The 57,671-nt window shown below is 71.8% G+C and carries 42 protein-coding genes and 1 pseudogene (2 of these 43 cut by a window edge); 21 read left to right on the top strand and 22 right to left on the bottom strand.

Features of this window, described 5'->3' with window-relative positions:
• From OHA99_RS11115 to OHA99_RS11100, 4 genes are all read left to right on the top strand, one after another.
• Window positions 1-797: the 3' portion of a tetratricopeptide repeat protein gene (locus OHA99_RS11115; RefSeq protein ID WP_194279920.1), read on the top strand. Its footprint begins 181 nt before the window's first position; the window shows 797 of its 978 coding nt (coding positions 182-978); its start codon lies beyond the left edge, outside the window; it ends in the stop codon at window positions 795-797.
• Between the two features lie 655 nt (window positions 798-1,452).
• Window positions 1,453-2,085 (top strand): DUF6230 family protein, encoded by a 633-nt coding sequence (locus tag OHA99_RS11110; protein ID WP_153177879.1) that lies wholly within the window; start codon window positions 1,453-1,455, stop codon window positions 2,083-2,085.
• 117 nt (window positions 2,086-2,202) lie between these two features.
• Entirely contained in the window at window positions 2,203-2,850 is a 648-nt protein-coding gene (locus OHA99_RS11105) for a DUF6114 domain-containing protein (RefSeq protein WP_381502029.1), read from the top strand.
• Window positions 2,840-4,246: a hypothetical protein gene (locus OHA99_RS11100; RefSeq protein WP_405695566.1), complete on the top strand. Its 1,407-nt coding sequence runs from the start codon at window positions 2,840-2,842 to the stop codon at window positions 4,244-4,246. The genes OHA99_RS11105 and OHA99_RS11100 overlap by 11 nt, the downstream gene beginning before the upstream one ends.
• Window positions 4,247-4,324: 78 nt before the next feature.
• On the opposite strand, the gene pyk is transcribed toward OHA99_RS11100, so the two are convergent.
• From pyk to pta, 3 genes are all read right to left on the bottom strand, one after another.
• A complete protein-coding gene (gene pyk, locus OHA99_RS11095) occupies window positions 4,325-5,755 on the bottom strand; it encodes a pyruvate kinase (RefSeq protein WP_153177876.1) in 1,431 nt (476 codons plus the stop codon).
• Window positions 5,756-5,829: 74 nt separating this feature from the next.
• Entirely contained in the window at window positions 5,830-7,050 is a 1,221-nt protein-coding gene (locus OHA99_RS11090) for an acetate kinase (protein ID WP_405695563.1), read from the bottom strand.
• Window positions 7,047-9,140: a phosphate acetyltransferase gene (gene pta, locus OHA99_RS11085; protein WP_405695561.1), complete on the bottom strand. Its 2,094-nt coding sequence runs from the start codon at window positions 9,138-9,140 to the stop codon at window positions 7,047-7,049. Before pta ends, OHA99_RS11090 begins: the two co-directional genes overlap by 4 nt.
• A gap of 200 nt (window positions 9,141-9,340) precedes the next feature.
• On the opposite strand from pta, the gene OHA99_RS11080 reads away from it, so the two are divergent.
• Complete coding sequence (locus tag OHA99_RS11080; protein WP_003973572.1) at window positions 9,341-10,366, top strand: ATP-dependent 6-phosphofructokinase; 1,026 nt, start codon at window positions 9,341-9,343, stop codon at window positions 10,364-10,366.
• A gap of 16 nt (window positions 10,367-10,382) precedes the next feature.
• Here OHA99_RS11080 and OHA99_RS11075 read toward each other — a convergent pair.
• The 5 genes and pseudogenes from OHA99_RS11075 to OHA99_RS11055 form a co-directional block, all read right to left on the bottom strand.
• Window positions 10,383-11,097: pseudogene (locus OHA99_RS11075) on the bottom strand (helix-turn-helix domain-containing protein).
• 104 nt (window positions 11,098-11,201) lie between these two features.
• Window positions 11,202-12,065 carry a carbohydrate ABC transporter permease gene (locus OHA99_RS11070; protein WP_405695559.1) on the bottom strand — a complete coding sequence of 288 codons (864 nt, stop codon included), beginning with the start codon at window positions 12,063-12,065 and terminating at the stop codon, window positions 11,202-11,204.
• Between the two features lies 1 nt (window position 12,066).
• A complete protein-coding gene (locus OHA99_RS11065; RefSeq protein WP_164383190.1) occupies window positions 12,067-13,011 on the bottom strand; it encodes a carbohydrate ABC transporter permease in 945 nt (314 codons plus the stop codon).
• Complete coding sequence (locus tag OHA99_RS11060) at window positions 13,008-14,384, bottom strand: extracellular solute-binding protein (protein ID WP_345962347.1); 1,377 nt, start codon at window positions 14,382-14,384, stop codon at window positions 13,008-13,010. The genes OHA99_RS11065 and OHA99_RS11060 overlap by 4 nt, the downstream gene beginning before the upstream one ends.
• A gap of 182 nt (window positions 14,385-14,566) precedes the next feature.
• On the bottom strand, window positions 14,567-15,001 hold the full coding sequence (locus OHA99_RS11055) for an Rrf2 family transcriptional regulator (protein ID WP_405695558.1): 435 nt from the start codon (window positions 14,999-15,001) through the stop codon (window positions 14,567-14,569).
• Between the two features lie 123 nt (window positions 15,002-15,124).
• Between OHA99_RS11055 and OHA99_RS11050 the strand changes: the two genes are divergently transcribed.
• Entirely contained in the window at window positions 15,125-15,880 is a 756-nt protein-coding gene (locus OHA99_RS11050) for an SDR family NAD(P)-dependent oxidoreductase (protein WP_153177869.1), read from the top strand.
• Between the two features lie 258 nt (window positions 15,881-16,138).
• A complete protein-coding gene (locus OHA99_RS11045) occupies window positions 16,139-16,678 on the top strand; it encodes a hypothetical protein (RefSeq protein WP_153177868.1) in 540 nt (179 codons plus the stop codon).
• Window positions 16,679-16,700: 22 nt separating this feature from the next.
• Here the strand turns inward: OHA99_RS11045 and OHA99_RS11040 are convergent, their stop codons facing one another.
• Window positions 16,701-17,390, bottom strand: a complete 690-nt coding sequence (locus OHA99_RS11040) for a response regulator (RefSeq protein WP_381502025.1) — start codon at window positions 17,388-17,390, stop codon at window positions 16,701-16,703.
• Window positions 17,387-19,063 (bottom strand): ATP-binding protein, encoded by a 1,677-nt coding sequence (locus tag OHA99_RS11035; protein WP_405695555.1) that lies wholly within the window; start codon window positions 19,061-19,063, stop codon window positions 17,387-17,389. The genes OHA99_RS11040 and OHA99_RS11035 overlap by 4 nt, the downstream gene beginning before the upstream one ends.
• A gap of 155 nt (window positions 19,064-19,218) precedes the next feature.
• Here OHA99_RS11035 and OHA99_RS11030 point away from each other — a divergent pair, with 155 nt between their 5' ends.
• The 4 genes from OHA99_RS11030 (at window position 19,219) to OHA99_RS11015 (ending at window position 23,975) form a co-directional block, all read left to right on the top strand.
• Window positions 19,219-20,619, top strand: a complete 1,401-nt coding sequence (locus OHA99_RS11030) for a cation:dicarboxylate symporter family transporter (protein ID WP_153177865.1) — start codon at window positions 19,219-19,221, stop codon at window positions 20,617-20,619.
• A gap of 194 nt (window positions 20,620-20,813) precedes the next feature.
• Window positions 20,814-21,212: a MerR family transcriptional regulator gene (locus OHA99_RS11025; protein ID WP_007387920.1), complete on the top strand. Its 399-nt coding sequence runs from the start codon at window positions 20,814-20,816 to the stop codon at window positions 21,210-21,212.
• Between the two features lie 14 nt (window positions 21,213-21,226).
• Complete coding sequence (locus OHA99_RS11020; RefSeq protein WP_153181742.1) at window positions 21,227-21,541, top strand: thioredoxin; 315 nt, start codon at window positions 21,227-21,229, stop codon at window positions 21,539-21,541.
• 130 nt (window positions 21,542-21,671) lie between these two features.
• The gene (locus OHA99_RS11015) at window positions 21,672-23,975 is read left to right on the top strand and encodes a HelD family protein (RefSeq protein WP_381502020.1); all 2,304 of its coding nucleotides are present in this window, start codon (window positions 21,672-21,674) and stop codon (window positions 23,973-23,975) included.
• 3 nt (window positions 23,976-23,978) lie between these two features.
• Here OHA99_RS11015 and glgB read toward each other — a convergent pair whose 3' ends face one another.
• From glgB to OHA99_RS10995, 4 genes are all read right to left on the bottom strand, one after another.
• A complete protein-coding gene (glgB, locus tag OHA99_RS11010; protein ID WP_381502018.1) occupies window positions 23,979-26,291 on the bottom strand; it encodes a 1,4-alpha-glucan branching enzyme in 2,313 nt (770 codons plus the stop codon).
• 40 nt (window positions 26,292-26,331) lie between these two features.
• Window positions 26,332-27,729, bottom strand: coding sequence for a maltokinase N-terminal cap-like domain-containing protein (locus tag OHA99_RS11005; RefSeq protein ID WP_381502015.1), 1,398 nt, complete (start codon window positions 27,727-27,729; stop codon window positions 26,332-26,334).
• 96 nt (window positions 27,730-27,825) lie between these two features.
• Window positions 27,826-29,526 carry a maltose alpha-D-glucosyltransferase gene (gene treS, locus OHA99_RS11000; RefSeq protein ID WP_153177862.1) on the bottom strand — a complete coding sequence of 567 codons (1,701 nt, stop codon included), beginning with the start codon at window positions 29,524-29,526 and terminating at the stop codon, window positions 27,826-27,828.
• Window positions 29,523-31,553 (bottom strand): alpha-1,4-glucan--maltose-1-phosphate maltosyltransferase, encoded by a 2,031-nt coding sequence (locus OHA99_RS10995; protein WP_405695551.1) that lies wholly within the window; start codon window positions 31,551-31,553, stop codon window positions 29,523-29,525. Before OHA99_RS10995 ends, treS begins: the two co-directional genes overlap by 4 nt.
• Before the next feature lie 412 nt (window positions 31,554-31,965).
• Here OHA99_RS10995 and OHA99_RS10990 point away from each other — a divergent pair, with 412 nt between their 5' ends.
• A complete protein-coding gene (locus OHA99_RS10990; protein ID WP_164383178.1) occupies window positions 31,966-34,584 on the top strand; it encodes a glycosyltransferase family 1 protein in 2,619 nt (872 codons plus the stop codon).
• A 57-nt stretch (window positions 34,585-34,641) separates the two neighbouring features.
• Here the strand turns inward: OHA99_RS10990 and OHA99_RS10985 are convergent, their stop codons facing one another.
• From OHA99_RS10985 to OHA99_RS10955, 7 genes are all read right to left on the bottom strand, one after another.
• Entirely contained in the window at window positions 34,642-35,151 is a 510-nt protein-coding gene (locus OHA99_RS10985) for a DUF1990 family protein (protein WP_194279917.1), read from the bottom strand.
• Between the two features lie 68 nt (window positions 35,152-35,219).
• Window positions 35,220-36,869, bottom strand: coding sequence for a M4 family metallopeptidase (locus OHA99_RS10980; RefSeq protein WP_164383176.1), 1,650 nt, complete (start codon window positions 36,867-36,869; stop codon window positions 35,220-35,222).
• 254 nt (window positions 36,870-37,123) lie between these two features.
• Window positions 37,124-39,172, bottom strand: coding sequence for a M4 family metallopeptidase (locus OHA99_RS10975; protein ID WP_405695547.1), 2,049 nt, complete (start codon window positions 39,170-39,172; stop codon window positions 37,124-37,126).
• Window positions 39,173-39,463: 291 nt separating this feature from the next.
• A complete protein-coding gene (locus tag OHA99_RS10970; protein WP_153177856.1) occupies window positions 39,464-41,221 on the bottom strand; it encodes an ABC transporter ATP-binding protein in 1,758 nt (585 codons plus the stop codon).
• Complete coding sequence (locus OHA99_RS10965; protein WP_405695545.1) at window positions 41,218-43,041, bottom strand: ABC transporter transmembrane domain-containing protein; 1,824 nt, start codon at window positions 43,039-43,041, stop codon at window positions 41,218-41,220. The genes OHA99_RS10970 and OHA99_RS10965 overlap by 4 nt, the downstream gene beginning before the upstream one ends.
• A complete protein-coding gene (locus OHA99_RS10960; RefSeq protein WP_405695543.1) occupies window positions 43,038-44,927 on the bottom strand; it encodes an ABC transporter ATP-binding protein in 1,890 nt (629 codons plus the stop codon). Before OHA99_RS10960 ends, OHA99_RS10965 begins: the two co-directional genes overlap by 4 nt.
• Window positions 44,924-46,873 (bottom strand): ABC transporter ATP-binding protein, encoded by a 1,950-nt coding sequence (locus OHA99_RS10955; protein ID WP_405695541.1) that lies wholly within the window; start codon window positions 46,871-46,873, stop codon window positions 44,924-44,926. The genes OHA99_RS10960 and OHA99_RS10955 overlap by 4 nt, the downstream gene beginning before the upstream one ends.
• Window positions 46,874-47,043: 170 nt before the next feature.
• Between OHA99_RS10955 and OHA99_RS10950 the strand changes: the two genes are divergently transcribed.
• Genes OHA99_RS10950 through OHA99_RS10935 form a run of 4 tightly spaced genes read left to right on the top strand, consistent with a single transcriptional unit; the run spans window position 47,044 to window position 50,618 of the window.
• The gene (locus OHA99_RS10950; RefSeq protein ID WP_194279916.1) at window positions 47,044-47,946 is read left to right on the top strand and encodes an ABC transporter ATP-binding protein; all 903 of its coding nucleotides are present in this window, start codon (window positions 47,044-47,046) and stop codon (window positions 47,944-47,946) included.
• Window positions 47,943-48,704: an ABC transporter permease gene (locus OHA99_RS10945; RefSeq protein ID WP_405695538.1), complete on the top strand. Its 762-nt coding sequence runs from the start codon at window positions 47,943-47,945 to the stop codon at window positions 48,702-48,704. The genes OHA99_RS10950 and OHA99_RS10945 overlap by 4 nt, the downstream gene beginning before the upstream one ends.
• Before the next feature lie 26 nt (window positions 48,705-48,730).
• Complete coding sequence (locus OHA99_RS10940; RefSeq protein WP_228126104.1) at window positions 48,731-49,984, top strand: sensor histidine kinase; 1,254 nt, start codon at window positions 48,731-48,733, stop codon at window positions 49,982-49,984.
• Complete coding sequence (locus OHA99_RS10935; protein ID WP_007444709.1) at window positions 49,974-50,618, top strand: response regulator transcription factor; 645 nt, start codon at window positions 49,974-49,976, stop codon at window positions 50,616-50,618. The genes OHA99_RS10940 and OHA99_RS10935 overlap by 11 nt, the downstream gene beginning before the upstream one ends.
• Before the next feature lie 247 nt (window positions 50,619-50,865).
• On the opposite strand, the gene glgX is transcribed toward OHA99_RS10935, so the two are convergent.
• Window positions 50,866-53,151, bottom strand: a complete 2,286-nt coding sequence (gene glgX, locus OHA99_RS10930; RefSeq protein ID WP_405695536.1) for a glycogen debranching protein GlgX — start codon at window positions 53,149-53,151, stop codon at window positions 50,866-50,868.
• A gap of 155 nt (window positions 53,152-53,306) precedes the next feature.
• On the opposite strand from glgX, the gene OHA99_RS10925 reads away from it, so the two are divergent.
• The 5 genes from OHA99_RS10925 to OHA99_RS10905 form a co-directional block, all read left to right on the top strand.
• Window positions 53,307-54,557, top strand: a complete 1,251-nt coding sequence (locus OHA99_RS10925) for an Ig-like domain-containing protein (protein ID WP_405695534.1) — start codon at window positions 53,307-53,309, stop codon at window positions 54,555-54,557.
• Window positions 54,558-54,727: 170 nt separating this feature from the next.
• Window positions 54,728-55,915 carry an Ig-like domain-containing protein gene (locus tag OHA99_RS10920; protein WP_405695533.1) on the top strand — a complete coding sequence of 396 codons (1,188 nt, stop codon included), beginning with the start codon at window positions 54,728-54,730 and terminating at the stop codon, window positions 55,913-55,915.
• Between the two features lie 46 nt (window positions 55,916-55,961).
• Window positions 55,962-56,729 (top strand): enoyl-CoA hydratase/isomerase family protein, encoded by a 768-nt coding sequence (locus OHA99_RS10915; RefSeq protein ID WP_007444693.1) that lies wholly within the window; start codon window positions 55,962-55,964, stop codon window positions 56,727-56,729.
• A gap of 306 nt (window positions 56,730-57,035) precedes the next feature.
• Window positions 57,036-57,539 carry an ATP-binding protein gene (locus OHA99_RS10910; RefSeq protein WP_007444694.1) on the top strand — a complete coding sequence of 168 codons (504 nt, stop codon included), beginning with the start codon at window positions 57,036-57,038 and terminating at the stop codon, window positions 57,537-57,539.
• A 106-nt stretch (window positions 57,540-57,645) separates the two neighbouring features.
• On the top strand, window positions 57,646-57,671 hold the 5' end (the start) of the coding sequence (locus tag OHA99_RS10905) for an ADP-ribosyltransferase (RefSeq protein WP_405695532.1). The gene runs 589 nt beyond the window's last position; 26 of the gene's 615 nt are visible here — the first part of the coding sequence; the start codon lies at window positions 57,646-57,648; the stop codon falls past the right edge of the window.

Below are 57,671 nucleotides of genomic sequence, written 5' to 3'. Positions count from 1 at the left end.
TCCTGCAACGGTCCACCGAGGTCCCGGTCGTCATCGACTTCTGGGCCGAGTGGTGCGAGCCCTGCAAGCAGTTGAGCCCGGTCCTGGAGCGCCTCGCCGTCGAGTACAACGGGCGCTTCCTCCTCGCCAAGATCGACGTCGACGCCAACCAGATGCTGATGCAGCAGTTCGGCGTCCAGGGCATCCCGGCCGTGTTCGCGGTCGTCGCCGGACAGGCGCTGCCGCTCTTCCAGGGGGCCGCGAGCGAGACGCAGATCCGCCAGACCCTGGACCAGTTGGTGCAGGTCGGCGAGGAGCGCTTCGGTCTGACCGGTCTGGTCGTCGACCCCGAGGCGGAGCCGGGCGCCGAGCGGCCCGCCGCCCCCGAGCGCCCCGCCGGTCCGCACGACGCGGCCCTCGACGCCGCCGTGCAGGCGATGGACGCGGGCGACCTGGGCGGTGCCGTCCAGGCGTACAAGAACGTGCTGGCCGAGGAGCCGGGCAACACGGAGGCCAAACTGGGCCTGGCGCAGGCCGAGTTGCTCCAGCGGGTGCAGAACGCCGATCCGCAGAAGGTCCGTCGGGACGCGGCCGACAGGCCGGGCGACGCCCGGGCGCAGATCGCCGCCGCCGACCTCGACCTGGTGGGCGGTCACGTGGAGGACGCCTTCGGGCGCCTCATCGACACGGTGCGCGTCACGGCGGGCGACGACCGGGACGCCGTACGGCTGCGGCTGCTCGAGCTGTTCGAGGTGGTCGGTGCCGAGGACCCGCGGGTGGCCGCGGCGCGTCGGGCGCTTGCCCGCGCACTGTTCTAGCCGGTTCCGGTCGGCGCGGACGGCATGCGAGGCGTTCTAAACGCCATCGACGTGTTGCGCGTGTGAAGGAGCTGTCGAAGAGGCGTCACTGCGGCCGCGTTTTACCAAAACTTGGTAATCGCGGCCGCTGTTACTGCCAGTAAGTCGAGGGCGTCGATCTGTCGGACTCTGTCCATCGATCAATAGTTTTGTTCCGCCCTCAAGGCGCACCCAGCGTCGCCGTTCGGGCCCGGTGCGTCGTCCCGCGGTCACACGCCCGCTACTAGCCAGTAACGAACCCCCTTGTGCCGACGGCGAGAATGCACCACGATCGGCGACGCTCGGTCCATTCCCGTACCCCGACAGCCGGTCGGGTGGCGGGGGTTCCTGGGTCCCCACCGAGCAGGGCCGGCGGCAGTGATGCCGGCCCTTGGGCAGGGGGGTCTTCGCTCATCCGGCGAAGCCTGTCCAGCAGGGTTGTGCGTGATGCGTGTCAGGCGCGACCAGTGGTTGTCGCTCGGGGGTGATCGCCGGTTGTTCGGGCGCGTTGTACGTGCCGCCGAGGACAGGCGCTCTCCTTCCCGAGGACGTAGCACTTCTCCCATCCCTGCCAGACCGAGCCGCCGAACCGGGGGCCGGCCGAGGCCAGGAGATGTACGTCCGAGAAGGAGGAAATATGGAGTCCCAGGTGCGTGGCGGGACCAGATGGAAGCGGTTCGCTGTGGTCATGGTGCCCAGCGTCGCCGCCACGGCAGCGATAGGCGTCGCGCTCGCGCAGGGCGCTCTCGCCGCGTCGTTCAGCGTGTCGGGTCAGTCGTTCAAGGTGACGGCGGACCGGCTCGACGGCACGGGCTTTATGCAGTACGGCGCGATCGACTCGGGTTACACGCTGAAGGGCGAGAAGACGGCTCACCCCGTCGCGGTCTCGGCGTTCGACTCGGCGCAGATCAAGAACATGTGCCAGTCCGTGGTCACCCCGGACATCCCGCTGATCGGCTCGGTCAGCCTCATGCTGAAGGCCGGCGGTGGCGACACCCCGGTCCAGGCGGAGAACCTGTACATCGACGTCGAGGACCTCGAGGCCGATGCCACGTTCCGCGGCATCGACATCGGTGTGGCCGCCAAGGACGCCAACAAGGGTCCGGGCATCAAGAAGGGCGACACCACGAACCCCTACGGGTTCTCGCAGCAGGCCGACTCGGCCACGCTGAAGAACGTGAAGCAGACGGCGTGGGCGACCACCGCCGGAACCTTCAAGCTCAGCGGTCTGAAGATGTCGCTGTCCAAGGGTGTCAAGGAGTGCTACTAAGCACTCCTTGACGGGCGGGGGAGCCTACGGCGCCCCCGCCCGTCCACTCTCCGGCCGCGCCTTCACGTGCGGCCCACATCTCCACCACAGCAAAAGCCGTACCAGGGAGCTATTTCCATGAGCGCCGAGACTCCTGCCGCTGCCGGCCAGTTCACCCGCCGGAGGCTGCAGTTCCGTGCCTGGCGAGGCGCGCGGCCGTTCTGGGCCGGCCTGTTCGTCGCACTCGGCGGACTTCCCATCGCCTACTTCCCGTACGCGAACCTCCAGATCGGCCACCTGACCCTGGCGATGTCCACCACCGCCGGTGCCGGGTCCCTGATCATCGGCGTACTGCTGGTCGTTCTCGGCGTCAGCCTGTGGTTCCAGAAGCACGTCAGGGTCTTCGCGGGCGTCGCGGCGATCCTGCTGGCGCTGGTGTCCATCCCGGTGTCCAACCTCGGCGGTTTCCTCATCGGTTTCCTGTTCTCGCTGGTCGGCGGGGCCATGGCCGTGTCGTGGGTGCCGGGCGAGCCGCCGCAGGCCGAGCCGCCGCTGGAGGGCAAGGGCACGGACGACGCGCCCCGGGGCGCGGTCCCCGCGGCCGACGACACCGCGTTCCCCGGCTTCCGGAAGCCGGGGACCCAGGAGCCCGGCCCCGCTGTGCCGGGGCCGCGGGGCGGGATGGACGACGGGGAACCCTCCCAGGCCTTCACGGCACCGGGGGCGCACGATCTGTCAGGAACGAGCCCGGCCAACGGGGCGAACGGGAGGCACAGTGCCGGCTGACGAGGTGACCCGCGGGACTGACGTGGAGTCGTCCCGTGTGAGAACCGGGCCGCGCCACGCGGCACCCAAGAAGCCGTTGTTCACCAGGTTCCACATGCCGGCCGGCAAGGCGATAGCCATCGCGGCGATGCCGACGGCCGTGCTCATGGGGATGGGGTTCACGCCGACGCTCGCCCTCGCCGACGGCAACGACGCGTCGCCGCCCGCCAACAGCCTGACGGCCGACGAGTACAAGGACTGCGTGGCGGCCCTGGAGGACGCCGAGAAGGACCCGTCCGAGTCACCCACCCCCTCGCCCTCGGCGAGTGACGGCGCCGAGGACGGCAAGGACGACGCGAAGGAGCCCGACCCCTCGGCCTCCACCGGGGACTCCGGCAAGGACACGGGCAAGGACACGGGCACGGACGCCGGTTCGGACCAGGGCGGCTCCTCTTCGTCGGATTCAGGTTCCGACGACAAGGGCGCCAAGGACGAGCAGGCCGCCCCGAGCCCCTCCCCGTCGCAGAGCGAGGAGGCGTCCGGCTCGACCGCCGAGCCGTCCCCCTCCGAGTCGGAGTCCAAGGGCGGTCTGCTGGAGGGCCTCGGCGACACCCTCGAGGACATCTTCACCGGCGGCAAGAAGAGCGAGGAGAGCCCGAGCCCCACGCCGACCCCCTCGGCGTCCGAGAGCGCCTCCGGCGGGTCCGGTGCGCTGAAGGACACCGCCGACGAGGTCACCGGCGCCGCGAAGGACACCGTCGAGGGCGCGACCGACACGGCGTCGAAGGCGGCCGAGGACACCGGGAAGTCGGTGGACAAGGCGGCCGAGGCGGCCAAGGAGGCGGCCAAGAAGGCGAAGGAGGACGCGGAGAAGGCGAAGGAGGACGCGGCCACCGCCACGCCCACCCCCAGCGCCTCCGAGAGCAGCGGCACGAACGTCGACGACTGCCCGGTCGCCACCGACGACGAGGGCGGCGTCGACAACAAGGTGCCGCTGCCCGACGACCCCTGGTACCTGAACGCCAGCTCGCTGCTGCTGAAGGGCGCCTCCTACGAGGGCGTCGTCCAGGTGAAGACGGCCAACGGCACCACCAAGAAGGTGCTGAAGTACGTCATCTCCAACGGCACCGACATCGGCGACCTGCACCAGACGGTGAAGGACAAGCAGGCCGGCAAGACCTACCACGTGCAGGCGGCCGAGGGCTCCACGTCCACGATCCGCGACGGCGACACGGTGATGTACACCGAGAGCATCTCGGGCAACCTGCTCGGGCTGATCCCGATCACCTTCGACCCGGAGAACCCGCCGCCGCTGGACATCCCGCTCATCTACTTCACCAAGGTGACGGTCGTCCAGGCCGGCCAGTTCGGCGGCACGCTGCACATCCCGGGACTGCACCAGTACACGACCGACTGAGCGGCAAGCCCCGAATCACGCCCGAGGGCGCCCCCTGCGACAGGGGGCGCCCTCGGTGCGTACGACGGGGAGGGGCGGTCAGCCGCGGCGCGTCTCGCCCAGGTGGTGCACGCGGACCATGTTGGTGGTGCCGGGCACGCCGGGGGGCGAACCGGCGGTGATCACGACGATGTCGCCGTCGTTGAACCGGCCCAGGCGCATGGTCTCCTGGTCCACCAGGTCCACCATCTCGTCCGTGCTGTTCACGAACGGGACCACGTGCGGCTCCACGCCCCAGCTGAGCGCCAGCTGGTTGCGGGTGGACTCGTCGGTGGTGAAGGCGAGGATCGGCTGGCACGCGCGGTAGCGCGAGAGCCGGCGGGCGGTGTCGCCGGACTGGGTGAAGGCCACCAGGCCCTTGCCGCCCAGGAAGTCGGCGATCTCGGCGGCGGCACGGGCCACCGAACCGCCCTGCGTGCGCGGCTTCTTGCCCGGCACCAGCGGCTGGAGGCCCTTGGAGAGCAGCTCCTGCTCGGCGGCGGTGACGATCTTCGACATCGTCTTGACGGTCTCGATCGGGTACGCGCCCACGCTCGACTCGGCGGACAGCATGACCGCGTCGGCGCCGTCCAGGATCGCGTTGGCCACGTCGGAGGCCTCGGCACGGGTCGGACGGGAATTGGTGATCATCGACTCCATCATCTGGGTCGCCACGATCACCGGCTTGGCGTTGCGCCGGCACAGCTCGATCAGGCGCTTCTGCACCATGGGGACCTTCTCGAGCGGGTACTCGACGGCCAGGTCGCCACGGGCGACCATCACGCCGTCGAACGCCAGCACGACGTCCTCCATGTTCTCGACCGCCTGCGGCTTCTCCACCTTGGCGATCACCGGGACGCGGCGGCCCTCCTCGTCCATGACGCGGTGCACGTCGGCGACGTCCTTGGCGTCCCGGACGAAGGAGAGGGCGACCAGGTCGCAGCCCATGCGCAGCGCGAAGCGGAGGTCCTCGACGTCCTTCTCGCTCAGCGCGGGGACGTTGACCGCCGCGCCGGGCAGGTTGATGCCCTTGTGGTCGGAGATGACGCCGCCCTCGATGACGATCGTCTTCACCCGGGAGCCCTCGACCTCGGTGACCTTCAGCTCGACGTTGCCGTCGTTGATGAGCACCTGGTCGCCCTTGGTGACGTCACCGGGCAGGCCCTTGTAGGTCGTGCCGCAGATCGTCCGGTCGCCCGGGACGTCCTCGGTGGTGATGGTGAACTCGTCACCGCGCACCAGCTCGACGGGACCCTCCGCGAAGGTCTCCAGGCGGATCTTCGGGCCCTGCAGGTCGGCCAGGACGCCGATGGCCCTGCCGGTCTCCTTGGCGGCGGCCCGCACCCGGTCGTAACGCCCCTGGTGCTCGGCGTGGGTGCCGTGGCTGAAGTTGAAGCGGGCCACGTTCATGCCGGCTTCGATCAGCGTGACGAGCTGCTCGTGGGAGTCGACCGCGGGGCCGAGAGTACAGACGATTTTCGAACGGCGCATGGGTGCCATCCTATCGGTTTGTTTCGGCGCGGAATATTCCGTCTGGCGGAAAATACAAAAGGGCGGGATGCCGCTCAGGTGAGATTCTGATTCCCCGAATCATTTACCAGCGCGTAGGTCTGTGCCGCGATCTCCATTTCCTCGTCCGTCGGTACCACCGCCACCGCCACCCGCGCGTCCGCGGGCGAGATCAGCCGCGCCCCGTCGCCGCGTACGGCGTTCAGCCCGCCGTCCACCACCAGGCCGAGCCCCTCCAGGCCCGCCACGGCCGCCTCGCGCACCGGCGCCGAGTTCTCCCCGACCCCGGCCGTGAACGCCACGGCGTCCACCCGTCCGAGAACGGCGTAATAGGCGCCGATGTACTTCTTGAGCCGGTGAATGTAGATGTCGAAGGCCAGCCCGGCCCGCTCGTCGCCGGCGTCGACACGGCGGCGGATCTCCCGCATGTCGTTGTCGCCGCACAGCCCGATCAGACCGCTCCTCTTGTTGAGAAGAGTGTCGATCTCGTCGGCGGACATTCCGCCAACGCGCATCAAATGGAAGATGACGGCCGGGTCCGTGTCTCCCGAGCGCGTACCCATCACGAGCCCCTCCAAAGGCGTCAGCCCCATGGAGGTGTCCACGCACCGCCCGCCCCGCACGGCCGAGGCGGACGCCCCGTTGCCCAGGTGCAGCACGATCACGTTCACGTCCTCGGGAGCCCGGCCGAGGAGCCTCGCCGTCTCGCGGGAGACGTACGCGTGCGAGGTGCCGTGGAAGCCGTAGCGCCGCACCCGGTGCGCGTCGGCGGTCTCGACGTCGATCGCGTAGCGGGCCGCAGACTCCGGCATCGTCGTGTGGAAGGCGGTGTCGAACACGGCGACCTGCGGCAGGTCCGGGCGCAGCGCCTGCGCGGTGCGGATGCCGGTGAGGTTCGCCGGGTTGTGCAGCGGCGCGACCGGGATGAGCCGTTCGATCTCGGCGAGCACGGCGTCGTCGACCACCGTCGGCTCGGTGAAGCGCAGACCGCCGTGGACCACCCGGTGCCCGATCGCGGCCAGCTCGGAGGAGTCCAGGCCCAGGCCGTCCCGGTCCAGCTCGGCCGCCATCGCCTTCAACGCGGCGTCGTGGTCGGGCACCGACCCGTTCCGCTCGCGGCTCTCCCCGTCCGCCGGGGAGTGCTTGAGCCGGGAGCCGGACTCGCCGATCCGCTCGACGAGGCCCACCGCCAGCCGGCGGCCGTCGCGCATGTCGAGCAGCTGGTACTTCACCGACGACGAGCCGGAGTTGAGAACGAGGACACGGGAGCCGCTCACTGGTCGGACGCCTTCTCACTGGGGGACTGCTGGGCCTGGATCGCCGTGATGGCGACGGTGTTGACGATGTCCTGCACGAGCGCGCCCCGGGACAGGTCGTTGACCGGCTTGCGCAGGCCCTGGAGCACCGGGCCGACCGCGATGGCACCGGCCGAGCGCTGCACTGCCTTGTACGTGTTGTTGCCGGTGTTCAGGTCGGGGAAGATCAGCACGCTGGCCTGCCCGGCGACCGCCGAACCGGGCAGCTTGGTCGCGGCCACCGACGGCTCGACCGCCGCGTCGTACTGGATCGGCCCCTCGATGCTGAGGTCCGGGCGGCGCGAGCGGACCAGCTCGGTGGCCTCGCGCACCTTGTCGACGTCCGCGCCGGAACCGGACGTGCCGGTCGAGTAGGACAGCATCGCGATCCGCGGCTCCACCCCGAACTGCGCGGCGGTCGAGGCGGACTGCGTCGCGATGTCGGCGAGCTGCTCCGCGTCCGGGTCCGGGTTGACCGCGCAGTCGCCGTACACCAGCACCTTGTCGGCCAGGCACATGAAGAAGACGGAGGAGACGATCGCCGCGTCCGGCTTTGTCTTGATGATCTCGAAGGCGGGCCGGATGGTCGCCGCCGTCGAGTGCACGGAGCCCGACACCATGCCGTCGGCGAACCCTTCCTGCACCATCAGCGTGCCGAAGTAGTTCACGTCGGAGACCACGTCGTACGCCAGCTCCACGGTCACGCCCTTGTGGGCGCGCAGCGCGGCGTACTTCTCGGCGAAGGAGTCCCGCAGCTCGCTGGCGGCCGGGTCGATCAGCTCGGCGCCGCCGAGGTCGATGCCCAGGTCGGCGGCCTTCTTGCGGATCTGCTCGACCGGACCGAGCAGCGTCAGCTCGCACACGCCCCGGCGCAGCAGCACCTCCGCCGCGTGCAGCACCCGCTCCTCGGTGCCCTCCGGCAGGACGACCCGGCGCAGGTCGGAACGGGCCTGCTCGAGCAGCTTGTGCTCGAACATCATCGGCGTGACGCGGTCGCTGCTGGGCGCCGAGACCCGCTGGTTCAGCTCGGCGGTGTCGACGTACCGCTCGAAGAGGCCGAGCGCGGTCTCCGCCTTGCGCGGGGTGGCCGCGTTGAGCTTGCCCTCCAGGGAGAACAGCTGCTCGGCGGTGGGGAAGCTGGTGCCGGTCACCGACAGCACCGGGGTGCCCGGGGCCAGCCGGTTCGCGAGGGTGAGGATGCCCTCGCCGGGCACCTCGTTCAGGGTCAGCAGGACCCCGGCTATCGGCGGGGTGCCGGCGCTGTGCGCGGCCAGCGTGCCGATCACCAGGTCGGCACGGTCGCCGGGCGTGATGACCAGGCAGCCCGGGGTCAGCGCGGCCAGCAGGTTGGGCAGCATCGCCCCGCCGAAGACGAAGTCCAGCGCGTCGCGGGCGAGCCCGGAGTCGTCCCCGAGCACCACCCGGGCGCCCAGGGCGTGCGCGATCTGGGAGACCGTCGGCGCGGACAGCGCGGGCTCGTCCGGCACCACCCAGCACGGCACCGGCAGCCGGTGCTCCAGCCGCTCGGCGATCTCGTCCCGGTCCTCGCGCGCGACCCGGTTGGTCACCATGGCCAACACGTCGCAGCCGAGCCCGTCGTAGGCGCGGAAGGCGTTGTGGGTCTCCGCCAGCACCGACTCGGCGGTCTGCTTGCGGCCCCCGACGACGGGAAGGACCGAGGCGCCGAACTCGTTCGCGAGCCGCGCGTTCAGTGACAGCTCGTCGGGGAACTGGGTGTCGGCGTAGTCGGTGCCGAGGACGAGGACGACGTCGTAGTCCCGCGCCACCAGGTGGAACCGGTCCACCAGCTCGGACACCAGCTCGTCCACGCCCTGCTCGGCCTGGAGGAGGGAGGCCTCCTGGTAGTCCATGCCGTAGACCGTCGCCGGGTCCTGCCCGAGCCGGTAGCGGGCGCGCAGCAGCTCGAAGAGCCGGTCGGGCCCGTCGTGCACCAGGGGACGGAACACGCCGACCCGGTCGACCTGCCGGGTGAGCAGCTCCATCACCCCCAGCTCGACGACCTGGCGGCCGTCGCCGCGGTCGATACCGGTCACGTACACGCTGCGCGTCACGCGTGCTCTCCGTTTCGTAGGGCCGGGCGTCTCGGGATGAGCGTTTCGTCGGGCTGCGGAACCCTCTTGACCGTACCTCTGGCGACCGTTACGGCGCCCGTCAGCGCCCACCGTCGTCCGTCGGTCGTCCACCGCCGTCCGGGCCGTGGAACAATTGGACCGGCTCACCGGTGTCAACAGCGAGCAGGAGACACAGCACGATGCGTATCGGCGTACTCACCGCAGGCGGCGACTGCCCCGGCCTGAACGCAGTGATCCGGTCGGTCGTGCACCGAGCGGTCGACAACTACGGCGACGAGGTCATCGGCTTCGAGGACGGCTACGCGGGGCTGCTGGACGGCCGTTACCGCGCCCTGGACCTCAACGCGGTCAGCGGCATCCTCGCCCGCGGCGGCACCATCCTCGGCTCCTCCCGTCTGGAGCGCGACCGGCTCCGCGAGGCCTGCGAGAACGCCGGCGACATGATCCAGAACTTCGGCATCGACGCCCTCATCCCGATCGGCGGCGAGGGCACCCTCACGGCCGCCCGGATGCTGTCCGACGCGGGCCTGCCGGTGGTCGGCGTGCCGAAGACCATCGACAACGACATCTCCTCCACCGACCGCACCTTCGGCTTCGACACCGCCGTCGGCGTCGCGACCGAGGCGATGGACCGCCTCAAGACCACCGCCGAGTCCCACCAGCGCGTGATGGTCGTCGAGGTCATGGGCCGGCACGCCGGCTGGATCGCCCTGGAGTCCGGCATGGCCGCCGGCGCCCACGGCATCTGCCTGCCCGAGCGCCCCTTCGACCCCGCAGACCTGGTCAAGATGGTCGAGGAGCGCTTCTCCCGCGGCAAGAAGTTCGCCGTCGTCTGCGTCGCCGAGGGCGCCCACCCCGCCGAGGGCTCGATGGACTACGGCAAGGGCGCGATCGACAAGTTCGGCCACGAGCGCTTCCAGGGCATCGGCACCGCGCTCGCCTTCGAGCTGGAGCGCAGGCTCGGCAAGGAGGCCAAGCCGGTCATCCTCGGCCACGTCCAGCGCGGCGGCGTGCCCACCGCGTACGACCGCGTCCTCGCCACCCGCTTCGGCTGGCACGCGGTGGAGGCCGCGCACCGGGGCGACTTCGGCCGGATGACGGCGCTGCGCGGCACGGACGTCGTGATGGTGCCGCTCGCGGAGGCGGTCACCGAGCTGAAGACGGTGCCGAAGGACCGGATGGACGAGGCGGAGTCGGTCTTCTAGGCCCCGGGTGCACGGCTCACGGGTGCTTCTCGACCGCCGACCAGAAGTGGTCCACGATCCGGTCGAGGAAGTCCCGGCCCCCGGCGCTGGAGTCGGCCGAGCCGCCGCCCCAGCTGAGGGTGGCGGTCATCCGCCCCTGGTAGTCCTGGTGCAGCACCTGGAGGACGTTCTCCAAGACGCGCCGGTCCAGCGGCGCCAGCTTGGCGATCGGGCGGACACACCCCTGCCAGCGGGTGGTCACCGCGCTCGTCAGCAGATCGGCCAGCTTCTCCTCGCGCCCGGTGACGGTCACGAAGTCGGGCAGCGTCAGTCCGAGCACGTCGGCGAGCTGGGCCGACTGCCGGTCGGTGCCGCGCCAGTCGTCCGCCTCCTCCATCCGCAGGTAGGCCGGGAGCCCGAGTCCGACCGCACGGGCCACGTCCTCCGGCGCCAGACCGCGGGCGACGCGGTGCTCGCGCAGCGACTGCGGCCGCCCGATCAGCTCACCGGGCGAGCACCACAGCACCCCCGCGAGCGCGGTCAGCTCCGGGCCCTCGGGGGAGACCGTCCCCCGCTCCCAGGCGATGACGTGGTCGGGGGTGACGTACAGGCAGGCCGTACGAGACCCGTATGCCGTGGGCGACGTGCTCGGGCCCCATGTTGAGGGCGGCACGCAGCCGGCGGGCGGCGAGGGCGTTGAACGGGGGGCCCGAATGGCCCGGGTGAGGTGAGGGTCGGCGCACGCGCCACACCGTAGAGGTCCGGGGCAGTGCTGACTACGGGCTGTTCGGCCAGCGATACGGATTGTAGGAACGTACGGGCGCGGCCGGCCCGCCGCGCGCCCCTCCTGGAGCCCTCACCCCTTGACCGCCCCGCCCAGCGCGAAGCCCCCGCCCAGCCGCCGGGAGATCAGTACGTACAGCAGCACGACCGGCGTGGAGTAGACGATCGAGAACGCCGCCAGCTGCCCGTACGCCACCATGCCCCGGTTGCCGAAGAAGTCGTTGATGCTGACCGAGGCGGGCATCTGGTCCGGGGAGAGCAGCAGCATGAAGGGGACGAAGAAGTTCCCCCACATCATCACGAACGAGAACACCGTCACCACCGCCACGCCCGGTCCCATCAGCGGCAGCACGATCCGCAGCAGTGACTGGAACGACGACGCCCCGTCCGTCCACGCCGCCTCCTCCAGCTCCTTCGGCACCCCGTCCATGAAGTTCTTCATCAGCCAGATCGCGAAGGGCAGTTGCGAGGCGGCGAAGAAGAAGATCGTCCCCTGCATGGTGTCGATCATGTTCACTCGCACGAACAGGGCGTAGACCGGCACCATGATCGCCGTGATCGGCAGGCTGGTCGCGAACAGAATGGTGAGCAGGAACGGCCGGTTCAGCCGCGACCGGAAACGGGAGAGCGGATACGCCGCGAGCGCCGCGCACACCACCGTCAGCAGCGTCGCCCCGCCGCACAGGATCAGGCTGTTGAGCAGCGGGGTGAAGGTGATCTCCGGGGTGAGGATCGCGTCGAAGTTGTCCAGCGTCACCCCGTCGGGGACCTTCACCCGTAGGCTCGCGTGCGGGTCGAGGGCGGACAGCACCACCCAGGCCAGCGGCAGCACGAAGGCCGCGGCCGCCACCAGCAGCCCGGCGTCGGCGGCGGTGCGCCGGTTGCGCCGGGCGGCGGGGGTGCGGCGGGGCGTACGGGACGTGACCGTGGATGCCATGTCAGACCTCCGTCCGCAGCAGGCGCAGGTACACGACCGAGAACAGCGAGCCGATCAGCAGCAGCAGCAGTGCCACCGCCGTGCCGTACCCGATCAGGCTGTTCTGGAAGGCCTGCTCGTACATGAACAGCGGCAGCGTCTGGCTCTTGCCGCTCGGCCCGCCCCGCGTCATCACCCAGATCAGCCCGAAGACCGACAGCGTCTGCAAGGTGTTGAGCATCAGGTTGGTGCCGATGGAGCGCCGGATCATCGGCAGCGTGATGTGCCACATCCGGCGCCAGCCGCTCGCGCCGTCCACCTCGGCGGCCTCGGTGACCTCCTTGGGGATCTCGTTCAGCGCGGCCGAGTACACCAGCATCGAGAACGCCGTGCCGCGCCACACGTTGGCGAAGGACACCGCCAGGATCGGCAGCGTGAACAGCCAGTTCTGGGAGGGCAGGTGGAGCCAGTCCAGGATGGCGTTGAGGGTGCCCTCGCGCTTGAAGAAGGCGTAGAGCAGAAAGCCCGCCACCACCTCCGGCAGCACCCAGGCCGTGACAACGATGCCACCGGTGAGCGTCCGGACCGGCTTCGACGCCCGCTGCATCAGCGAGGCCAGCGCCAGCCCCAGCGTGTTCTGCCCGATCAGCGAGGACAGCACGGTGAACACCAGGGTCAGCCATACGGCGTTGAGGAACGCCTCGTCCCGGAAGGCACGGGTGAAGTTGTCGAAGCCGACGAAGGACTCCTCGGCCTGACCGGTGAGCTGGAGGTCGGTGAAGGCGATGACCACGCAGTAGACGATCGGGCCGGCCAGGAAGAGCAGCAGCAGGACGACGGCGGGGGAGACGGGCAGGGCGCGGAACAGGGACCGGCGCACGGTGCCGGTCCGCCCGCCGGAGACGGCCGGGGAGGCCGGGGTCTTACGGACCTCCGGCCCCGCGCGCCCCGGCGCGGTCGCCGTCACCTGCTCACCACCTGGTTGTCGGTGGCCTCCTTGAGCGCCTCGTCGTAGTCGCGTGCCGCCTCCTCGACCGACTTGTCACCGGTCGTGACGCCCTCCATCGCCTCCTGGATGGCGACGGACACCTTCGGGTACGCCGGGTAGGCGGGCCGGTAGTGGGTGTCGGCGACGAGGTCGGTGAAGAACTTGATGCCGGGCTGGGCCGCGACGTAGGCGGGGTCGCTCGCGACGTCCTCGCGGACCGCGATGCCCGAGTTGGCGATGTACCACTTCTGGGCGTTGGCCTTGGTCTGCATCGTCTTGACGAACTCGAAGGCGAGGTCCGGGTTGCCCGCCTTGGCGGGAATGGCCCAGGTCCACCCGCCGGACATGCTCACCCGTCCCGGCGCCTGCCCGTTCTGGGTGGGCATGGCGGCGAGCCCCAGCTCCTTCGACCACTCGGGCCACTCGTGCCCGCTGCCCTCCAGCCAGTCCTGCGGCAGCCAGGAGCCGTCGAGCGCGATCCCGAGCTTGCCCTGCGGCAGCAGCTCACCGCGCACCTTCGTGCCGAAGTTGGGGTCGAGCGCGTCGGAGACCTCAGGACCGAGCTTCTCCTTGTACACCGTCTCGACGAAGGCGAGGGAGTCCTCGAACCCCTGCCCCGCCGTGATCCACTTCTTGCCGCCCTTGTCGTACAGCGGGTCGGTGCCGCCGTCCCCCGTCCCGTACAGCAGCATCTCGAAGCCCTGCATGGTGGCGGCCTCGCCGGCGGGCTTGCCGGTGTAGACGTTGATCGGGGTGACGCCGGGGACCTTCTCCTTGATCGTGCGGGCGGCGTCGAGGACCTCGTCCCAGGTCTTCGGCTGCCAGTCTGCGGGGAGCCCCGCCTTGGCGAACACGTCCTTGCTGAACCACAGCCCCCGGGTGTCCGTCCCGTCCGGCACGCCGTACGTCTTGCCGTCCTCGCCCTTCGCGGCCGCCTTCGCCGTGTCGATGAACCGGTCCCAGTCCTTCCACTCGGCCAGGTACTCGTCGAGCGGCTTCAGATACCCGCTGGTGATGTCGGAGTTGATGAGGAACGTGTCCTCGTAGACCAGGTCGGGCGCGGTCTTGGGGGAGCGGAGCATCTGCTGGAGCTTGGTGTAGTACTCCGAGTCCGGCGCCTTGATCGGCACCAGCTCGACCTTCTTGCCGGGGTTGGCCTTCTCGAACTGCTTCTTGATGTCGCCGAGGTAGGTGTCCATCACCTTGACGGAGTTGTCCGTCGACTGCTTGAAGGAGACCTTCACGGTGTCCGGATCGCTGCCGGAACCGCTTCCGCAGGCGGCGAGGGTGGTGGAGGCGAGCGCGGTGAGGGCGAACAGGGCGGTGAACCGGACGGTGGGGCGCACGGGCATGACCTCCTACGGGCGCACGACGCTGTGGCCTGGATGGCTGCGTGGCGAACGTAAGAGGAGTGGTCTAGTCAGGTCAATGCGTGTGCGCGGGTTTACCCCTGGAGGAGGTGCGTCCAGGGGGCGCGGTACTTGGCGAGTTGCGCTCGATCAGCGCCCACAGGCCCTCGTCCACGATCCAGAGGCTAGCGATGTGCCGCGAGTACGTCCTGGAGCACGTTCGCGAGCGTGACGCGGGCCAGCTCGTGCCTCAGGGTCGCCTCGATGCCCTCATAGATGCTCCGCATGGCCGGCTGGATGCCGTGACCCACCACGCAACCCTGGTCCGGGGTGGTGCGGTGCATGGCGAACAGCGGGCCGGACTCCACTGCCTCGTACACGTCGAGCAGGGTCATCGACTCCAGCTCGCGGGCCAGCGACCAGCCCGCGCCCACGCCTCGCCGGGACTCCACGAGCCCGGCCCTGCGCAGCTCGCCGAGCAGCCGTCTGATCACCACGGGGTTGGTGTTCGCGCTGGCCGCGATCTGCTCGGAGGTGGCGACCTCATGGCCCTGGCGCTGGTAGAGGCCGATCCAGGCCAGCGCGTGGGCGGCGATGGTCAGCTTGCTGTTGGCGCTCATGGGCCCCTCCTCTCGACCACGGTGCTTCATCCTACAGCAGTCGTAACAGTTAAGGTTGCAACAGGCTGTCGTAACAATTAACGTTGCGACAGCCGGAAGGGATCAACCAACGAGGTGAGAAGAATGAGCAAGCCACTCACGGGCAAGGTCGCCCTGGTCACCGGAGGATCGCGCGGACTGGGAGCCGCGACCGTACGACTGCTGGCCGAGCAGGGCGCCGAGGTCGCCTTCACCTACGTCAGCTCCGAGAAGCAGGCGCAGGCCGTCGTCGACGAGGTGCACGGCAAGGGAGCCAAGGCCGTCGCCTTCAAGTCCGACCAGGCGGACACGAGCCGCGCGCCGGCGCTGATCGACGACGTGGTCGCGCACTTCGGCGGCCTGGACATCCTCGTCAACAACGCGGCGATCTCGGTGGAGCAGGGCCGCACGGTGGACGACCCGGACGCCGACACCGCCGCACTGGACCGGATGCACGCCACCAACTACCTCGGCGTGATCGCCGTCATCCGGGCCGCGTCCCGAGTTCTGCGCACGGGCGGCCGCATCATCACGGTGAGTTCCGGACTGGGCTCCAGGGTCGGCGTCCCGGGCGTTGCCGACTACTCGGCGACCAAGTCAGGCGTCGAGCGGTACACCATGGGGGTCGCACGTGACCTCGGGCCCCGCGACATCACGGCCAACGTCGTGGAAGCCGGGCTGATGGACAGCGGCATGCAGCCGCCGGACCCCGACACCCTCAAGGCCCTGCTCAGCTCGCTGTCCCTGCAACGCATGGGGCGCCCCGACGAAATCGCCGCGGCGATCGCCTTCCTGGCGAGTCCCGCCGCGTCGTACGTCACGGGCGCGGTGCTGGACGCCCACGGCGGCTACAACGCCTGAACCCGAACCCCTCCCGCGCGCCCCGAGGACATCGCCCCTTCGGGGCGCGCACCGCCAACGACCCGCGTGTGCGTGGTCACGCCGGGGTGTGCCGGTGCGGACGTTGCGGGTGACGTCGCGCGGGATCCTCTCCTCGCGGCCGGAGCCCGTGTCCCTGTCCGTGACGGCGAGCCGGCTGGACCTCGTCCTGCCAGGCCGGGGATGAGGTGGCCGGACGTCCGGCATAGTCAGGAGTCACCGCCGGGAGAGGGAGGTCGCGTGCCGGAACAGGACGTCACCGTAGGCCAGTTGCTGCTCGCCGAGTACGAGAGCGTGAAGGGCGAGCAGAAGGCGAGGATCGGGTTCCGGGACAACCTGCTCTACGTGACGCTGGCCGTCGTGGCCGCCGTCATCGCCGCCACGGCGCAGGCCAAGCAGCCCTCGATGCTGCTGGCGTTGCCGCCTGTGTGCGTCGTCCTCGGGTGGACGTATCTCGTCAACGACGAGAAGATCTCGGCGATCGGGCTCTACGTCCGGGACGATCTGGGTCCCCGGCTGGCCGAGCTCGCGGGAAGCGGCGGCGGTTTCACGACCTTCGGTTGGGAGGCGTACCACCGGAGGGACACGCGGCGCCGGTCCCGGAAGGCGGTCCAGACCGTCATCGACCTGACCGCGTTCTGTGTCGTACCGCTGGCGGCTCTGATCGTCTTCTGGTCGAACGGGGACGCCGGTGGACTGCTCATCGGGCTCTCGGTCCTGGAGGCGCTCGTCCTGGCGGGGCTTGCCTCACAGATCGTCTGGTACACGAAGGCGGCGTGAGCGGCCCCCCGGGCGGCCCGGCTCACCGCCCCCGCACCCACCGGTACACCAGCTCCGGCCGCCCCACCTGCCCGTACTGCGGGCTCCGCCCCGCCCGGCCCGCGTCGACCAGGTGCTCCAGGTAACGCCGGGCCGTGATGCGGGAGATGCCCACCGCCTCGGCGACCCCGGCGGCCGTGAGGCCCTCCTCCGAGCCGCGCAGGGCGCCCGTGACCCGTTCCAGGGTCGGGCCGCTGAGGCCCTTGGGCAGGGCCGCCGGACCGGGGGCGCGCAGGGTGGCCAGGGCGCGGTCGACCTCGTCCTGGCCGCTGGCCTCCCCGGCGGTGCCCCGGAACTCCGCGTAGCGCACCAGGCGGTCGCGGAGGGTGGCGAAGGTGAAGGGCTTCAGGACGTACTGGACGACGCCCAGGGAGACTCCCTCCCGTACGACCGTCAGGTCCCGTGCCGACGTCACCGCTATCACGTCGGTGTGATGCCCCGCCGCCCGCAGCGACCGGGCCAGCTGGAGTCCGTGCACGTCCGGCAGGTGCAGGTCGAGCAGGAGCAGGTCGACCGGCGTGCGGTCCAGCATGCGGCGGGCCTCGGCGCCCGTGTGGGCCTTGCCGACCGCCGTGAACCCCGGGACCCGGCCGACGTACATCACGTGCGCGTCGGCGGCGACCGGGTCGTCCTCGACGACCAGGACCCGGATGGGCTGCTCGGCCGTGCTCACACCGCACCCCCGGCGCCCGGTCTGCCCGCCGCGGTGGCCGGTGCCGCCCCGCGGCCCCCGGCGTCGCCCAGCGGCAGCCGGGCCTCGAAGCGGGCGCCGCCGCCCTCCGCCCCCGTCACGGTCAGGGTGCCGTCGTGCCGCCGCACCGCCTGCCGGACCAGGGCGAGGCCCAGGCCGCGGCCGCCCTCGCCGGCCGGCTTGGTCGAGAAGCCCCGCTCGAAGACCAGGTCCGCGTGGGCGGGATCGACCCCGGCGCCGGTGTCCGACACGCGCAGGACCAGCTCGGAGCCACGGGACCCGGAACTCTCCGTGTACGCCGCCACCGTCACCCGCGACGGCACCGCGCCCTGCGCCGCGTCCACCGCGTTGTCCACCAGGTTGCCCAGGATCGTCACCAGGTCCCGGGCGGGCAGCGACGGCGGCAGCAGTCCGTCGTCCAGTCGGCTGTCCTGCGACACCACCAGCTCCACTCCCCGCTCGTTGGCCTGCGCCGTCTTGCCCAGCAGCAGCGCCGCGAGCACCGGCTCGCTCACCGCCGCCACCACCTGGTCGGTGAGCGCCTGCGCCAGTTCCAGTTCCGCCGTGGCGAACTCCACGGCCTCCTCCGCCCGCCCCAGCTCGATCAGCGAGACGACCGTGTGCAGCCGGTTCGCCGCCTCGTGCGCCTGGGAGCGCAGCGCCTGCGTGAAACCGCGCTCCGAGTCCAGCTCGCCCGTCAGCGACTGCAACTCGGTCACGTCCCGCAGCGTCACCACCGTGCCCCGGCGCTCACCGCCGGAGACCGGCGAGGTGTTCACCACCAGCACCCGGTCCGCCGCCAGGTGCACCTCGTCCACCCGCTGCTCCGACGCCAGCAGCGCCCCGGTCAGCTGCGACGGCAGCCCGAGGTCCGCCACCGAGGCACCGACCACGTCACCGTGCACGCCGAGCAGCTCCCGTCCGCCGTCGTTGATGAGCGCGACGCGGTACTGCCCGTCCAGCATCAGCAGCCCCTCCCGCACCGCGTGCAGCGCCGCCTGATGGTAGTCGTGCATCCGGCTCAGCTGGTCCGCGTTCATGCCGTGGGTGTGCCGGCGCAGCCGCGCGTTGATCACGTACGTCCCGACCGCACCGAGCAGCAGCGCCCCGGCCGCCACCCCCGACAGGGCCGTGAGCTGCTCCTGAGCCCGCTTGCTGATCTCCTCGACCTTGATCCCCGCGCTGACCAGACCGACGATCCGGCCGTCGTCCGTGATCGGTGTGACCGCCCGGACCGAGGGGCCGAGCGTGCCCGTGTAGGTCTCGGTGAAGGTCTGGCCCCGCTGCGCGCGCTCGATGTGGCCCTGGAAGGGATGGCCGATTTGCTTCGGGTCCGGGTGGGTCCAGCGGATGCCCTCCGGATCCATGATCGTCACGAAGTCCACGTCCGTGTCCTCCATGACGCGCACCGCGTACGGCTGGAGGCGGTCCGTCGGGTCCGGGGTGCGGATCGCCTCCGCCACGGACGGCGAGTCCGCGATCGCCAGCGACACGGCCCTGGCCTGGCGTCCGGCGGCCTCCTCCGCCTGCCCCCGGTCGCTCAGGTAGGTGAACAGCGCGTACCCGACCACGACGACCGCTATGAGGACGGCCTGCATGGCGAAGAGCTGCCCCGCCAGACTGCGGGGGCGGGGTCTCGGGACGCGGAGGTGCATGCCGCCAGTCTCTCTCCTGGCCGGATTGTGAACTAAATGAACGCAAGGGTGACCGCGCTCACATGCCGGGAGATAGTCACCGCATCCCCGATACAAACCCCCGGACGTGAGCCGCACGCCGGTGAGTACCGACGACGTCGTCAAGGAGGGCAGCCGTGACCAGCAACGCCGCTACCGCACCTGCCGCACCCAAAGCCAAGCGGGACCGCACGCACTACCTCTACATCGCGGTGATCATCGCGGTCGCCCTCGGCATCGCGGTCGGTCTGATCGCCCCGGACTTCGCGACCGAGCTGAAGCCGCTCGGCACCGGCTTCGTGAACCTGATCAAGATGATGATCTCCCCGATCATCTTCTGCACGATCGTGCTGGGCATCGGCTCCGTCCGCAAGGCCGCGAAGGTCGGCGCGGTCGGCGGTATCGCCCTGGTCTACTTCTTCGTGATGTCCCTGGTGGCGCTCGCCATCGGCCTGATCGTCGGCAACATCCTCGACCCGGGCACGGGCCTCGCGGTCACCGACGCCATCAAGGAGACCGGCCAGGCCCAGGTCGACGCGGAGGCCAAGGGCACCGTCGACTTCCTGATGGGCATCATCCCGACCACGATCGTCTCGGCGTTCACCGCGGGCGAGGTGCTCCAGACCCTGCTGATCGCCCTGCTCTGCGGCTTCGCCCTCCAGGCCATGGGCAACGCCGGCCAGCCCGTCCTGCGCGGCATCGAGCACATCCAGCGGCTGGTCTTCCGCGTCCTGGCGATGATCATGTGGGCGGCCCCGGTCGGCGCCTTCGGCGCGATCGCCGCCGTCACCGGCTCGGCCGGCGTCGACGCCCTGAAGAGCCTGGCCGTGCTGATGCTCGGCTTCTACGCGACCTGCGTCATCTTCCTCTTCGTGGTCCTCGGCACGGTGCTGCGCCTCGTCTCCGGGATCAACGTCCTCTCGCTCTTCAAGTACCTGGGCCGCGAGTTCCTGCTCATCCTGTCCACCTCCTCCTCGGAGTCGGCGCTGCCGCGCCTCATCGCGAAGATGGAGCACCTGGGCGTCAGCAAGCCGGTGGTCGGCATCACCGTCCCGACCGGCTACTCGTTCAACCTCGACGGCACCATGATCTACATGACCATGGCCTCGCTGTTCATCTCCGACGCCATGGGTACGCCGATGTCGATCGGTGAGCAGATCCCGCTGCTGCTCTTCCTGCTGGTGGCCTCCAAGGGCGCCGCCGGTGTCTCCGGCGCCGGTCTCGCCACGCTGGCCGGCGGTCTGTCCTCGCACAAGCCCGCCCTGGTGGACGGCATCGGCCTGATCGTCGGCATCGACCGCTTCATGAGCGAGGCCCGCGCCCTGACCAACTTCGGCGGCAACGCGGTGGCCACCGTCCTGATCGGCACCTGGACCAAGGAGATCGACAAGGACCGGGTGAACGACGTCCTCGCCGGCCGGATCCCGTTCGACGAGAAGACCCTCCTGGACGACGCCCACGGCACCGGCGGCGACGACGCCGAGGACACCGCGGACCTGCCCGAGCAGGGCGGCGAGAAGGAGCTGGCGAGGGCCTGACGCCCGTACGACGCCCGCACACGCCGGGCGGCTGAGGTGCTCCCCCCGTTGCTCAGCCGCCCGGTCCCCCGAAGAAGCCCCGCGCCTCCCCCGGCGCGGGGCTTCTGCCTTCGCGGTACCGCTGCCTTCGCGGTACCGCTGCCTTCGCGGTACTTCTTGCCTTGACGTCCGGGTCAAGGCTTACGTTCGTCCCCATGCGAATCGGCGAGCTGGCCGCACGGGCCGGGACCACCACGCGGACGCTGCGGTACTACGAGTCGCGGGGGCTGCTGCCCGCGCGGCGGGGCGACAACGGCTACCGGACCTACGACGAGGAGGACCTGAAACTGCTGCGGCAGATCAGGACCCTCCAGGACTTCGGGTTCGACCTGGAGGAGACCCGCCCCTTCGTGGAGTGCCTGCGCGCCGGGCACCCCGAGGGCGACTCCTGCCCGGCGTCCCTGGTGGTCTACCGGCACAAGCTGGCGGAGCTGGACACGCTGATCGAGCAGCTCACGTCGGTGCGCGGGCAGGTCGCCGCACAGCTGGCGCGGGCCGAGGCGGCGGTTCCGGGGGGTCCGGAGCCCAAGTGCGAACTGGGAGGACACGCATGACGACGATCGCCGGGGTGCCCGAGGTGACGGACGAGGATTTCGCGGCGGAGGTGATCGGATCCGACCTGCCCGTGCTGGTGGAGTTCACCGCCGACTGGTGCCCGCCGTGCCGGCAGATGGCGCCCGTGCTCAGCGCCGTGGCCGAGGAGGAGGGGGACCGGCTGCGGGTGGTGCAGCTGAACGTGGACCGGAACCCGCTGACCACGAACGCGTACAAGGTGCTGTCGATGCCGACGTTCATGGTGTTCCGCGGGGGCGAGCCGGTGAAGTCGATGGTCGGCTCCCGGCCCAAGCGACGGCTCCTGGAGGAACTGGCCGACGTCGTCTGACCGTCCCGACGCACAGGTGATGGCACAAGAAATCCCCCGAGCAATTGCGCTCGGGGGATTTCTCTGCGTATATTCGATGATTCGTGACTTCAATGAATGAGGTCGCGAAGAAGTTCAGTAGGCACAGTATATGCGGCCGGGAGTGGAATTGTCAAACACCGAATTTCCGGACGATGAATTGCGGTACGAGCAGGAATTCATCGACGGGCTGTACGCGCGCGTGGACGCGCTGCGCGGCGACACCGAGGACTCGGTGACGGACGCGCTCGCGCAGGGCAACACCCCCCAGCAGGCCCGTCTGGAGCGGGACATCCTGGTCGCCGAGCGCTCGGGGCTGCTCGCCGCGCTCAACGCGGTGGACGGTTCCCTCTGCTTCGGCCGGATCGACCTCACCTCCGGGGAGGGCCATCACATCGGCCGTATCGGGCTCCGCGCCGACGACGCCGAACGCACCCCCGTCCTCATCGACTGGCGGGCCGGTGTCGCCCGCCCCTTCTACCTGGCCACCGGCCACACCCCGATGGGGCTGCGCCGCCGCCGGCACATCACCAGCGAGGGCCGCACGGTCACCGCGCTGCACGACGAGATCCTCGACCTCGGCGACGAGACCCGCACCGGCCACGAGGACCCCTCCGGCGACGCCGTGCTGCTCGCCGCGCTGAACTCCGCGCGCACCGGCCGCATGGGCGACATCGTGCAGACCATCCAGGCCGACCAGGACCGCATCATCCGCGCCCCGCACCGAGGCGTCCTCGTCGTCGAGGGCGGCCCCGGCACCGGCAAGACCGCCGTCGCCCTGCACCGCGCCGCCTACCTCCTCTACGAGCACCGCGAACTGCTCGCCAAGCGCGCCGTCCTCATCGTCGGCCCGAACCCGGCCTTCCTCGGCTACATCGGCGAGGTGCTGCCCTCGCTGGGCGAGACCGGCGTGCTCCTCTCCACCGTCGGCGAGCTGTTCCCCGGCGTGAAGGCCACGGCGACGGACACCCCCGGGGCGGCGGCCGTGAAGGGCCGGGCCGGCATGGCCGAGGTGCTCGCCGAGGTGGTCCGCGACCGGCAGGCGCTGCCCGACCCGGTCATCGCGATCGAGCACGACCGCGACATCCTCATGCTGGACGACGACCTCGTGAACGTCGCCCGCGAGCGCACCCGCGCCGCCGGGCTCCCGCACAACGCGGCCCGCGAGCACTTCGAGGGCCACATCCTCAACACCCTCACCGACATGGTCGCCGAGCGCATCGGCACCGACCCCTACGACGGCAGCAACCTCCTCGACCCCAGCGACATCACCCAGATCCGCGACGAACTCGCCGAGAACCCCGAGGTCTGGTCGGCGATCGACCAGCTCTGGCCCCGGCTCACCCCGGCCCGCCTGGTCGCCGACTTCCTCGCCGCCCCCGAGGCCTTCCTCCCCGCCGAGGACGCCGCCGCCGTCCGCCGCCCGGTCACCCGGCGCTGGACCGTCGCCGACGTGCCGCTGCTGGACGAGGCGGCCGAACTGCTCGGCGTGGACGACCGGGTCGCCCGCTCCCGCGCCGAACGCGAACGCGAGGAGCAGATCGCCTACGCGCAGGGCGTCCTCGACGTGTCGTACGCGTCCCGGACCTACGAGTTCGAGGACAAGGACGACGACGATTCCGAGGTCCTGCTCGCGCACGACGTCATCGACGCCGAACGCTTCGCCGAACGCCAGGAGGAGGACGACCACCGCAGCGCCGCCGAACGCGCCGCGGCCGACCGCACCTGGGCCTTCGGGCACATCATCGTCGACGAGGCCCAAGAGCTCTCCCCGATGGCATGGCGGCTGCTGATGCGGCGCTGCCCCACCCGCTCGATGACCCTGGTCGGCGACCCGGCGCAGACCGCCGAGGCGGCGGGCGTCGGCTCCTGGTCGAAGATCCTCGCGCCGTACGTCGAGGACCGCTGGGACCACACCCGCCTGGGCGTCAACTACCGCACCCCGGCCGAGATCATGGACCTCGCGGCGGCGGTGGTCCGGGCCGAGGACCCGTCCTTCGTCCCGCCGAGTTCGGTGCGGTCCACGGGCGTACGCCCCTGGATCCGCGCCACCGCCGACCTCCCGGCCGCCGTCGCCGAGGCCGCCCGGGAACTGACCCCCGAGGAGGGCCGCCTGGCCGTCATCGCCCCGCGCGAGCTGCACCGCGTCCTCGCGGCCCGCCTGGACGGCGTGACGGCGGGCGCCGAGCCGGACCTCACGCACGACGTGGTCCTCCTGGACCCGCGCCAGTCCAAGGGCCTGGAGTTCGACTCCGTGCTGGTCGTCGAGCCCGGCCGCTACGGCACCAGCGACCTGTACGTCGCCCTCACCCGCGCCACCCAGCGGCTCGGCGTCCTGCACAGCGAGCCGCTGCCGAAGGGGCTGGCCGACGCGAGTGACGAGAGTGACGCGAATGACGGTGGCGACGCGGGTTGACGGTCAGGCCGGACGCAGCCACACCGTCGCCAGGGGCGGCAGGGTCGGCCGGATGCTCGCCGGCCGGCCGTGCCACCCCTGCGCCTCCGGCTTGAGCGGGTCCGGGTTGCCGACGTCGCCGCCGCCGTAGCGGGCGGCGTCGGTGTTGAGCACCTCGTGCCAGGCCGGGACCTCGTCGGGAACGCCGAGGCGGTAGTCGGAGCGGACCACCGGGGCGAAGTTGCACACCGCGAGCAGCGGGGTGCCGTCGGCGTCCAGCCGCAGGAAGGCGAGGACGTCGTCGTCGGCCGCGTCGCCGACCACCCACGCGAACCCGGAGGGGTGGGTGTCGCGCTCCCACAGGGCGGGCGTGGCCCGGTAGACGGCGTTCAGGTCCCGCACCAGGTCGCGCACCCCCCGGTGGTCCGCCGACGCGCCGTACTCCGGGTCCAGCAGCCACCAGTCGGGGCCGTGTGCCTCGGACCACTCCGCGCCCTGCGCGAACTCCTGGCCCATGAAGAGCAGTTGCTTGCCCGGGTGGGCCCACATGTAGCCGAGGTACGCCCGCTCGTTGGCGCGCTGCTGCCACCAGTCGCCGGGCATCTTCGACACCAGGGATCTCTTGCCGTGCACCACCTCGTCGTGCGAGATCGGCAGCACGTAGTTCTCGCTGTACGCGTACACCATGGAGAAGGTCAGCTCCCCGTGGTGGTACCCGCGGTGCACCGGCTCGCGGCTCATGTACTCGAGCGAGTCGTGCATCCAGCCCATGTTCCACTTCAGCCCGAAGCCCAGCCCGCCGAAGCCGCTCGGGCCCTTGTGGTGCGTGGCCCGCGTGACCCCGTCCCAGGCCGTCGACTCCTCCGCCACGGTCACGACGCCGGGCACCCGCCGGTAGACCGTCGCGTTCATCTCCTGGAGGAACGCCACCGCGTCCAGGTTCTCCCGGCCGCCGTGCTCGTTCGGCGTCCACCGGCCCGGCTCGCGCGAGTAGTCCAGGTACAGCATCGAGGCGACGGCGTCCACGCGCAGCCCGTCGATGTGGAACTCCTCGCACCAGTACACGGCGTTGGCGACCAGGAAGTTGCGCACCTCCCGGCGCCCGAAGTCGAACTCCAGCGTCCCCCAGTCCGGATGCGCGGCCCGCAGCGGATCGGAGTGCTCGTACAGCGGGCGCCCGTCGAACTCGGCCAGCGCCCAGTCGTCGCGCGGGAAGTGCGCCGGCACCCAGTCCATCAGGACGCCGATCCCGGCCCGGTGCAGCCGGTCGACCAGGTACTTGAAGTCGTCCGGGTCGCCGAGCCGGGCCGTGGGCGCGTAGAAACCGGTGACCTGGTAGCCCCAGGAGCCGCCGAAGGGGTGCTCGGCGACCGGCATCAGCTCCACGTGCGTGAAGCCCAGGTCGGCGACGTACGACGGGAGTTGCTCCGCCAGCTCGCGGTAGGTCAGTCCGGGGCGCCAGGACGGCAGGTGGACCTCGTACACCGACATCGGCGCCTCGTGCGCGGGCGCGTCCGCACGCCGGGCCAGCCACTCCCCGTCGCCCCACGTGTAGGTGGAGGCGTGCACCACGGAGGAGGTGGCCGGGGGCACCTCGGTGCGGCGGGCCAGCGGGTCGGCGCGGAAGGTGCGCGAACCGTCGGGCCGGGTGATCTCGAACTTGTACAGCTCGCCCGCGCCGACCCCGGGCAGGAACAGCTCCCACACGCCGGTCGCACCGAGGGAGCGCATCGGGTGACCGGTGCCGTCCCAGAAGTTGAAGCCGCCGGCCACCCGGACCCCGCGCGCGTTCGGCGCCCACACCGCGAACCGGGTGCCCGCCACCCCGTCGTGCGCCGTCGGGTGCGCGCCGAGCGCCCGCCACAGCTGCTCGTGCCGGCCCTCGCCGATCAGGTGCAGGTCCAGCTCGCCCAGGGTGGGCAGGAAGCGGTACGGGTCCTCGACCTCGTGTTCCGTCCCCTCGTACGCCACGAGGAGCCGGTGGACCGGGACCTCGCCCAGCGGCACCAGACCGGAGAAGAACCCGTCCCCGTCGTCGTGCAGCGCGATCCGCAGCTCCCCGGAGACCACGGTCACGGCGAGGGCGTACGGCCGGAAGGCGCGGAAGGCCACCCCGCCGGGCACCCGGTGGGCGCCGAGCACCGCGTGCGGGTCGTGGTGCGTGCCGGCCAGCAGCCGCTCCCGGTCACCGGCGTCCAGCGCGGGGGAGACGGCGATCTCCTTCGCGGTCTTGGCCTTCTTCTCCTCGGCCTTCTTCTCGGCCTTCTTCTTCCCGGCCGTGTTCTTCCCGGTCGTCTTCTCGGGGTCGGTACCGCTGGACGAGGGGCGGGGGGTCACGGGAGAAGCCTCCTGGGTGCGGTGGGAGCGGGTGGGGACGTCATGCCGGTTCGGGCACGGACAGGCGGCGCACCGCCGCCAGGGGCACCTCGAGCCAGTCGGGCCGGTGCCGGGCCTCGTACAGGACCTCGTAGACCGCCTTGTCCGTCTCGTAGGCGCGCAGCAGCACCGGGTCGGTCCGCGGGTCGTGGCCGCCGGCCTCCGCGTACCCGGTGCAGTACGCGGCCCGGCAGGACTCCGCCCAGCCCGGCACCCGTACGCCGGCCGAGTGCGCGGCGTAGTCGAAGGAGCGCAGCATCCCCGCGACGTCCCGCACCGCCGGCTGCGGCAGCCGGCGCTCGGCCAGGGGCTTCGCCGGCTCCCCCTCGAAGTCGATCAGCGACCACTGCCCGTCGGGGGAGCGCAGGCACTGGCCGAGGTGCAGGTCGCCGTGGACCCGCTGCGCGGTCCAGGTGCGGCCCTCGGCGGCCAGATCCGCCAGCGCCGTGAACGCCGTCCGCAGCGCGGGTGCGTACGGCCGGAGCAGGGGCACGGCCCGCGCGGTCTCCTCCAGCCGCTCGCTCATGCCCTCGGCGAGCCCCCGCGCCCGGGCGTGGCCGAGGGTGACGGTCGGCAGTGCGCGGGCCAGCGCGGTGTGCACCTCGGCGGTGGCCCGCCCGAGTGCCCGGGCCTCGGCGACGAAGTCCTCGCCCTTGGCCAGCTCGCGCAGCGCCAGCTCCCAGCCGTCGGTCGCGCCCTGAAGATAGGGCTGGAGCACGCCCAGCACCCAGGACCGGCCGGTCAGGTCCGCCGTCATCCACCCGGCGGGTGCCGGTACCCGGGGGCAGCCCGCACGGGCCAGGGCCAGCGGCAGCTCCAGGTCGGGGTTGACGCCGGGCACGATGCGGCGCAGCACCTTGAGGATGAACGTATCTCCGTACACGACCGACGAGTTCGACTGCTCGGCGGTCATCAGCCGGGGCACGAGACCCGCGCGTATGTCGTCGTCGTCCGGTGCCCGCTCGAAGCGCAGTTCGCCGACGCGGGCCCGCGTGCGCAGCGCCTCGAGCAGTACCTCGGCGGGGCGGGTGTCGTACAGGGCGTCGTAGGCGGTGCGGCCGGCCGCCGGGCCCTCGGTCAGGTGGCCGATCAGCGCGGGCGCGAGCCGGGGCGGCAACGCCTCGCGCGTGCCTATCAGGAGCTGGTAGCAGTCGCCGGGCTCCCGAGCCGCACCCCCGGCCGGGGCGTACTGCTGGTGGGCGCGGACCAAGACGTGGTGGAGGCCGAGGCGGGAGTCGGCGGGGAGCAGTTCGGTGGCCGCGACCAGCGAGAAGCCGGTGACCGGGCGCCCCTTGCCGGCGAACCAGCGCTGTCGCGGAAGCCACTCCCGCAGCAGTGGGTCGAGCGACGCCAGGAGACCCGGCGGGCTCGTGACGGTGCGTATGACGGCTTCCGACATGGCGTCGCGTCCTTTCCCCGGGGGACTCGGGGTGGTTACTGATGCGTGCCCCGGGCGGAACGGTGGAAACCGCCCCGCCCGGGGACGGGGCCGGATCTAGACGGCGTCCTTGCGCAGCCGGAACCAGTAGAAGCCGTGCCCACCGAGGGTCAGGAGGTACGGCAGGTCGCCGACCGCCGGGAAGCGGACCCCGCCGAACAGCTCGACCGGGTGGCGCCCGCCGAAGGCGCTGAGGTCCAGCTCCGTGGGCTGCGCGAACCGGGAGAAGTTGTGGACGCACAGCACCAGGTCGTCGCCGTGTTCGCGCAGGAAGGCCAGGACGGCGGGGTTGGAGGACGGCAGCTCGGTGTAGGTGCCGAGGCCGAAGGCGACGTTCTGCTTGCGGATCTCGATCATGCGCCGGGTCCAGTGCAGCAGCGAGGACGGCGAGGCCATGGACGCCTCGACGTTCGTCACCTGGAAGCCGTAGACCGGGTCCATGATCGTGGGCAGGAACAGGCGCCCCGGGTCGGACGACGAGAAGCCCGCGTTGCGGTCCGGGGTCCACTGCATGGGGGTGCGCACGGCGTCGCGGTCGCCGAGCCAGATGTTGTCGCCCATGCCGATCTCGTCGCCGTAGTACAGGATCGGCGAGCCGGGCAGCGACAGCAGCAGGGCCGTGAACAGCTCGATCTGGTTGCGGTCGTTGTCGAGGAGCGGGGCCAGCCGCCGCCGGATGCCGATGTTGGCGCGCATCCGCGGGTCCTTGGCGTACTCCGCGTACATGTAGTCGCGTTCCTCGTCGGTGACCATCTCCAGGGTCAGCTCGTCGTGGTTGCGCAGGAAGATGCCCCACTGGCAGCCGGACGGGATGGCCGGGGTCTTGGCGAGGATTTCCGAGACCGGGTAGCGGGATTCCCTTCTGACCGCCATGAAGATGCGCGGCATGACCGGGAAGTGGAAGGCCATGTGGCACTCGTCGCCGCCCGCGGAGTAGTCGCCGAAGTAGTCGACGACGTCCTCCGGCCACTGGTTGGCCTCGGCCAGCACCACCGTGTCCGGGTACTGCGCGTCGATCTCCTTGCGCACCCGCTTCAGGAACTCGTGCGTGCGCGGCAGGTTCTCGCAGTTGGTGCCCTCCTCCTGGTAGAGGTACGGCACCGCGTCCAGCCGGAACCCGTCGATGCCCAGGTCCAGCCAGAACTTCAGCCCGGCCAGCATCTCCTCCTGCACGGCCGGGTTCTCGTAGTTGAGGTCCGGCTGGTGGGAGAAGAACCGGTGCCAGTAGTACTGCTTGCGCACCGGGTCGTAGGTCCAGTTGGACGCCTCGGTGTCGACGAAGATGATCCGCGCGTCCTGGAACTGCTTGTCGTCGTCGGCCCAGACGTAGTAGTCGCCGTACGGACCGTCCGGGTTTCTCCGCGACTCCTGGAACCACGGGTGCTGGTCGCTGGTGTGGTTCATGACGAAGTCGATGATCACGCGCATGCCGCGCTGGTGCGCCGCGTCCACGAACTCCACGAAGTCGGCGAGGTCGCCGAACTCGGGCAGGACGGCGGTGTAGTCCGAGACGTCGTAACCGCCGTCGCGCAGCGGTGACTTGAAGAAGGGCGGGAGCCAGAGGCAGTCCACGCCCAGCCATTGCAGGTAGTCCAGTTTGGCGGTCAGGCCCTTGAGGTCGCCGACGCCGTCGCCGTTGCTGTCCTGGAAGGAGCGGACGAGGACCTCGTAGAAGACGGCTCGTTTGAACCAGTCCGGGTCCCGGTCCTTGGCGGGGGTGTCCTCGAAGGTGTCCGGCACGGGCTCGTTGACGATCATGTGGTGGGTGACCCTCCGATCTGCGGGTGGGACGGTCGCAGAACCGTGCAGACGTGCGCGGGCGAACGGCCCGGCTCCAGGCGCACATAGTTGGCCCTGCCCCAGTGGTAGGTCTCGCCGGTCAGCTCGTCGCGGACCGGCACCGACTCGTGCCAGTCCAGGCCGAGTTGCGGCATGTCCAACGAGACCGTCGCCTCCTGGGTGTGGCGGGGGTCGAGGTTCACGACCACCAGAACCGTGTTCGACCCCTGCCGCTTCGAGTAGGCGATCACCTCCTCCTTGTCCGTGGGGTGGAAGTGCAGATCGCGCAGTTGGCGCAGAGCCGGGTTCTCGCGCCGGATGGTGTTGAGCCGGGTGAGGAGGGGGGCGATGGTGGTGCCCTCGCGGTCGGCGCGGGTCCAGTCGCGTGCGGTGAGCTGGTATTTCTCGCTGTTGAGGTATTCCTCGCTGCCCTGGCGCAGGGGGGTGTTCTCGCAGAGTTCGTAGCCGCTGTAGATGCCCCAGGTGGGGGAGAGGGTGGCGGCGAGGACGGCGCGGGCCTCGAAGGCGGGGCGGCCGCCGTGCTGGAGGTAGGCGTGGAGGATGTCGGGGGTGTTGGCGAAGAGGTTGGGCCGCATGTAGGAGGCGGCGTCCCCCGTGAGTTCGGTGAGGTACTCCGTCAGTTCCTGCTTGGTGTTGCGCCAGGTGAAGTAGGTGTAGGACTGCTGGAAGCCGATCTGGGCGAGGGTCGCCATCATCGCGGGGCGGGTGAAGGCCTCGGCCAGGAAGATGACGTCGGGGTCGGTGCCGTTGATGTCGGCGATGACGCGTTCCCAGAAGGCGACGGGTTTGGTGTGGGGGTTGTCGACGCGGAAGATCCGCACCCCGTGGTCCATCCAGTGGCGCAGGATCCGCACGGTTTCCGCGTGGAGGCCGTCGGGGTCGGTGTCGAAGGCGAGGGGGTAGATGTCCTGGTACTTCTTGGGCGGGTTCTCCGCGTAGGCGATGGTGCCGTCGGGGCGGTGGTGGAACCAGTCGGGGTGTTTGTGGACCCAGGGGTGGTCGGGGGAGCACTGGAGGGCGAGGTCGAGGGCGATCTCCAGGCCGTGGCGGGTGGCTTCGGTGACGAAGTGGTCGAAGTCGTCGAGGGTGCCCAGGGCGGGGTGGATGCTGTCGTGGCCGCCTTCGGGGGAGCCGATGGCCCAGGGGACGCCGACGTCGTCGGGAGTGGCGTCGAGGGTGTTGTTGCGGCCCTTGCGGTGGGTGGTGCCGATGGGGTGGACCGGGGGGAGGTAGACGACGTCGAAGCCCATGGCGGCGATGGCGGGCAGGCGCCGGGCGGCGGTGCGGAAGGTGCCGTGGGGGGTGTCGGGGGTGCCCTCGGAGCGGGGGAAGAACTCGTACCAGGCGCCGTACAGGGCGCGTTCCCGCTCGACGAGCAGGGGCAGTGGCTCGGAGGAGGTGACCAGGTCCCGCAGGGGATGCCGGGCCAGGACCGCGTCCACCTCCGGCGTCAACGCCGCCGCCAGCCGCGACGCGGGCGGCCGGCTCGCGTCCCGCAGCGCGTCGACGGCGGCCAGCAGTTCACGCCGGTCCGCGCGCCCGGACACGCCCGCGGCGGCCCGTTCGTGGAGCAGGGCGCCCTCCTCAAGGACCAGGTCCGTGTCCATCCCCGCCGGAATCTTGATCCGCGCGTGGTGCCGCCAGGTGGTGACCGGATCGCTCCACGCCTCCACGGTGTACGACCACCGTCCGGTCTCGCCCGCGGTGACGGTGGCGCCCCAGCGGTCGGTGCCCGGGGCCAGCTCCCGCATCGGCGTCCAGGGGCCCGGACGGCCCCGCGGATCTCTCAGGACGACATTGGCGGCGACCGCGTCGTGCCCCTCGCGGAACACGGTGGCGGAGACCTCGAACGACTCACCGGTGACGGCCTTCGCGGGCCTGCGTCCGCGCTGGACGACGGGCCGGACGTCCAGGACGGGGATGCGTCCGACGACGGTGCCGTCGCTGTCCGCGGGAGATGCTGACGAGTGGTGCGTGGCGGGCATGACCGCTCCTGTCCGCGTCAACTGGGTGGGCGGATGACTTCTGGGGAGGTGGGTCCTGCGAGGTGCGTGCGGGGCGTACCGCAGGAGCCTTCCCACACTCTTCCGGTGGGCAATCCGGCACTTCGTGAACTACTCGCGCGTATGTCGACAACACGACACACACGGCGATCCGAACACGCGGTCCGAACGCGCGATCCGAACACGCGGCGATCCAATCGTCGCTTTCCCGGATGTCGCTCCCGCAATCAGCGTTCGTCGCGACATGTGCAGCTTTCCTTGCGGGCCGAAGCGCCACAAGAAGGCCGACGGGGAAAGATCCGGCCATATCGACACGCCGTGCGCGTCAGTTCCTGTCCGGCGCATCAGGGCGAAGGCCGCAACAAGGGACACATCGCGCGGTAACGTCGTCAGGGTGAAGGCGATCCGTCGACTGACCGTCCGTCCCGTACTCCCCGACCCCCTCCGGCCGCTCAGTGATCTGGCCCGCAATCTGCGCTGGTCCTGGCACCCGGAGACCCGCGACCTCTTCCAGTCCGTCGACCCCGAGTGCTGGACCGCGTCCGGCCGCGACCCGGTACGGCTGCTCGGCACCGTCCGGCCCGCGCGCCTCGCGGAGCTGGCCGAGGACCGGCGCTTCCTGCGCCGGCTGACCGCGGTGGCCGACGACCTCGACCACTACCTGACCGGCGACCGCTGGTACCAGGCCCAGCCGGGCCGACTCCCCGCCGCCGTCGCCTACTTCTCTCCCGAGTTCGGCATCACCGCCGCGCTGCCCCAGTACTCGGGCGGCCTCGGCATCCTGGCCGGCGACCACCTCAAGGCGGCCAGCGACCTGGGCGTGCCGCTCGTCGGCGTGGGCCTGCTCTACCGCCACGGCTACTTCCGCCAGTCCCTCTCCCGGGACGGCTGGCAGCAGGAGCACTACCCCGTCCTCGACCCCCACGAGCTGCCCCTCGCGCCCCTGAAGGAGCCCGACGGCACCCCGGCGCACGTCGCCCTCGCGCTGCCCGGCGGCCGGGAGCTGCGGGCCCGTGTCTGGCTGGCCCAGGTCGGCCGGGTGCCCCTGCTGCTGCTCGACTCCGACGTCGAGGAGAACGACCCCGGCGAACGCGGCGTCACCGACCGGCTCTACGGCGGCGGCAGCGAGCACCGGCTCCTCCAGGAGATGCTGCTCGGCATAGGAGGTGTCCGGGCGGTGCGCACGTACTGCCGGCTCACCGGCCACGCCGCGCCGGAGGTGTTCCACACCAACGAGGGCCACGCCGGCTTCCTCGGGCTGGAACGCATCGCCGAACTGTCCGACGAGGGGGCGGACTTCGGCTCCGCGCTCGAGGCGGTGCGGGCCGGCACCGTCTTCACCACCCACACCCCGGTCCCGGCCGGCATCGACCGCTTCGACCGCGAGCTGGTCGCCCGCCACTTCGGCCCCGACGCCGAACTCCCGCGCATCGACGTCGAGCGCGTCCTGAGGCTCGGCATGGAGACCTACCCCGGAGGCGAGCCGAACCTCTTCAACATGGCCGTCATGGGCCTGAGGCTCGCCCAGCGCGCCAACGGCGTCTCCGTGCTGCACGGCGGGGTCAGCCGCGGGATGTTCGCCGGACTGTGGCCCGGGTTCGACGCCGACGAGGTGCCCATCACCTCCGTCACCAACGGTGTGCACGCCCCGACCTGGGTGGCCCCCGAGGTGTTCCGGCTCGGCGCCCGGCAGATCGGCGCGCAGCGGGCCGAGGACGCGCTGGCCGTCGGCGGCTCGGACCGCTGGGACTCGGTCGCCGACATCCCCGACCAGGACATCTGGGAGCTGCGCCGCACCCTGCGCGCCCAGCTCGTCGAGGAGGTGCGCGAGCGGCTGCGGGCCTCCTGGCGGCAGCGCGGCGCCGGGACGGCCGAACTGGGCTGGATCGACGACGCCCTCGACCCGGACGTGCTCACCATCGGCTTCGCGCGGCGCGTCCCGTCGTACAAGCGGCTCACGCTGATGCTGCGCGACCGGGAGCGGCTGACGGAGCTGCTGCTGCACCCCGAGCGGCCGATCCAGATCGTCGTCGCGGGCAAGGCGCACCCCGCGGACGACGGCGGCAAGCGGCTGGTGCAGGAGCTGGTGCGGTTCGCCGACGACGCGCGGGTGCGGCACCGCATCGTGTTCCTGCCGGACTACGGCATGGCGATGGCGCAGAAGCTCTACCCCGGCTGCGACATCTGGCTGAACAACCCGCTGCGGCCCCTGGAGGCGTGCGGCACCTCCGGCATGAAGGCGGCGCTCAACGGCTGCCTCAACCTGTCGGTGCTCGACGGCTGGTGGGACGAGTGGTACCAGCCGGACTTCGGCTGGGCGATCCCCACCGCCGACGGCGTCGGCACCGACCCCGACCGGCGCGACGCCATAGAGGCCAACGCCCTCTACGACCTGCTGGAGCAGCGGATCACCCCGCGCTTCTACGAGCGGGGCGCGAGCGGGCTGCCCGACCGGTGGCTGGAGATGGTGCGCAGGACCCTCAGCCTGCTCGGTCCGAAGGTGCTGGCCGGCCGCATGGTCCGCGAGTACGTCGAACGGCTCTACGCGCCCGCCGCCGAGGCGCACCGCGCGATGGACCCGGACTCGGCGCGCGGGCTCGCCGAGTGGAAGGCGCGGGTCCGGACGGCCTGGCCGGGGGTGAGCGTCGACCACGTGGAGACGTCCGCCGCCACCGCCAGCGCCGAACTCGGCACCACGCTCGCCCTGCGGGTGCGGGTGAAGCTCGGCGACCTCGCGCCGGAGGACGTGGAGGTGCAGGCGGTCTCCGGCCGGGTGGACTCCGAGGACCGGATCACCGACGCGGCCAAGGTGCCGCTGAAACCGGTGGGCGGACCCGACCTGGAGGGCCGCTGGGCCTACGAGGGCCCGCTCGCCCTGGACCGCACCGGCCCCTTCGGCTACACGGTCCGCGTCCTGCCCGCGCACCGGCTGCTCGCCTCCGGCGTGGAGACCGGCCTGGTCGCGGAGCCCTCGGGCGATCTGGTGGAGGCGGCGGGGCTGCTGATGCGGTGACCCCCCGGAGCAGCAGGGCGGGGCGGGCGGCGGCGGGCGGCGACGGCGAGGCGGGGCTCAGTCCTCCTCGTCGCCGCCGCTCAGCCGCCTGAGGACGGTGCCGCAGCGGCGGGCGTAGGCGTGCTGGAAGGCGCGGGCGGCCGGCCCGCCGGCCTTGGCGTACCACTTGGCGGGGCGGCTGAAGGCGTGCACGGTCAGCCAGACGGTGCCGTCGCCCGTGCGGTCCACCACGAAGGCCTCCTCGCCGGACTCCGGGTGCCCGGGCAGCGTGCCGTAGGCCCAGCCGGCCCGGCGCGGCTCCTCCAGCGTCCACACCACCCGGCAGGGCGCCTTGATCATGCCGGCGAGGGTGACGGTGACGTCGACGCCGGGCGCGGCACGCTCCGCGCTCGTGTCGATGCCGACGCCCATCTCCCGGTGCATCTCCCAGGTGAGCACGGCCTCGACCGCCCGCCTGAAGACCGGTTCGCCCTCCCCGAGGCGGGTGCGTACGTGCATGGGGCGGAAGCCGGGCGGGCAGGCGCCCTGCTCGCGGGTGGCGCCGACGTCGTCGTACGTGAAGGACATGGGCACCAAGAGTAGGGCGGCACCCGGGAACCGCTGGTTCCGGGTGCCGCCCGTCACACGCGTGGCGGTCAGTTCACGTTGATCGCGGTCCAGGCCGCGCCCACCGTCTTGTACTCCGTGCTGTCGGCGCCGTACAGGTCGGACGCCGCGCTCAGGGTGGCCGTGCGGGCGTCGGCGTAGTCGGTCGTCGACGTCATGTACTCGGTCAGCGCCTTGTACCAGATCTGGAGGGCCTTGTCGCGGCCGATGCCGGTGACGGTGGAACCGTCGTGGGTCGGCGAGTCGTAGTCGACCCCGTCGACCGTCCGGGCGCCGCTGCCCTCCGACAGGAGGAAGAAGAAGTGGTTGGCGGGACCGGACGAGTAGTGCACGTCGACGCCGCCGAGACCCGAGTCCCAGTAGTCCTTGGACGCGCCGTCCTTGCTGGGCTTGTCCATGTAGCGCAGCGGGGTGCCGTCGCCGTTGATGTCGATGGCCTCGCCGATGAGGTAGTCGCCCTTGTCGGTGGAGCTGCCCGCGAAGTACTCCACGCCGGTGCCGAAGATGTCGCTGGTCGCCTCGTTGAGGCCGCCGGACTCGCCGCTGTACTCGAGGCCCGCGGTGTTGGAGGTGACGCCGTGGGTCATCTCGTGCCCGGCCACGTCCAGCGAGGTCAGCGGGTTGGTGTTGCCCGTGCCGTCGCCGTAGGTCATGCAGAAGCACTGGTCCGACCAGAAGGCGTTGACGTAGTTGCTGCCGTAGTGGACCCGGGAGTAGGCCGCCTTGCCGTCGTTCTTGATGCCGTTGCGGCCGAAGCTCTCCTTGTAGAAGTCCCAGGTGACCTGGGCGCCGTAGGCGGCGTCGACGGCGGCGGTCTGGTCCTGCGGGTCGCTGGAGGCGGCGCCGGTGCCCCAGGTGTCGTCGGCGTCGGTGAACAGGGTGCCGGTGCCGGACGTCTTGCGGGCCAGGTTGTACGTCTTGTGGCCGCCGCGCCCGCTGTCGAGGAGCTGGTACGACGACCCCGACTTGGTGGTGCCGAGTTCGACCGTGCCCGAGTAGAGGCTCTTGCCGGAGCCGGTCTGGATGCCCTGGTACTCGTACAGCTTGGCGCCGGTGGCGGCGTCGGTGACGACGTGCAGCTCGTTGGGGGTGCCGTCGTCCTGGAGGCCGCCGACCACGGTCTCGTAGGCGAGGACGGGCTTGCCCTCGGCGGCCCAGATCACCTTGCGGGGCGCGGAGTCGGCCGCGGTCCTCGACGACCCGGCGTCCTTCGCGGCGGACAGCGCCTGCTGCTCGGCCTTGGCCGCCTTGACCTCGGGCGTGACCGTGGCCACCTTGATGGCGGCCTTCGTCGCCTTGGTGACGCCTTCGGTGGCGCCGGACTTGGAGCGGTGCACGACGAGGTCGCCGCCGAGGACGGGCAGGCCGTCGTAGGTGCGCTCGTAGCGGGTGTGCACGGTGCCGTCGCGGTCCTTGACCACGTCCTTGACGACCAGCTTCTCCTTGGCGCCGAGACCGATCTCCCGGGCGGCACCGGCCGCGCCGGCCTGCTGCTCCTGTATGAGCGCGCTGCGGGCGGTGTCCGACAGCAGGACGGGAGCGCCCGCGAGCGCCGACGGCGCGGTGCTGTCGGCGGCGGCGCTGCCCGCGGTCAGACCGGTGGTGAGCATCGCTCCGGCGGCGACCGCGGTGGCCAGGGCCAGCGTGGTGCGCTTGTGGCGCGCGAAGAGGGAAGACACACAAGCTCCTTCGGTGGGGGGATCCGGTCGGCGTGGGGTGTCCGGCCGGTTGCTGCGAAGTTGTGCGGCGGGTGACGGAAGACTGACACCGAGAGCGCGTACATGTCAGGAGGGCCTGATGATGTTGGCCGAAAACAGTCGGCCGGTTGTGTGGTCATGAAATGTGAAGGACATGGAGAGGGCGCCGCCCCGGAGGAATCGAACCTCCGGAGCGGCGCCCTGTCTCGGGGTGGTGCACCCGCGGGCCGGACGGCCTACGGGAAGGTGAGCCGCCAGGCGTCGATGTAGCCGGTGTCCGACGGGCCCTGGTCCTGGACACGGAGCTTCCAGGTGCCGTTGGCCGACTCCGAGGAGGCGTTGACCGTGTAGGTCGCGTGCACGTCCTCCGCCGGGTCCCAGCCGCTGTTCTTCAGGCGGTACGTCGAGCCGTCCGGCGCGACCAGGTCGATCCGCAGGTCACCGCGCCAGCTGTGCACGATGTCCACGCCCACCTTGAGGTTGCTCGGCGCGTTGCCGGAGCGTCCGGAGACCGTGATGGACGAGGTGACCGCCGACCCGTAGTCGGGGATGTTCACGTTCGTGTCGTTCTCGAACGTGCCGCCGTCGCCGGGGTCGGGGTCGCCGCCACCGGGCCGGGAGCCGACGTTGATGCCCGCCCACGCGTTCGCCACCGCGGTGTACTCGGCGCTGCTGGTGCCGTACAGCTCACCGGCCGCCGCGAGGGTGCCGGTGCGGGCGCCCGCGTAGTTGGTGGTCGACGTGAACTTGGTGGTCAGCGCGCGGAACCAGATCTTCTCGGCCTTGGCGCGGCCTATGCCGGTGACCGGGAGGCCGTCCGAGGTGGGCGAGTTGTACGTGACACCGTTGATGGTCTTGGTGCCGCTGCCCTCGCTCAGCAGGTAGAAGAAGTGGTTGGCCGGGCCCGACGAGTAGTGCACGTCGGCGTTGCCGAGGCCCGAGAACCAGTTGTCGTAGGACGCGCCGTCCTTGCTGGGCTTGTCCATGTAGCGCAGCGGGGTGCCGTCGCCGTTGATGTCGATCTCCTCGCCGATGAGGTAGTCACCGACGTCCGAGGAGTTGTTGGCGTAGAACTCGACCGACGTGCCGAAGATGTCGGACGTGGCCTCGTTCAGGCCGCCGGACTCGCCGCTGTAGTTGAGGCCCGCGGTGTTGGACGTGACGCCGTGGGTCATCTCGTGCCCGGCCACGTCGATGGCGGTGAGCGGGTTGGAGTTGTTGATCCCGTCGCCGTAGGTCATGCAGAAGCAGCTGTCCGACCAGAACGCGTTGACGTAGGCGTTGCCGTAGTGGACCCGGCTGTACGCCGCCACACCGTCGCCGCGGATGCCCGAGCGGCCGTGCACGTTCTTGTAGTAGTCCCAGGTCAGCGCGGCCCCGTAGTGGGCGTCGGCGCCGGCGGTCTCCGGGTCGGAGGAGCTGCCGTTGCCCCACACGTCGTCGGAGTTGGTGAACAGCGAACCGGTGCCCGAGGTACGGCCGCCCAGGTTGTACGTCTTGTGGTTGCCGCGCGCGGTGTCGGTCAGCGTGTACGACGACCCGGACTGCGCGGTGCCCAGCGTCACGGTGCCGCTGTACGTGGTGTGGCCGGTGCCGTTCTCGATGCCCTGGTACTCGTACAGCTTGGCGCCGGTGGCGGCGTCCGTGACGACGTGCAGCTCGTTGGGGGTGCCGTCCTCCTGGAGGCCGCCCACCACCGTCTCGTACGCCAGGACGGGCGTGCCGTTGCCGGCCCAGATCACCTTGCGCGGGGCGCGGTCGGCGTCCGGCTGCTCGGCCCCGGCCGCCTTCGCGGCGGACACCGCCTGCGTCTCGGCCTTCGCGGCGGAGATCTTCGGCGTCACGGAGGCCGGCTTGATGGCCTTCGCCGTGGCCTTGACGACCTGCTCCGTCTTGCCCGCGTCACTGGTCACCACGAGGTCGCCGCCGAGGACGGGCAGGCCGTCGTAGGTGCGCTCGTAGCGGGTGTGCAGGGTGCCGTCGCGGTCCTTGGCGACGTCCCGGACGACCAGCTTCTCCTTGGCGCCCAGGCCCAGTTCGTCGGCCGTCTTCGCCCTGGCGGCGTTGGCGTCGCGGATCAGCTCGGCGCGCTGGGCCGGGCTGAGCTTCACCAGCTCGTTGCCCTTGGCGGGCGACGGGTCGGGGGCCGCGGTGGCGGTGCCGGACTGGACCGCCGTGGCGATCAGCGCGGCGACACCGGCCAGCGCGACGGCCGCGGCACGCCGGTGCGTGGCGCGGCGGGAGGTGGTGTGGGAGGTGCGTCTGTGGGGAGTGCTGCTCAACACTGACTCCTTCTGCGTGGCCACGGGTTGCGCGGCCAGGGGAGACCGGTCGGCGGGTGGCCGGCCGGGCGGAACTGTGCGGTACGCAGAAACCTGGTGCTAGGAGCTGGCCGCGGCACAGCGCTCGTGGGGAAGCTGTGGGGGCACTGTGAAGGGGCCGACGGAAGACTGGCAGGAGAAAGCGCTACTTGTCAGGAGCGCGTCACTAAGTTGGCTGGAAATGGTCCGTTGACCGGGCGTTCACGTTCGATAAACGGAATCGTCGCCGTCCGGGGTCGGTTACTGTGCGGCCGGTCAGTACCCGGCGGACGGCTCCCCGTGCCAGGAACCCCACAGGGCCGCGTACGCCCCGCCCGCCGCCACCAGTTCGTCGTGCGTGCCCAGCTCGGTCAGCAGGCCGTCCTCCATCACCGCCACCCGGTCGGCGTCGTGCGCGGTGTGCAGGCGGTGCGCGATGGCGATGACCGTACGGCCCTTCAGCACGGCGGCCAGCGCCTGCTCCGTGTGCCGGGCCGTCGTCGGGTCCAGCAGGGCGGTGGCCTCGTCCAGGATCAGCGTGTGCGGGTCGGCCAGCACCACCCGGGCCAGGGCGAGCTGCTGGGCCTGCGAGCCGTCCGTGGCGTGCGCGTGCTCCTTCGCCCCCAGCTCGGCGCCGAGGCCCCCGGGCAGCTCCCGCACCCAGTCCTCCGCGCCCACGGCGGCGAGCGCCGCCCACAACGCGTCGTCCGTGGCCCCCGGTTCCGCGACGAGGAGGTTGTCCCGGACCGTGCCCAGGAACACGTGGTGCTCCTGGGTGACCAGCACCACCTGACGGCGCAGCCGCTCCGGGCCCAGGGCGACCACGGGCACCCCGCCCACCGTCACCGAGCCCTCCGTCGGCGCGTCGACGCCCGCGAGGAGCCGGCTCAGCGTGGTCTTGCCCGCCCCCGAAGGACCGACGACCGCCAGCCGCTCGCCCGGCCGCACGGTCAGGTCCACCCCGCGCAGCACCTCGCCGCCCCGGTCGTAGGCGTACCGCACCCCGGACACGTCGATACGGTCGTCCGCCGGGACCGCCGACCCGTCCGCCGCCGCCCGCGGAGCGCCCGCCAGCCCCTCCACGCGGGCGAAGGAGGCGGCACCGGCCTGCAACTGCTCGACCCGCATCAGCACCTCGTCGAGCGGCCCGGCGAGCTGCTGGAGGTACACGGCGCAGGACACCACCGCGCCCAGGCTCGCCGACCCGTGCGCGTGCAGCACCCCGCCGAGCAGCAGCACGCCCGCCACGGGAAGGACGTAGGAGACGTCCACCGCCGGGAAGAACACACTGCGCAGGAACAGCGTGCGGAACCGGCTGCGCCGCGAGACCTCCAGCGCCGCGCGGTTCGTCCCGACGCGCCGCTCCGCCAGCCCGAACGCCTCGACCGTACGGGCCCCCGACACCGTGGCCGCGAGGCTCTCGGCGACGTCCGAGTTGGCCGCGCCCTCGGCGAGATAGGCGGCCCGCGCCCGCCGCAGGTACCAGCGCAGCACCACCCAGGCCGGCGTCAGACCCAGCACCCCGACCAGGCCGAGGAGCGGGTCCAGCACGAACACCGCGCCGATGAGGAACAGCGCCTGTACGGCGTTGACCAGCAGCTCCGGCCCCGCGTCGCGCAGCGTCGTGCCGACGGCCGTCACGTCGGCGGTACCGCGCGTCGTCAGGTCACCGGTCCCGGCCCGCTCCACCACCGACGCGGGCAGCGCCAGCGCCCGGTCCACGTACCGCTCGCGCACCCGGGCGAGCGTCCGCTCCCCGAACCGGTGCCCCACGTAGCGCGCCCAGCGGGCCAGCAGCAACTGCGCCAGCGAGCACAGCAGGATGGCGAGGGCCATCCGGTCCACCGCGTCGACCCCGCCCCCGCCGCGCACCTCGTCGACGATCCGGCCCAGCAGCCACGGCCCCGCGAGCCCGGCCAGCGCGGCCAGCGCGTTGAGGCCCAGGACGACGGCGAAGGACCTCCGGTCGGTGCGCACGAGGCCGGCTGCCGCGCGGCGGACGTCGGTGGGCTCGGCGACGGGCAGGTGGGTCATCGGGCCGGATCCCCTTCCTCGGCGGGTTCGACGTCCTGAGCGTCTCGTGCGACCAGGGCGCGGTATCCCGGCTCGGTGTCCAGGAGTTCGCGGTGCGTGCCGGTGGCGGCGACCTTGCCGTCGACCAGGTGGTGCACGACGTCCGCGCGGTCGAGGAGCAGCGGTGAGGTGGCGGCCAGCACGGTCGTACGGCCCTTGCGGGCCGCTCTGAGGCGGTCGGCCACGGTGGCCTCCGTGTGGGCGTCCAGGGCGGAGGTGGGTTCCGCGGCGAGGAGGATCTCGGGGTCGGTGAGGAGGGCGCGGGCGAGGCGGATCCGTTGGCGTTGTCCGCCGGACAGGTTTCGGGCCTGGGCCTCGACGGGGGTTTCGAGGCCGTCGGGGAGGGCGCGGACGATGTCTTCGGCGGCGGCGGCGTGGAGGGCTGCGGTGAGGGGCGCCAACTCGTCTGCCCGGATTCGTTGTTCTGCGTCTGCGTCTGCGTCTGCGTCTGCGGGTGCGTTGTGGCTTGTCGCGCAGTTCCCCGCGCCCCTGAGCGGCATCACCTCATCGCCTATTACAGCGCTCAGGGGGCCTGCGAAGAGGTCTGCCTCCGGGGTGGCGACCAGGATGCGGGAGCGGATCTGGGGGAGGGGGATCTCCGTCAAGGGGATGTCTCCCCAGGTGGCGTCCGACGGGGTGTAGCGGCCCAGGCGGTCCAGGACGGCGGTGGCGTCGGACGGGTGGGACGTGGCCAGGGCGGTCAGGCGGCCGGGGGCGATCCGTACGCCCGAGGCCGGGTCGTACAGCACCGCCGGTTCCGCAGGGGCCTCCCGGGTGCCCTCGTCCGGGGCCGGCTCCAGGCGGAGGAAGGCGACGACCCGGCGGGCGGCGACCACGCCGCGGCTGAGCTGGTGGCCCATCTCGATGAGGAACGCCACCGGCCAGCCCAGCGCGACGACATAGCCGTACACCGACACCAGTTCGCCCACGCTGATCCGGCCCTGGGCGGCCAGTCGCGCGCCCAGCCAGGTCACCAGGGCCAGGAACAGCATCGGCAGCCCCACCCCGAGGGCCTGGATCCAGCTGGTCACCGCGCCGACCCGGTAACCCTGCTCGCGCAGCCGGCCCGAGTCGCCGCGGAACGCGTCCGCGACCAGGCCCTTGCCGCCCAGCCCGTTCAGCACCCGCAGCCCGCCCGCGAGGTCGCCGATCCGCGCGGTCAGGACGGACTGGCGCTCCCGGTACTCGGTCTCCCGGCCCTGCAACCGGCCCATCAGCGGGCCGATGACCAGCGCGAGCAGCGGCACCCCGAGCAGCACCACCAGGGCGAGCCGGACCGACACGGACACCATCAGTCCGCCGACCACCGCGTAGGCGACGACCGCCCCGACCCCCGGCCCCACGGCCGTCAGGGACGCGCTGATGGTCTGCACGTCGCCCACCCCGATGGTGACGACCTCGCCGGTTCCCACCTGGCTCCGCAGCGCGGCGCCGAGCCGTGTGGCGTGGCCGACGACCACCTTGACGGTGCGGAAGTTGGCGTCCATCCGCACCTTGGTCATCGTGCGGTGCCGCAGCACGCCCAGCCACGCGTTGACCCCGCCGACGGCGACCATGGCGCCCGTCCAGCCCGCCAGCGCGCCCAGGTCACCCGGCTCCAGGCCGTGGTCGACGGCCCGGGCCATCAGATACGGCGTCGCCGCCAGCAGCACCATCCAGACGCTGGCGAGCACCGCCCCCGCCAGACACCGCGGCCACTGCCGCCGGACCAGCCACGCCAGGTACCACCAGCCGCCCCGGCGCTCCGGCGGCCCCGGATCCTCGTACGCGTCGATCCTCACGCCAGACTGTCCCGCCACGCCCGGTGCAGGTCCGCGAACCGGCCCGTGCCCGCGATCAGTTCGTCCGGTGCGCCGTCCTCCACGATCCGGCCGTGCTCCATCACCAGCACCCGGTCGGCGATCTCCACGGTGGACAGCCGGTGCGCGATCACCACCGCCGTACGGCCCTTCAGCACCGTCGTCATCGCCCGCTGCACCGCCCGCTCCCCGGGGATGTCCAGCGAGCTGGTCGCCTCGTCCAGGATCAGCACCGCCGGGTCCGCGAGCAGCGCCCGCGCGAACGCCACGAGCTGCCGCTGGCCGGCGGAGATCCGGCCGCCCCGCTTGCGCACGTCGGTGTCGTACCCGTCGGGCAGCGCGGCGATGAAGTCGTGGGCGCCGATCGCCTTGGCGGCCCGCTCGATCTCCCCCCGCGTCGCCTCCGGACGGCCGATGGCGATGTTGTCGGCGACCGTGCCGGAGAACAGGAACGCCTCCTGCGTCACCATCACCACCCCGCGCCGCAGTTCCGGCACGGCCAGGTCGCGCAGGTCGGTGCCGTCCAGCAGGACCCGTCCCGCGGAGGGGTCGTAGAACCGGGCGAGCAGCTTGGCCAGCGTCGACTTGCCCGCACCGGTCGAGCCGACGACGGCGACCGTCTGCCCGGCCGGCAGCGTCAGTTCGAAGCGCGGCAGCACCTCGCCGCCGGTGCGGTAGCCGAAGCTCACCGAGTCGAAGACGACCTCGCGGCCGGGGTGCTCCGACTCCAGTGGCGGCAGCTCCTTCGGTGCGGTCGGCTCGGGCACCGACGGCGTCTGGGCCAGCAGCCCGGCGATCTTCTCCAGCGAGGCCGCCGCCGACTGGTACGAGTTCAGGAACATGCCCAGCCGGTCGATCGGGTCGTACAGGCGGCGCAGGTACAGCACCGCCGCGGCCAGCACACCGAGCGCCAGGGTGCCGTCCGCGACGCGGTAGGCGCCCCACAGCACGATCCCCGCGACGGCCGTGTTGGCGACCAGCCGCGATCCGACGACGTAACGGGCCATCTCCAGCAGCGCGTCGCCGTTGGTCCGCTCGTGGTGGCGGTTCAGGACCGCGAAGTCGGCGTCGTTGACGGCCTCCCGGCGGAAGGCGCGCACCGGCCGGATGCCGTTCATGGTCTCCACGAACTTCACGATCACCGACGCGATCGCCGTGGACCGCTGCCGGTACACCCGCCCCGCGCGCCGCTGGTAGAGCCGCACCAGACCGTACAGCGGCACGAACGACGCCACCGCGACGGCGCCGAGGCCCAGGTCGAGCCAGAGCAGCAGCGCGGCGATGTAGACGAAGGACAGGATGACCGTCACCAGCTCCTGGAGCCCCTCGTCGAGCAGTTCGCGCAGGGACTCCACGTCCGTGGTGGAACGGGAGATGAGGCGGCCCGAGGTGTAGCGCTCGTGGAAGTCGACGCTCAGCGCCTGCGCGTGCCGGAAGATGCGTCCGCGCAGGTCGAGCAGCACGTCCTGGTTGACCCGGGCCGCCGCCGCGATGAAGGCGTACTGGAGGCCGCCCGCCGTCAGCGAGCACAGCAGGTAGCCGGCGCCCACCGCGATCAGCGGACCGTGGTCGTCGTCCCGCAGGGCCGGCACGGCGTGGTCGATGGCGTACGCCACCAGCAGCGGGCCCGCCTGCACGGCAGCCTGCTGGAGCAGCAGGAGCAGGATCGTGAGCGCGACCCGGGCCTTCCGCGGCGCCAGCAGGGAGCGCAGCAGGGCGCCGGTCGCGCCGGGCGGGCTGGGCAGCACGTCCTGGTCGAACGAGTCGTCGTCGACGGCGGCGGTGCGGGTACCCGCCTCGGTCGGATCCCCGTGCTCGGGGTCCTCCGGCTGTTCCCTGCCCGGCGCGGTGGCGGTGGGCGCGGTCATCTGCCGTTTCCTTCCTGGGGTCCCTCGTCGGTCTCGTGCCCGTCGAGCCCGGACATCAGATGGGCGTACTCGGGGCTGGTGCGCAGCAGTTCGTGATGGGTGCCGACGGCGGTGATCCGGCCCCCGGAGAGCAGGGCGACGCGGTCGGCGAGCAGGACGGTGGAGGGGCGGTGGGCCACGATCAGCGCCGTGGTGTCGGCGAGCACCTGCCGCAGGGCGGCCTCCACGGCGGCCTCCGTGTGCACGTCAAGCGCGGACAGCGGGTCGTCCAGGACGAGGAACCTCGGCCTGCCCACCACCGCCCGCGCGAGCGCGAGGCGCTGACGCTGGCCGCCGGAGAGGCTGAGGCCCTGCTCACCGACCTGGGTGCCGGTGCCCTGGGGGAGCGCGTGCGCGAAGTCGGCCTGCGCGACGGCGAGCGCACGGGCCAGCTCCTCCTCGCCGGCCTCCCCGTCGGCCCCCATCAGCACGTTCTCGCCGACGGTGGCCGAAAAGAGGGTGGGCTCCTCGAAGGCCACGGCGACCATGGCGCGCAGCTCCTCGCGCGACAGGGCGGTGATGTCCTCGCCGTCCAGCGTGATCCGGCCCTCGGTCACCTCGTGCAGACGGGGGACGAGCGCGGTCAGCGTCGTCTTGCCGCTGCCGGTGGCACCGACCAGGGCCATGGACTCGCCGGAGCGGATGTGCAGGTCGACGTCCGTCAGGAGCGGCGTGGAGTCGGGGGCGGCATCGGGATAACGGAACCGCACGTGCTCGAACCGAAGGCCTTGTGGCTCACCGGCGCTGGTGCCGACCTCGGGGAGGGGGCGCTGCTCGCCGCGAGGTGCCGTTGCGCCCACCCTCCCCCACTCTCGGCTTCGCTCGAGCGGGGGGACCCCCATCGCCCCAGCGGCACAACTGCCCGCAGCTGGGTCGGCTTCCACCTCCGCGTCCATCACCTCGAAGTACCGGTCCGTGGCCGTCGCCGCCTCCTGGCTCATCGCCAGCAGGAAACCGATGGACTCCACCGGCCACCGCAGCGCCAGCGCCGTGGACAGGAACGCCACCAGCGTCCCCGCCGACAGCGCCCCGTCCGCCACCTGCACCGCCCCGACCACCAGCGCCGCCCCGATCGCCACCTCGGGCAGCGTCACGATGACCGCCCAGATGGCCGCCAGGAGCCGGGCCTTGCGCAACTCCGTGCCCCGCAGGGTGTGCGACAGCTCGTGGAAGGCACGGGCCTGGCTGCGGTGCCGGCCGAAGCCCTTGATGATCCGGACGCCGAGCACGCTCTCCTCGACCACGGTCGTCAGATCCCCGACCTGGTCCTGCGCGCGCCGCGCCACCGCGGAGTACTTCTTCTCGAAGATCCCGCACGTGATCATCACCGGAATGGCGGGCCCCAGGATGACCAGCCCCAGCGTCCAGTCCTGGACCAGCATGATGCCCACGCCGATCAGAATCGTGACGCCGTTGACCAGCAGGAACGTCAGCGGGAAGGCGAGGAACATGCGCAGCAGCATCAGGTCGGTCGTCCCGCGCGACAGCAACTGCCCCGAGGCCCACCGGTCGTGGAAGGCCACCGGTAGCCGTTGCAGATGCCGGTAGAGGTCCGCGCGCATGCCCGCCTCGACCCCCGCGAGCGGCCGGGCCACCAGCCACCGCCGCAGCCCGAACAGCAGCGCCTCCGCCACTCCGAGGAGCAGCAGGTACAGCGCCCCGAGCCACACGCCCGCCGGGTCGCCGTCGGCGACCGGCCCGTCCACCATCCACTTCAGGACCAGCGGGATGACCAGACCCACGCAGGAGGCGAGGATCGCTGTCACCGCGGCCGTCCCCAACCGCGCGCGCACCGGCCGCACATAGGGCCACAGCCGCAGCAGGGCACGTACGGTGGAACGCTTCTCGGCAGCGTCCGGTGCGGCGTCCGGAGCGAGATCCGTGGCGGGGGCAGGTTTCGTGGGCATCAGCAGCGAGCCTACGGTTCACCACTGACACTGCCCACCGAGTTTCGGGCCCGCCCGGGGTCGTACGGAAGCCTCGCCGGGGTCGTACCGGCGCATCAACCGATCGGCTGATGCGCCTTCGAGCGCGTCGGCCGATGTGCCGGACCCCCGGCCGCCGGGACGCTGGTGCCATGCCCGTCATCGAAGTCACCGACCTGCGCAAGTCCTACGGGGGCCGCCCCGTCGTCGACGGTGTGTCCTTCGCCGTCGAGGAGGGCGAGATCTTCGGCGTCCTCGGCCCCAACGGCGCCGGCAAGACCACCACCGTCGAGTGCGTCGAGGGGCTGCGCGTCCCCGACGCGGGCCGGGTCCGGGTCACCGGGCTCGACCCCGTCGCCGACCACCGGCGGGTCGCCGAGGTCCTCGGCGCCCAGCTCCAGCAGAGCGAACTCCAGCCCAAGCTCACCGTCCGCGAGGCCCTGGAGCTGTACGCCGCCTTCCACCCGAAGCCGGCCGACTGGCGCCCGCTCGCCGAGCGGCTCGGCCTGGGTCCGATGCTGAACACCCGGTTCGCCAAGCTGTCCGGCGGTCAGAAGCAGCGCCTGTTCATCGCGCTGGCCCTGGTCGGCGACCCCCGCGTCGTCGTCCTCGACGAGCTGACCACCGGCCTCGACCCGCGGGCCCGCCGGGAGACCTGGCAGCTGATCGAGGACATCCGCGCCGGCGGGGTCACGGTCCTCCTCGTCACGCACTTCATGGAGGAGGCCCAGCGCCTGTGCGACCGGATCGCGGTGATCGACCGGGGCCGCGTCGCCGCCCTCGACACCCCGGCCGGACTGATCCGGCGCTCGGCGGGCGCCACCGTCATCAGCTTCACCCCGTCCGCGCCGCTGGAGGAGGCCGACCTGCGCGCGCTGCCCGAACTGGCCTCCGCCGAGTTCAAGGACGGCCGCGTCACCCTGTCCGGCACGGACGAGACGGTCAACGCCGTCGTCACCCTGCTCGCCCGCACCCGCGTCACCGCCCACCAGCTCCGGGTCACCGACACGACGCTGGACGACGCCTTCCTGGACCTCACGGAGGCCACCGCATGAAGACCGGCCTGTCCACCGACGTCTTCGACACCGCCGTACTGAGGACCGAGCTGCGGCTGTTCCGGCGGGAACCCGGCGCCCTGTTCTGGATGCTGGTGTTCCCGACTCTGCTGCTCGCGATCCTCGGTTCCATTCCGTCCTTCCGCGAGGCCGACGCCTCCTACGGCGGACTGCGCCCGGTCGACGCCTACGTGCCGGTGGCCGTGCTGCTCGGCCTGACCGTCGGCGGGCTCCAGGGCATGCCGCAGGTCCTCACCGGCTACCGGGAGCGGGGCATCCTGCGCCGCATGTCCGCCACCCCGGTGCGTCCGGCGGCGCTGCTGTCCGCGCAGATGGCGGTGTGCGGCGGCGCCGCCCTGGTCTCCGCGCTGCTCGCGCTCGGCGTCGGCCGGCTCGTCTTCGACGTGGCGCTGCCCGAACAGCCCCTCGGCTACCTCCTCGCGCTGCTCCTCGCCGTGCTCGCCGCGCTGGCCCTGGGCGCCGTGCTCTCCGCCCTGTCCCGCACCACGAAGATCGCGGGCGCGGTCGGATCGGCCGCGCTGTTCCCGGCGATGTTCTGCGCGGGCGTGTGGCTGCCGGTGCAGGCCATGCCGGACCTGCTCGGCCGGGTCGTGGGCTGGACGCCCTTCGGCGCCGCCGCGCAGGCCCTCAACGAGGCCGCCGCCGGTGACTGGCCCGGCTGGTCCCACCTGGCGGTGCTGGTGGCCTGGACAGTGCTGCTCACGGCGGCGGCCGCGCGCTGGTTCCGCTGGGAATGAGCGGGCCGATGGCCGACACTGGCCCGATGACCGACGCGGGAACCGTCGAGCGCCAGTGGACGGCGTTCCACCAGTGGGGGCCCTACGGCCTGCTCGCCGTCGGCACGGCCGTCGCCGCGGCCGCCTCCGACCTGGTCGGCATGACCGCGCACGAGTGGTACCTCGCGGGCGCCCTGATCGCGGTCGCGGTCGGCATGCAGCTGGGGTGGAGCAGAACGGCCCGCACCCGGCCCGGGCCGACCCCGGTGAGCGTCTGCCTCTACTTCGTGCGCTGCGCCGTCGCCTTCGTCCTGGCCTGGCTCAACCCGCTCTTCGGCTTCTACGCGTACGCCGGCTACTTCGGGGTGGACCGGCTGCTGCCGCCCCGGCTGCGCAAGCCGGGACTCTTCCTGACGGCGGTGACGATCGCGGGCTCGCAGTCGGGCGGGATGCCGCCGGACGACGCGACGGGATGGGTGCTCTTCGGCGCGATCCTCACGGTCAACGTCGTCCTGCTCGTCGTCTTCGCCCGGCTCGCCGAGGCGGAGGACGCCCGCGCCCGGGCCCGGGTCGAGACCATCACCGAACTGGAGCGCACCAACACCGCTCTGCAACAGGCCCTCGACGAGAACGCCGCCCTCCACGCCCAGCTCCTCGTCCAGGCCCGGGAGGCCGGGGTCGCCGACGAACGCGGGCGGCTGGCCGCCGAGATCCACGACACCCTCGCCCAGGGCCTGACCGGCATCATCGCCCAGCTCCAGGTCGTCGCGGCCGCTCCGGACCCGGCGCTCGGCCGCGAGCACCTGGACCGGGCCCTCGCCCTGGCCCGGACCAGCCTCGGCGAGGCCCGCCGCTCCGTGCACAACCTCTCACCGGCCGCCCTCGCCGACGACGGACTGCCGGACGCGCTGAAGAAGACGGTGACCGAGTGGGGCGAACGCACGGGCACCCGGGCCCGGTTCACCGTCACCGGCACCGCCGAGCACCTCCACGACGAGGTCGCCGCCACCCTCCTGCGCATCGCCCAGGAGGCCCTGTCCAACACGGCCCGGCACGCCGCCGCCGACCGGGTCGGCGTCACCCTCTCCTACATGGGCGACGAGGTCACCCTCGACATCCGCGACGACGGCCGGGGCTTCGACCCGCTGACCGCGCGGCAGCGCACCCCCGCCGGAGGCTTCGGCCTGGACGGTATGCGGGCCCGCGCCGAGCGCATCGCCGGCTCGCTCACCGTGGAGGCGGAACCGGGGCACGGCACGGCCGTCTCGGCTCGCGTACCGTTGGTCCGCCATGACCGATGACGCCGTGATCTCCCTCCTCGTCGTCGACGACCACCCGGTCGTCCGCGACGGCCTGCGCGGCATGTTCGAGTCCGCGCCCGGCTTCCGCGTCCTGGGCGAGGCGGCGAGCGGCGTCGAGGCGCTGGAACGGGCCGCCGCGCTCGACCCCGACGTGATCCTCATGGACCTGCGGATGCCGGGAGGTTCGGGCGTGGACGCCATCCGCGAGCTGACCCGGCGCGGCGCCCGCGCGCGGGTCCTCGTGCTCACCACGTACGACACCGACTCCGACACCCTGCCCGCGATCGAGGCGGGCGCGACCGGCTACCTCCTCAAGGACGCGCCCCGCGACGACCTGTTCACCGCGGTCCGCGCGGCGGCCGAGGGGCGTACGGTCCTCTCCCCGGCGGTCGCCTCCCGGCTGGTCTCCGCCGTCCGCGCCCCGAAGACCCCCGGCGGCGAGCCCCTGTCCGCCCGCGAGCGCGAGGTGCTCGCCCTGGTGGCGCGCGGCACCTCCAACAAGGAGATCGCCCGGGAGCTGTTCATCAGCGAGGCGACCGTGAAGACCCACCTCACCCACCTGTACGCGAAGCTCGGCGTGAGCGACCGGGCGGCGGCCGTCGCGACGGCGTACGAGCGGGGCATCCTCGGCTGAACGCGCCGCGCCGCGACGGCCGGCCGTGAGCAGTCCCGCTCGCGACGGCCGCACCGGTCGCTCTCGACCACGGCGGCCGGGCCGGCCGGGCACACGACGGTTGCGTGCCCGGGCCGTCGGCCCCTCCGCCCACCCGCGGATGCCCAGCCGCCCACCGGCGGCCGGCCCCCGCCCACCGGCGGCCGGCCCCCGCCCACCCACGGCCGCACCGCCCCGCCCGCAACGGCCGCCGCCCAGGCCCGCGCGCTCACCCCGCCCGCAGCAGCAGCACCGTCCGCCCCGGCACCGTGAGCTCCACCCCCGCCGGGTGCACGGCGTCCGGTGCCTCCTCCTGGTCCTCCCGGCCGGTGTCGACGACCACCTCGTACCGCTCCGCCCACGGGGCGCCCGGCAGGACGAAACCGGCCGGCTCCGCGCCCGCGTGCAGGACGGCCAGGAAACTGTCGTCGGTGATCGGGTCACCGTGCTCGTCCCGGCCCGGGATGTCCCGCCCGGACAGATACATGCCGAGGGTGGCGGCGGGGGCGTACCAGTCCCGCTCCGTCATCTCCGTGCCGCCGGCGGTGAACCAGGCCAGGTCGCGCAGGCCGTCCGCGGACTGCGCCCGGCCGGAGAAGAAGGCCCGGCGGCGCAGGACGGGATGCCGGTGGCGCAGGGCGATCAGCCGGGCGGCCAGCTCGAACAGCGGGCGCCACTCCGGGTCGTCCCGCAGGCTCCAGTCCACCCAGCCGGTCTCGTTGTCCTGGCAGTAGGCGTTGTTGCTGCCGCGCTGGGTGCGGCCCATCTCGTCGCCCGCGACCAGCATCGGCACCCCCGTCGACAGCAGCAGCGTGGTCAGCAGGTTGCGCAGCTGGCGGCGGCGCAGCGCCCGTACGTCCGGGTCGTCCGTCTCCCCCTCCGCGCCGCAGTTCCAGGACCGGTTGTCGTCCGTGCCGTCCCGGTTGCCCTCGCCGTTGGCCTCGTTGTGCTTGCGCTCGTACGACACCAGGTCGCGGAGGGTGAAGCCGTCGTGCGCGGTGACATGGTTGACCGACGCGTACGGGCGCCGCCCGCCCCACGCGTACAGGTCGCTGGAGCCCGACAGGCGGTAGCCCATCTCCCGCACGTCCGGCAGCGCGTGCCGCCAGAAGTCCCGCACCGCGTTCCGGTAGCGGTCGTTCCACTCGGTCCACAGCGGCGGGAAGGCGCCGACCTGGTAGCCGCCCGAGCCCACGTCCCACGGCTCGGCGATCAGCTTCACCCGGCGCAGCACCGGATCCTGCGCGATCACCGCGAGGAACGGGGAGAGCATGTCGACGTCGTGCATCGACCGGGCCAGCGCCGCCGCCAGGTCGAAGCGGAAGCCGTCCACGCCCATCTCGGTGACCCAGTACCGCAGGGAGTCGGTGATCAGGCGCAGCACGTGCGGCTGGACCACGTGCAGGGTGTTGCCGCAGCCGGTGTAGTCGGCGTACCGGCGGGCGTCGGGCTGGAGACGGTAGTAGCCGCGGTTGTCGATGCCCTTCAGGGAGAGCGTCGGGCCCAGCTCGCCCGCCTCCGCCGTGTGGTTGTAGACCACGTCGAGGATCACCTCGATGCCGGCCGCGTGCAGCGCGCGCACCATCCGCTTGAACTCGCCGACCTGCTCACCGGTGGTGCCGGAGGCGGCGTAGGCGGCGTGCGGGGCGAAGTAGCCGACCGAGTTGTAGCCCCAGTAGTTCCTCAGGCCGCGCTCCAGCAGGTGGCTCTCGTGGGCGAACTGGTGCACCGGTAGCAGCTCCACCGCCGTCACGCCCAGCCGCGTCAGGTGCCCGATCGCCGCCGGGTGCGCGAGGCCCGCGTAGGTGCCGCGCAGCTCCGGCGGGATCTCCGGGTGCAACCTGGTGAAGCCGCGCACGTGCAGTTCGTAGATGACCGAGTCCGCCCACGGCGTCTTGGGCCGGCGGTCGTACGTCCATTCGTCGTCGGTGGCGTCGTCATGGACCACGACGCCCTTGGGGACGTGCGGCGCCGAGTCCCGGTCGTCGCGCACGGTGTCCGCGACCCGCTGCTCCGGCCAGTCCCGCACGTGGCCGTACACCTCGGGCGGCAGGCCGAAGTCGCCGTCCACGGCGCGGGCGTACGGGTCGAGGAGCAGCTTCGCCGGGTTCCAGCGGGCGCCGGTCCAGGGGTCCCAGCGGCCGTGCACCCGGTAGCCGTAGCGCTGCCCGGGCAGGACGCCCGGCACGAAGCCGTGCCAGATCTCGTGGGTCAGCTCGGTCAGCCGTACCCGGCTCTCCCCGGCGGCGGGACCCGGCCCGTCGAACAGGCACAGCTCGACCGCCTCCGCCCCGCCCGCCCACAGCGCGAAGTTGGTCCCCGCCACCTGGTCCGCTCCGGTCCGGAACCGGGCGCCCAGCGGCACCGGGGTGCCCGGCCGGGCCAGCACGGCGGGCGGCGGCGCGGCGCGGCGCGTGCCGTTCACCACGACGGCGGGGCGCGCGTCCGGAGCGGACCGCCCGTCCGCGGCGGCCCGCTTCCCGGCCGCCGCCTCCTGCTCGGCTGCGCTGGACACCTGTCAGCCTCCCACGGCTCGTGGAACGACGTCCGGCAGGAGGGCGTGCGGCGTCCCGGCCGCTGCTCCCCGTCGCGTCGTCCTCCCCACAGTTCTGCCCACCGGGTGGCTCGCACTCACGTTTCCCCGGGGCCCACCGGTCGTTACGGGTGGATGTGAGGCACGTACACGGGCGCGCACGGCGCGCGGGCGCCGCTCTGGCCGCCCTACTGACATGGGCAGGACTGCTGGCCGGGGCCGCCGGATGCACCGCGGACGGCGGTGGCGCCGGGTCCGGCATCGGCTCGGGCATCGGCGAGATGTTCGGCAAGCAACCCACCGCCGAGGACGTCATCCGCGTCACCCCGGACGACGGGAGCAAGGCCGTCGCGCCGGAAAAGAGGCTGTCGGTACGGGTGCCGGACGGGCGCCTGGAGTCGGTGAAGGTGCTCAGGTCGCAGGACGCGCAGGAGACCCCGGTGCCCGGCCGGATCTCCGAGGACGGCCTGAGCTGGCGGCCCGACGACGACCGGCTCGCCCTCGCCGCCAAGTACACGGTCGACGCCGTCGCCCTGGACGGCGGCGGACACCGCTCGGCCCGGCACACCACGTTCACCACCAAGGTCCCCGAGGAACGCTTCATCGCCTACGTCGCCCCCGAGAACCGCTCGGTCGTCGGCACCGGCATGATCGTCTCGCTGGAGTTCAACCGCGAGATCACCGACCGCGCCGCCGTCGAACGCGCCGTCACGGTCACCGCGGAGCCCGCCGTCGAGATCCGCCCCCACTGGTTCGGCAAGGACCGCCTCGACTTCCGGCCGAAGGAGTACTGGAAGCCCGGCACCGAGGTCACCGTCGACCTGGGACTGCGGGACGTCGAGGGCGCGAAGGGGGTCTACGGACTCCAGCACAAGAAGGTCTCCTTCACCGTCGGACGCAGCCAGGTCTCCCGCGTCGACGCCCTGGAGCGGACCATGGAGGTGCGCCGGGACGGCACGCTGCTGGCCACCGTGCCGATCACCGCGGGGGCGCCGACGACACCCACGTACAACGGCCGCATGGTGATCACCGAGATGCTCGAGGTCACCCGCATGAACAGCCGCACGGTCGGCTTCGGCGGCGAGTACGACATCCCCGACGTCCCGCACGCCATCCGCCTGACCAGCTCGGGCACCTTCCTGCACGGCAACTACTGGGCGCCCGCCGACACCTTCGGCCGGGCCAACGTCAGCCACGGCTGCATCGGACTGCGCGACGACAAGGGCGGCGGTTCCGGCACCCCGGCGGGCTGGTTCTTCGACCGCAGTCTCATCGGCGACGTCGTCGAGGTGGTCCACAGCAAGGACAGGACGGTCGCCCCCGACAACGGGCTCGGTGGCTGGAACATGAAGTGGAAGGAATGGAAGGCGGACCGCGCGGTGAAGTGACGCCGGCACCCCCTCCGCCCCCCGGCCGCCAACTCGGTACGGAACGGTGACAATTCACCTGTCCCGTAACCCTTTGGCCTGCGGTTACGATGCGCCAGTGCGTGCGCGAGCGCACTGGGGTGCGGGCCCGGTCGGGCCCGGCGAGGGGAGACAAAGTGAAGGTGCGTCCGATGGCGGGGGCGGTACTCGGACTGCTGATGCTGACCGTCACCGCATGCGGTGGCGGCGGCTCGGGCCCGGGGGCCGGGGACGGCAAGGGGGAGAAGGCCCAGGACTCCACCGCGGCACAGAGCAAGCAGTCCGAGGCCGTCGTCACGATCGCCCCGAAGAACGGGGCCGAGGCGGTCGACACCAGCGGCGCCCTGAAGGTCGGCGCGGCCCGGGGCAAGCTCACCGAGGTCGTCGTCAAGGACGGCAAGGGCACGAAGGTCGACGGGGAGATATCCGGGGACGGCGCCGCCTGGACGCCGTCCACCCACCTGGCCGCCGCCACCACGTACACCGTGCACGCGGTCGCCAAGGACTCCGAGGGCCGCACGGCCGCCGAGGACTCCCGCTTCACCACCCTGACGCCGAAGAACACCTTCATCGGCACCTTCACGCCGGAGGACGGCTCGAAGGTCGGCGTCGGCATGCCGTTCTCGATCCGCTTCACCCGGGGCATCACCAACCCCGGGGACGTCGAGAAGGCCATCACCATCAAGACCGAACCGGCCGTCGAGGTCGAGGGCCACTGGTTCGGCAACGACCGCCTCGACTTCCGGCCCGAGAAGTACTGGAAGGCCGGCACCAAGGTCACCGTCGACCTCAACCTCGACGGCGTCGAGGGCCGGGACGACGTCTACGGCAAGCAGGCCAAGACCGTCTCCTTCACCGTGGGCCGCAGCCAGGTCTCCGTCGTGGACGCCAAGAAGCACACGATGAAGGTCGTGCGGGACGGCAGGACCGTCAAGACCGTCCCGATCACCGCCGGCGCCCCCGGCTACGAGACCTGGAACGGCCAGATGGTCATCACCGAGCGGCTCGCGGTGACCCGCATGAACGGCGAGACCGTCGGCTACGGCGGCGAGTACGACATCAAGGACGTCCCGCACGCCATGCGGCTGTCCACCTCCGGCACCTTCATCCACGGCAACTACTGGGGCGGCGACGCCTTCGGCAACCGCAACTCCAGCCACGGCTGCATCGGCCTGCGCGACGTGCGCGGCGGCTGGGACAAGGGGGCGCCGGCCCGCTGGTTCTTCGAGAACTCGATCATCGGCGACGTGGTCGTGGTCAAGAACTCCGAGGACGCCACCATCGCCCCCGACAACGGCCTCAACGGCTGGAACATGTCCTGGGAGAAGTGGAAGGCGTAACGGGGGCGACTGCCGCGGCGAGTGAACGCCCGCTAACCTGCGGGGCATGACCGTTAACCTCGAAGTCGCGGACGGCGTCGGAACGCTGCGCCTGGACCGCCCGCCCATGAACGCGCTGGACGTCGCCACCCAGGACCGGCTGAAGGAGCTGGCCGAGGAGGTCACCCGGCGCGACGACGTACGCGCCGTGGTGATCCACGGTGGCGAGAAGGTGTTCGCGGCGGGCGCGGACATCAAGGAGATGCAGGTGATGGACCACGCGGCGATGATCGCGCGGTCCCGCGCCCTTCAGGACTCCTTCACGGCGGTGGCCCGCATCCCCAAGCCGGTGGTCGCGGCCGTCACCGGCTACGCGCTGGGCGGCGGCTGCGAACTCGCCCTCTGCGCCGACTTCCGTATCGCGGGGGAGAACGCCAAGCTGGGCCAGCCCGAGATCCTGCTCGGGCTGATCCCCGGCGCGGGCGGCACCCAGCGGCTGTCCCGGCTGATCGGCCCCTCCAAGGCCAAGGACCTGATCTTCACCGGCCGCCAGGTGCGGGCCGACGAGGCGCTGGCGCTTGGTCTGGTGGACCGGGTGGTCCCGGCCGCCGAGGTCTACGAGCAGGCCCACGCCTGGGCCGCACGGCTCGCCAAGGGCCCCGCCATCGCACTGCGCGCGGCGAAGGAGGCGATCGACACGGGTCTGGAGACGGACATCGAGACCGGGCTCGCCGTGGAGCGGAACTGGTTCGCCGGACTGTTCGCCACGGAGGACCGCGAGCGCGGGATGCGCAGCTTCGTGGAAGAGGGCCCCGGCAAGGCGAAGTTCCTCTGAACACTCCCCGGGGAAGGTGCGCGTCGCCTCCGAAGTCGCGTCGTCCCTCTTGCAATTGACGCGATGTCTGATCCGGGTCCCTCGATGGGGCGGTTTATGGCAGCCTTAACGCACCATTAAGCGCGCCTTGTCGAGGGAGTCCGTCGCTTGTCTCCGGCCGAGTCGTTCCCGCAGGTCAGTGGGTCTGTTTCGGGCCCTGAACTGCCTGTGGCATATGCCGATCGACCGTCGGCCCACCCGGTCCCGGCGGGGGCCTGTTCCCCGGGAACGGCCCCGGAGCCCCCGGAAGGCGGCCATGATGGGGGCATGGCGGGGCTGGATGGTACGGAACAGCCGCGGGGAGCCGGACGTGCGACCGCGGCGCGCTGGTCGCCGGCGGTCGAGGACGAGCGCGCACTCAAGGCGCTGGAACTGTTCGGCAACCCGACGGAGCGCGAAGTTCCGTTACCCTCCCGCCCCGAGTCCGCCGCCACCGCCCGCCGGCTGGCCCAGGTCGTCGCCCTGCGCCAGTGGAAACTCGGCCCCAAGGTCACGGAGGACACCGTCCTGCTCGTCTCCGAGCTGGTCGGCAACGCCGTACGCCACACCGGCGCCCGCGTCTTCGGCCTCCAGATGCGCCGCCGCCCCGGCTGGATCCGGGTCGAGGTCCGCGACCCGTCCCGTGGGCTGCCCTGCCTGATGCCGGTGCAGGAGACGGACATCAGCGGGCGCGGCCTCTTCCTCGTCGACAAGCTGTCCGACCGGTGGGGCGTGGACCTGCTGCCGCGCGGCAAGACGACCTGGTTCGAGATGCGCGTCGTGGACCGCTGAGGACCCGCTCCCGCCATCTGCCGCTGAAATCAACCCGGTTCGACGGACACGCCACCTACGGGTGAGAATCCGGAACGTCCCGCTCCGCAGCCGGGATCGTATCCGCATGATCACCACACGTCTGCGCCGCCG

This window comes from Streptomyces coelicoflavus (assembly GCF_045041415.1).
Lineage (GTDB): Bacteria > Actinomycetota > Actinomycetes > Streptomycetales > Streptomycetaceae > Streptomyces > Streptomyces coelicoflavus.
This window is presented reverse-complemented; position numbering and strand designations above follow the sequence as displayed.

Bases quoted from the DNA above. Each gene is read 5' to 3' on its own strand.
- OHA99_RS11110 (WP_153177879.1), top strand. From the start codon at position 1,453: ATGGAGTCCCAGGTGCGTGGCGGGACCAGATGGAAGCGGTTCGCTGTG.
- OHA99_RS11035 (WP_405695555.1), bottom strand. From the start codon at position 19,063: ATGCACCTCCGCGTCCCGAGACCCCGCCCCCGCAGTCTGGCGGGGCAG.
- OHA99_RS11060 (WP_345962347.1), bottom strand. From the start codon at position 14,384: ATGCCCGTGCGCCCCACCGTCCGGTTCACCGCCCTGTTCGCCCTCACC.
- OHA99_RS11055 (WP_405695558.1), bottom strand. From the start codon at position 15,001: ATGAGCGCCAACAGCAAGCTGACCATCGCCGCCCACGCGCTGGCCTGG.
- OHA99_RS10960 (WP_405695543.1), bottom strand. From the start codon at position 44,927: ATGACCGCGCCCACCGCCACCGCGCCGGGCAGGGAACAGCCGGAGGAC.
- OHA99_RS11080 (WP_003973572.1), top strand. From the start codon at position 9,341: ATGCGTATCGGCGTACTCACCGCAGGCGGCGACTGCCCCGGCCTGAAC.
- treS (WP_153177862.1), bottom strand. From the start codon at position 29,526: ATGATCGTCAACGAGCCCGTGCCGGACACCTTCGAGGACACCCCCGCC.
- OHA99_RS10985 (WP_194279917.1), bottom strand. From the start codon at position 35,151: ATGTCCTTCACGTACGACGACGTCGGCGCCACCCGCGAGCAGGGCGCC.
- OHA99_RS10935 (WP_007444709.1), top strand. From the start codon at position 49,974: ATGACCGATGACGCCGTGATCTCCCTCCTCGTCGTCGACGACCACCCG.
- OHA99_RS11070 (WP_405695559.1), bottom strand. From the start codon at position 12,065: ATGGCATCCACGGTCACGTCCCGTACGCCCCGCCGCACCCCCGCCGCC.
- pyk (WP_153177876.1), bottom strand. From the start codon at position 5,755: ATGCGCCGTTCGAAAATCGTCTGTACTCTCGGCCCCGCGGTCGACTCC.
- OHA99_RS11105 (WP_381502029.1), top strand. From the start codon at position 2,203: ATGAGCGCCGAGACTCCTGCCGCTGCCGGCCAGTTCACCCGCCGGAGG.
- OHA99_RS10910 (WP_007444694.1), top strand. From the start codon at position 57,036: ATGGCGGGGCTGGATGGTACGGAACAGCCGCGGGGAGCCGGACGTGCG.
- OHA99_RS10955 (WP_405695541.1), bottom strand. From the start codon at position 46,873: ATGCCCACGAAACCTGCCCCCGCCACGGATCTCGCTCCGGACGCCGCA.
- OHA99_RS10915 (WP_007444693.1), top strand. From the start codon at position 55,962: ATGACCGTTAACCTCGAAGTCGCGGACGGCGTCGGAACGCTGCGCCTG.
- OHA99_RS10950 (WP_194279916.1), top strand. From the start codon at position 47,044: ATGCCCGTCATCGAAGTCACCGACCTGCGCAAGTCCTACGGGGGCCGC.
- OHA99_RS10945 (WP_405695538.1), top strand. From the start codon at position 47,943: ATGAAGACCGGCCTGTCCACCGACGTCTTCGACACCGCCGTACTGAGG.
- OHA99_RS10970 (WP_153177856.1), bottom strand. From the start codon at position 41,221: ATGACCCACCTGCCCGTCGCCGAGCCCACCGACGTCCGCCGCGCGGCA.
- OHA99_RS11015 (WP_381502020.1), top strand. From the start codon at position 21,672: ATGCGGCCGGGAGTGGAATTGTCAAACACCGAATTTCCGGACGATGAA.
- OHA99_RS10920 (WP_405695533.1), top strand. From the start codon at position 54,728: ATGGCGGGGGCGGTACTCGGACTGCTGATGCTGACCGTCACCGCATGC.
- OHA99_RS11050 (WP_153177869.1), top strand. From the start codon at position 15,125: ATGAGCAAGCCACTCACGGGCAAGGTCGCCCTGGTCACCGGAGGATCG.
- OHA99_RS11005 (WP_381502015.1), bottom strand. From the start codon at position 27,729: ATGTCGGAAGCCGTCATACGCACCGTCACGAGCCCGCCGGGTCTCCTG.
- OHA99_RS10940 (WP_228126104.1), top strand. From the start codon at position 48,731: ATGACCGACGCGGGAACCGTCGAGCGCCAGTGGACGGCGTTCCACCAG.
- OHA99_RS10995 (WP_405695551.1), bottom strand. From the start codon at position 31,553: ATGCCCGCCACGCACCACTCGTCAGCATCTCCCGCGGACAGCGACGGC.
- OHA99_RS11025 (WP_007387920.1), top strand. From the start codon at position 20,814: ATGCGAATCGGCGAGCTGGCCGCACGGGCCGGGACCACCACGCGGACG.